The 57296-nt window shown below is 59.7% G+C and carries 46 protein-coding genes and 4 tRNA genes; 29 read left to right on the forward strand and 21 right to left on the reverse strand.

Annotated features, from left to right (window positions below; genetic code table 11):
• On the reverse strand, positions 1 to 832 hold an 832-nt coding region (locus AB5Z14_RS03905; RefSeq protein ID WP_368130383.1), incomplete at its 3' end, for an IS256 family transposase.
• Between the two features lie 535 nt (positions 833 to 1367).
• Here AB5Z14_RS03905 and pckA point away from each other — a divergent pair.
• The 5 genes from pckA (at position 1368) to AB5Z14_RS03930 (ending at position 5982) form a co-directional block, all read left to right on the forward strand.
• Entirely contained in the window at positions 1368 to 3038 is a 1671-nt protein-coding gene (gene pckA, locus AB5Z14_RS03910) for a phosphoenolpyruvate carboxykinase (ATP) (protein ID WP_368130384.1), read from the forward strand.
• A gap of 227 nt (positions 3039 to 3265) precedes the next feature.
• On the forward strand, positions 3266 to 3985 hold the full coding sequence (locus AB5Z14_RS03915) for a B3/B4 domain-containing protein (RefSeq protein ID WP_368130385.1): 720 nt from the start codon (positions 3266 to 3268) through the stop codon (positions 3983 to 3985).
• Positions 3986 to 4158: 173 nt separating this feature from the next.
• Positions 4159 to 4608: a MarR family winged helix-turn-helix transcriptional regulator gene (locus AB5Z14_RS03920; RefSeq protein ID WP_022093866.1), complete on the forward strand. Its 450-nt coding sequence runs from the start codon at positions 4159 to 4161 to the stop codon at positions 4606 to 4608.
• Between the two features lie 119 nt (positions 4609 to 4727).
• Positions 4728 to 5582 (forward strand): DegV family protein, encoded by an 855-nt coding sequence (locus AB5Z14_RS03925; protein ID WP_368130386.1) that lies wholly within the window; start codon positions 4728 to 4730, stop codon positions 5580 to 5582.
• Positions 5583 to 5661: 79 nt separating this feature from the next.
• Positions 5662 to 5982 (forward strand): MGMT family protein, encoded by a 321-nt coding sequence (locus AB5Z14_RS03930; RefSeq protein WP_099431894.1) that lies wholly within the window; start codon positions 5662 to 5664, stop codon positions 5980 to 5982.
• 357 nt (positions 5983 to 6339) lie between these two features.
• Here AB5Z14_RS03930 and AB5Z14_RS03935 read toward each other — a convergent pair whose 3' ends face one another.
• From AB5Z14_RS03935 to AB5Z14_RS03945, 3 genes are all read right to left on the reverse strand, one after another.
• Positions 6340 to 6633, reverse strand: a complete 294-nt coding sequence (locus AB5Z14_RS03935; protein ID WP_271729175.1) for a DUF6485 family protein — start codon at positions 6631 to 6633, stop codon at positions 6340 to 6342.
• A 223-nt stretch (positions 6634 to 6856) separates the two neighbouring features.
• Positions 6857 to 7906, reverse strand: coding sequence for a tryptophan--tRNA ligase (trpS, locus tag AB5Z14_RS03940; protein ID WP_099431893.1), 1050 nt, complete (start codon positions 7904 to 7906; stop codon positions 6857 to 6859).
• Between the two features lie 161 nt (positions 7907 to 8067).
• Entirely contained in the window at positions 8068 to 9267 is a 1200-nt protein-coding gene (locus tag AB5Z14_RS03945) for an MraY family glycosyltransferase (protein WP_368130387.1), read from the reverse strand.
• Between the two features lie 526 nt (positions 9268 to 9793).
• Between AB5Z14_RS03945 and AB5Z14_RS03950 the strand changes: the two genes are divergently transcribed.
• From AB5Z14_RS03950 to proB, 5 genes are all read left to right on the forward strand, one after another.
• Entirely contained in the window at positions 9794 to 10732 is a 939-nt protein-coding gene (locus AB5Z14_RS03950; RefSeq protein WP_368130388.1) for a radical SAM protein, read from the forward strand.
• Between the two features lie 151 nt (positions 10733 to 10883).
• Positions 10884 to 10956: transfer RNA gene (locus tag AB5Z14_RS03955), tRNA-Ala, on the forward strand.
• A 63-nt stretch (positions 10957 to 11019) separates the two neighbouring features.
• Complete coding sequence (locus tag AB5Z14_RS03960) at positions 11020 to 11478, forward strand: hypothetical protein (protein WP_368130389.1); 459 nt, start codon at positions 11020 to 11022, stop codon at positions 11476 to 11478.
• An 84-nt stretch (positions 11479 to 11562) separates the two neighbouring features.
• Positions 11563 to 13068: a nicotinate phosphoribosyltransferase gene (locus tag AB5Z14_RS03965; protein ID WP_368130390.1), complete on the forward strand. Its 1506-nt coding sequence runs from the start codon at positions 11563 to 11565 to the stop codon at positions 13066 to 13068.
• Between the two features lie 80 nt (positions 13069 to 13148).
• Positions 13149 to 14276 (forward strand): glutamate 5-kinase, encoded by a 1128-nt coding sequence (proB, locus tag AB5Z14_RS03970; RefSeq protein WP_368130391.1) that lies wholly within the window; start codon positions 13149 to 13151, stop codon positions 14274 to 14276.
• A 199-nt stretch (positions 14277 to 14475) separates the two neighbouring features.
• Here the strand turns inward: proB and AB5Z14_RS03975 are convergent, their stop codons facing one another.
• A complete protein-coding gene (locus AB5Z14_RS03975) occupies positions 14476 to 15894 on the reverse strand; it encodes an alpha/beta fold hydrolase (protein ID WP_368130392.1) in 1419 nt (472 codons plus the stop codon).
• Positions 15895 to 16006: 112 nt separating this feature from the next.
• On the opposite strand from AB5Z14_RS03975, the gene AB5Z14_RS03980 reads away from it, so the two are divergent.
• Complete coding sequence (locus AB5Z14_RS03980; protein ID WP_368130394.1) at positions 16007 to 17293, forward strand: glutamate-5-semialdehyde dehydrogenase; 1287 nt, start codon at positions 16007 to 16009, stop codon at positions 17291 to 17293.
• A 171-nt stretch (positions 17294 to 17464) separates the two neighbouring features.
• Positions 17465 to 18064 carry an HD domain-containing protein gene (locus tag AB5Z14_RS03985; protein WP_368130395.1) on the forward strand — a complete coding sequence of 200 codons (600 nt, stop codon included), beginning with the start codon at positions 17465 to 17467 and terminating at the stop codon, positions 18062 to 18064.
• 170 nt (positions 18065 to 18234) lie between these two features.
• Here the strand turns inward: AB5Z14_RS03985 and AB5Z14_RS03990 are convergent, their stop codons facing one another.
• Both AB5Z14_RS03990 and AB5Z14_RS03995 read right to left on the reverse strand, forming a co-directional pair.
• On the reverse strand, positions 18235 to 18993 hold the full coding sequence (locus AB5Z14_RS03990; protein ID WP_368130396.1) for a transposase: 759 nt from the start codon (positions 18991 to 18993) through the stop codon (positions 18235 to 18237).
• Between the two features lie 367 nt (positions 18994 to 19360).
• Complete coding sequence (locus AB5Z14_RS03995; protein WP_089572030.1) at positions 19361 to 19846, reverse strand: CarD family transcriptional regulator; 486 nt, start codon at positions 19844 to 19846, stop codon at positions 19361 to 19363.
• 342 nt (positions 19847 to 20188) lie between these two features.
• Between AB5Z14_RS03995 and argS the strand changes: the two genes are divergently transcribed.
• The 4 genes from argS (at position 20189) to AB5Z14_RS04015 (ending at position 27293) form a co-directional block, all read left to right on the forward strand.
• Positions 20189 to 22042, forward strand: coding sequence for an arginine--tRNA ligase (gene argS / locus AB5Z14_RS04000; RefSeq protein WP_117800437.1), 1854 nt, complete (start codon positions 20189 to 20191; stop codon positions 22040 to 22042).
• A 662-nt stretch (positions 22043 to 22704) separates the two neighbouring features.
• A complete protein-coding gene (rho, locus tag AB5Z14_RS04005) occupies positions 22705 to 25122 on the forward strand; it encodes a transcription termination factor Rho (RefSeq protein ID WP_368130397.1) in 2418 nt (805 codons plus the stop codon).
• A 313-nt stretch (positions 25123 to 25435) separates the two neighbouring features.
• On the forward strand, positions 25436 to 26836 hold the full coding sequence (locus AB5Z14_RS04010; RefSeq protein ID WP_368130399.1) for a hypothetical protein: 1401 nt from the start codon (positions 25436 to 25438) through the stop codon (positions 26834 to 26836).
• A 7-nt stretch (positions 26837 to 26843) separates the two neighbouring features.
• Positions 26844 to 27293: a VanZ family protein gene (locus tag AB5Z14_RS04015; protein ID WP_117735610.1), complete on the forward strand. Its 450-nt coding sequence runs from the start codon at positions 26844 to 26846 to the stop codon at positions 27291 to 27293.
• Positions 27294 to 27407: 114 nt separating this feature from the next.
• Here AB5Z14_RS04015 and AB5Z14_RS04020 read toward each other — a convergent pair whose 3' ends face one another.
• Complete coding sequence (locus AB5Z14_RS04020; RefSeq protein ID WP_368130400.1) at positions 27408 to 28298, reverse strand: ROK family protein; 891 nt, start codon at positions 28296 to 28298, stop codon at positions 27408 to 27410.
• Positions 28299 to 28435: 137 nt separating this feature from the next.
• Positions 28436 to 29617, reverse strand: a complete 1182-nt coding sequence (locus tag AB5Z14_RS04025) for a pyridoxal phosphate-dependent aminotransferase (RefSeq protein WP_368130401.1) — start codon at positions 29615 to 29617, stop codon at positions 28436 to 28438.
• A gap of 166 nt (positions 29618 to 29783) precedes the next feature.
• Here AB5Z14_RS04025 and AB5Z14_RS04030 point away from each other — a divergent pair.
• The 3 genes from AB5Z14_RS04030 (at position 29784) to AB5Z14_RS04040 (ending at position 30077) form a co-directional block, all read left to right on the forward strand.
• Positions 29784 to 29860 (forward strand) — tRNA-His (locus AB5Z14_RS04030).
• Positions 29861 to 29882: 22 nt separating this feature from the next.
• A tRNA-Lys gene (locus tag AB5Z14_RS04035) sits at positions 29883 to 29958 on the forward strand.
• Positions 29959 to 30001: 43 nt separating this feature from the next.
• A tRNA-Lys gene (locus AB5Z14_RS04040) sits at positions 30002 to 30077 on the forward strand.
• Between the two features lie 394 nt (positions 30078 to 30471).
• Here AB5Z14_RS04040 and AB5Z14_RS04045 read toward each other — a convergent pair.
• The 3 genes from AB5Z14_RS04045 to AB5Z14_RS04055 form a co-directional block, all read right to left on the reverse strand.
• Positions 30472 to 31998: an FAD-dependent oxidoreductase gene (locus AB5Z14_RS04045; RefSeq protein WP_368130402.1), complete on the reverse strand. Its 1527-nt coding sequence runs from the start codon at positions 31996 to 31998 to the stop codon at positions 30472 to 30474.
• A 256-nt stretch (positions 31999 to 32254) separates the two neighbouring features.
• Positions 32255 to 33259 carry a GGGtGRT protein gene (locus AB5Z14_RS04050; protein ID WP_152076898.1) on the reverse strand — a complete coding sequence of 335 codons (1005 nt, stop codon included), beginning with the start codon at positions 33257 to 33259 and terminating at the stop codon, positions 32255 to 32257.
• 18 nt (positions 33260 to 33277) lie between these two features.
• The gene (locus AB5Z14_RS04055; protein ID WP_022094816.1) at positions 33278 to 34012 is read right to left on the reverse strand and encodes an iron-sulfur cluster assembly scaffold protein; all 735 of its coding nucleotides are present in this window, start codon (positions 34010 to 34012) and stop codon (positions 33278 to 33280) included.
• Between the two features lie 402 nt (positions 34013 to 34414).
• Between AB5Z14_RS04055 and AB5Z14_RS04060 the strand changes: the two genes are divergently transcribed.
• Entirely contained in the window at positions 34415 to 35215 is an 801-nt protein-coding gene (locus AB5Z14_RS04060) for a transposase (protein ID WP_368130403.1), read from the forward strand.
• 65 nt (positions 35216 to 35280) lie between these two features.
• Here the strand turns inward: AB5Z14_RS04060 and sufU are convergent, their stop codons facing one another.
• From sufU to sufC, 5 genes are read right to left on the reverse strand one after another with little or no spacing between them, the layout of a single operon-like run.
• The gene (gene sufU / locus AB5Z14_RS04065; RefSeq protein ID WP_117583738.1) at positions 35281 to 35715 is read right to left on the reverse strand and encodes a Fe-S cluster assembly sulfur transfer protein SufU; all 435 of its coding nucleotides are present in this window, start codon (positions 35713 to 35715) and stop codon (positions 35281 to 35283) included.
• Positions 35708 to 37033, reverse strand: coding sequence for an aminotransferase class V-fold PLP-dependent enzyme (locus AB5Z14_RS04070; protein WP_368130404.1), 1326 nt, complete (start codon positions 37031 to 37033; stop codon positions 35708 to 35710). Before AB5Z14_RS04070 ends, sufU begins: the two co-directional genes overlap by 8 nt.
• Positions 37030 to 38301, reverse strand: a complete 1272-nt coding sequence (locus tag AB5Z14_RS04075) for a SufB/SufD family protein (RefSeq protein ID WP_368130405.1) — start codon at positions 38299 to 38301, stop codon at positions 37030 to 37032. Before AB5Z14_RS04075 ends, AB5Z14_RS04070 begins: the two co-directional genes overlap by 4 nt.
• Positions 38301 to 39713 (reverse strand): Fe-S cluster assembly protein SufB, encoded by a 1413-nt coding sequence (gene sufB, locus AB5Z14_RS04080; protein ID WP_368130406.1) that lies wholly within the window; start codon positions 39711 to 39713, stop codon positions 38301 to 38303. Before sufB ends, AB5Z14_RS04075 begins: the two co-directional genes overlap by 1 nt.
• Before the next feature lie 12 nt (positions 39714 to 39725).
• On the reverse strand, positions 39726 to 40526 hold the full coding sequence (gene sufC, locus AB5Z14_RS04085) for a Fe-S cluster assembly ATPase SufC (protein WP_368130407.1): 801 nt from the start codon (positions 40524 to 40526) through the stop codon (positions 39726 to 39728).
• Positions 40527 to 40750: 224 nt separating this feature from the next.
• Here sufC and AB5Z14_RS04090 point away from each other — a divergent pair, with 224 nt between their 5' ends.
• The 3 genes from AB5Z14_RS04090 to AB5Z14_RS04100 all read left to right on the forward strand — a co-directional run bounded on the left by AB5Z14_RS04090 (position 40751) and on the right by AB5Z14_RS04100 (position 45142).
• Positions 40751 to 41182, forward strand: a complete 432-nt coding sequence (locus AB5Z14_RS04090; protein WP_368130408.1) for an RrF2 family transcriptional regulator — start codon at positions 40751 to 40753, stop codon at positions 41180 to 41182.
• A gap of 139 nt (positions 41183 to 41321) precedes the next feature.
• A complete protein-coding gene (locus tag AB5Z14_RS04095; protein WP_368130409.1) occupies positions 41322 to 43142 on the forward strand; it encodes a VgrG-related protein in 1821 nt (606 codons plus the stop codon).
• Positions 43143 to 43342: 200 nt separating this feature from the next.
• Positions 43343 to 45142 carry an AAA family ATPase gene (locus AB5Z14_RS04100; RefSeq protein ID WP_368130411.1) on the forward strand — a complete coding sequence of 600 codons (1800 nt, stop codon included), beginning with the start codon at positions 43343 to 43345 and terminating at the stop codon, positions 45140 to 45142.
• Positions 45143 to 45159: 17 nt separating this feature from the next.
• Here AB5Z14_RS04100 and AB5Z14_RS04105 read toward each other — a convergent pair whose 3' ends face one another.
• Complete coding sequence (locus tag AB5Z14_RS04105) at positions 45160 to 46182, reverse strand: glycosyltransferase (protein ID WP_368130412.1); 1023 nt, start codon at positions 46180 to 46182, stop codon at positions 45160 to 45162.
• A gap of 170 nt (positions 46183 to 46352) precedes the next feature.
• A complete protein-coding gene (locus AB5Z14_RS04110; protein WP_368130413.1) occupies positions 46353 to 47483 on the reverse strand; it encodes an acyltransferase family protein in 1131 nt (376 codons plus the stop codon).
• A gap of 113 nt (positions 47484 to 47596) precedes the next feature.
• Here AB5Z14_RS04110 and AB5Z14_RS04115 point away from each other — a divergent pair, with 113 nt between their 5' ends.
• The 5 genes from AB5Z14_RS04115 to AB5Z14_RS04135 all read left to right on the forward strand — a co-directional run bounded on the left by AB5Z14_RS04115 (position 47597) and on the right by AB5Z14_RS04135 (position 54507).
• The gene (locus AB5Z14_RS04115; protein ID WP_368130414.1) at positions 47597 to 48700 is read left to right on the forward strand and encodes a glycosyltransferase family 2 protein; all 1104 of its coding nucleotides are present in this window, start codon (positions 47597 to 47599) and stop codon (positions 48698 to 48700) included.
• Positions 48701 to 48706: 6 nt separating this feature from the next.
• On the forward strand, positions 48707 to 49747 hold the full coding sequence (locus AB5Z14_RS04120; RefSeq protein WP_368130416.1) for a glycosyltransferase family 2 protein: 1041 nt from the start codon (positions 48707 to 48709) through the stop codon (positions 49745 to 49747).
• 74 nt (positions 49748 to 49821) lie between these two features.
• On the forward strand, positions 49822 to 50940 hold the full coding sequence (locus AB5Z14_RS04125; protein ID WP_368130417.1) for a glycosyltransferase family 2 protein: 1119 nt from the start codon (positions 49822 to 49824) through the stop codon (positions 50938 to 50940).
• Between the two features lie 12 nt (positions 50941 to 50952).
• A complete protein-coding gene (locus tag AB5Z14_RS04130; protein WP_368130418.1) occupies positions 50953 to 52020 on the forward strand; it encodes a glycosyltransferase in 1068 nt (355 codons plus the stop codon).
• The gene (locus tag AB5Z14_RS04135) at positions 52021 to 54507 is read left to right on the forward strand and encodes a glycosyltransferase family 2 protein (protein ID WP_368130419.1); all 2487 of its coding nucleotides are present in this window, start codon (positions 52021 to 52023) and stop codon (positions 54505 to 54507) included. It abuts the gene before it with no gap.
• On the opposite strand, the gene AB5Z14_RS04140 is transcribed toward AB5Z14_RS04135, so the two are convergent.
• Both AB5Z14_RS04140 and AB5Z14_RS04145 read right to left on the reverse strand, forming a co-directional pair.
• Positions 54504 to 55481: a translation initiation factor 2 gene (locus AB5Z14_RS04140; protein WP_368130420.1), complete on the reverse strand. Its 978-nt coding sequence runs from the start codon at positions 55479 to 55481 to the stop codon at positions 54504 to 54506. The two genes, AB5Z14_RS04135 and AB5Z14_RS04140, sit on opposite strands and share 4 nt — an antisense overlap.
• Complete coding sequence (locus AB5Z14_RS04145; protein ID WP_117821341.1) at positions 55478 to 55930, reverse strand: DUF4869 domain-containing protein; 453 nt, start codon at positions 55928 to 55930, stop codon at positions 55478 to 55480. Before AB5Z14_RS04145 ends, AB5Z14_RS04140 begins: the two co-directional genes overlap by 4 nt.
• Before the next feature lie 390 nt (positions 55931 to 56320).
• Here AB5Z14_RS04145 and AB5Z14_RS04150 point away from each other — a divergent pair, with 390 nt between their 5' ends.
• Positions 56321 to 57073: a hypothetical protein gene (locus tag AB5Z14_RS04150; RefSeq protein WP_368130421.1), complete on the forward strand. Its 753-nt coding sequence runs from the start codon at positions 56321 to 56323 to the stop codon at positions 57071 to 57073.
• Positions 57074 to 57296 lie beyond the last annotated feature (223 nt).

The raw sequence follows: 57296 nt of genomic DNA on the forward strand, positions 1-57296 counted from the left end.
CGGGCCTGCCCGAGCAGGCGCTCTGGAGGTTGCGCTGCAGGTGCGTCACGCAGCGCTGCCAGGCGCAGCCCTGGAACAGGCGCGAGACGGCGGCCACGAGCCCGGCGTGGCTGTCGGAGACCACGAGGCGGACGCCGGCCAGCCCGCGCTCGCGCAGCCCGCCGAGGAATGCCGCCCAGGAGTCCTCGCTCTCGGTGTCGACCACGTCGCAGCCCAGGAAGTGCTTGCGCCCGTCGGCGCCCAGCCCGATCGCGGTCACGACGCCCTGCGAGACGACCGACGAGCCGACCCTGCAGCTCATGTAGGTGGCGTCGAGCCACAGGTAGCAGCACGGCGTGCCCGACAGGTCGCGGCGGCGGAACTCCGCCACCTCGGCGTCGAGCTCGGAGCAGAGTCTCGAGACCTCCGAGCTCGACAGCGAGGATATGCCCAGCTTGGACGCCACGCGCTCGACCTTGCGGGTGGACACGCCGCACACGTACATCTCCTGCACGATGGCGGCCACCGAGGTGTCGACGCGCGACCATCGCGCGAGCATGCCCTCGGGGTAGTAGGTGCCGTGCCTGAGCTTGGGTATCTCGAGCTCCACGTCGCCCACGGCGGTCTTGAGCGACCTGGGGCGGTAGCCGTTGCGGCTGTTCTCCCTGCCGTCGCTGCGCTCGTTGCGGCTCGCGCCGCACATCTGCTGGGCCTCGGAGTCCATCAGCGCGTTCATCACGCCGCCCAGCACCCTGCACGCGAACTCGCGCGCGTCGCCGCACTCCTGCCAAAGCCTCGCCGCCTCGAGGGCCTCGTCGCGGCCGAGGCGCAGTACACTCTCTTCTTGGGGCATCGCCTTTCCTTCCATTCGTCACCTTCATTACTCCAACGACGAATTCTAGGCGGTGTCCCCTCCCTTTCAAGAAAGGGAAGAGGCGGGGCATGCCCCGCCTCTTACACCACATCTCTGCGCGCTACCTATCTATCGAGTGGATATGCTGTTGTATCTCCTCAAATGTCCAATAAAAGAAGCCCTTGATGTGAATAAATCCCATCAAGGGCTTCTTTTATAAACAAAATAAATGTATTCGCAACGGTAACAGTACTCATATTTGCTATTTTTTGGCCACAGCCCTTCGGAGAATCTACGAAAACGGTCCTGTGCCGGCATCCGGGGACGCTCCTTGGTTGTTGCCTGTTCAAGAGTGTCCCCAACGACTAGTCGTTTAAAAACGTCCCCAATGACTAGGCCGCTTGCCTGCGATTTTTGACCGTTGGGCGGGCTTGCCGCCCTTGCCGCAAAAACGTTTTTGCATATCGGGTACAACGGGCTTTACGTGAGTAAAGTGCGCGCCGCGTCCACGTGTCGCGCTTTTAAAGGAGGCCCCATGCCTGGTGTTACCCCTGCAGAAGTTTTGTCCAACTTTGGTCTTACGCTGGTCGAAGATCCCGCCGAGAATCAGCCCCGTCTGCTGGTCGATCTACCCGCCGCGGAGCTCGTCGAGCACGCCGTCCGCCGCGAAGAAGGCCGCATGGCATCCAATGGCGCACTCGTGATCGAGACGGGGGAGCGCACCGGCCGTTCGCCCAACGACCGCTTTATCGTCGACACGCCCGACGTGCACGACAAGATCGCCTGGGGCGCCGTCAACCGACCGCTTTCGATCGAGAGCTACGAGACCATCAAGGCCGGTATCGTCAACTACCTCAACGAGCGCGACGTGTTCGTCACCCGCGGCATGGCCGGCGCCGACCGCAACCACACGCGCCGACTGCTCGTCGCCTGCGAGCGTGCCAGCCAGGCACTCTTTATTAAGCAGATGCTCGCTCGCCCGCTCGCTCGCGAAATTGCGCGCACCGGTGAGCCGGACTTCTGTGTGCTCGCCGCTCCCGGCTACCAGTGCGATCCCGCCATTAAGGGCCTCAACTCCAGCGCCGCCGTGGTCATCAACTTCCAGGAGCGCGTGATTCTGGTTGCCGGCACCGGTTACTCCGGTGAGATCAAAAAGTCCATCTTCAGCGTCATGAACTACCTGCTGCCCGTCGAGGACGACGTGCTGCCCATGCACTGCTCGGCCAGCATGGATCCCGTCACGCACGAGACCGCCGTGTTCTTTGGCCTGTCCGGCACCGGCAAGACCACGCTTTCGGCCAACCCCACGCGCCTACTGATCGGCGACGACGAGCACGGTTGGTCCGACATGGGCATCTTCAACATCGAGGGTGGCTGCTACGCCAAATGCGAGGGCCTGGACGCGTTCCACGAGCCCGAGATCTTCAACGCTGTCCGCTTTGGCGCCATCTGCGAAAACGTGGTGCTCGACGAGAACCGCAAGCCCAACTACGACGACGTCTCGATCACGCACAACACGCGCGTGGCATACCCTGTGGAGCATATCCCCAACGCGTGGGCCAAGGGCATGGGCACCACTCCAAGCGTCGTGCTCTTCCTGACCTGCGACGCCTTTGGCGTGTTGCCGCCCATCTCACGCCTGACGGCCGATGCCGCCATGTACCACTTTGTGACGGGCTTTACGGCCAAGATCCCCGGCACCGAGGTCGGTGTCACCGAGCCCACGCCCACGTTCTCTTCGCTGTTTGGCGAGCCGTTTATGCCGCTCGACCCCATGGTCTACGCTAAGATGCTCGGTGAGCGCATCGCCGACGGTCGCACCCGCGTCTATCTGGTCAACACCGGCTGGATCGGCGGCGGCTACGGCGTTGGCCATCGCATCGAGCTTGCCTACACGCGCGCCCTGGTCGCGCGCGCCCTTGACGGCACCATCGAGGACAGCGAGTTCGTCCACGACGATATCTTTAACGTCGACATTCCCACGACGTGCCACGGTGTGCCCGACGGCATCCTGGTGCCGCGCCAGTACTGGCAGAGCACCGCGCGCTATGACGAGGCCGCGCACAATCTGGCGGTGATGTTCGAGGAGAACTTCGAGAAGAAGTACTCGCACCTGCCCGAGTCCGTCAAGGCCGCCGGTCCGCACGCTCAGGTGCACGCCGACGTCCGTCATCGCGGCCGCGGCCTGCTGGGACTTCGCCACTAGCGTCGCCTCAGACCCAAAACCACCACAAAGGGGACAGGCACCTTTGTGGTGGTTTTACTCGCGCGGATGACTCGGGTTACAATACGCCTGACATATCGCTCCCTTCTCCGGATGGGGGCAGCGTAAGCGCTCTTGTGGCGGCACCGTAGGACTTTGAAGGTGGCCGTCGTAAGGGCGCTTTTTGTTTAGGCACCCGGGCTCGGGCGCATGCTATGAAGGGAGAGCACATGAAGAGTTTCGTTGCCGAGGATTCGTTTTGGGAGCTATTTCCGCAGGCGGCTATCGGTGTTGTGGTCGTAAAGGGCATGAAGCCCGCGGCTCAGATTCCTCAAGAGGACGTGGATGCGATTGCGGCGTTGCTCGACCGCGCCAATATCGATGCGGAGCGTCATCTGACCAGCGATACTATCAGCGAGAACGCACCGGTCAAGGCATGGCGTGAGGCTTATCGGCTGTTCAAGACCAAAAAGGGCGCCCGCTGCTCGATCGAGAACTTGCTCAAGCGCGTGCTCAAGGGCAAACCGGTGGGCCACATTACGCCCGCGGTGGACATCTACAACACGGTGTCGCTGACCTACGCGCTGCCCGTTGGCGGCGAGGATCTACATGCTATCGAGGGCGATCTGCGGTTGGCGGTGACCGACGGTGGCGATTCATTTCTGCCGCTTGGCGAGGAGACAGATGACCCGACGCTTCCCGGCGAGCTCGCCTACATCGATGATGCGGGCGCCGTGTGCCGCTGCTGGAACTGGCGCGACGGCGTTCGCACGGCGCTGTCCGACGATTCGGCCGATGCGTTCCTGGCGATTGAGTGCGTGGAGCCCGAGCGGATGGGGGATTGCCAGGCCGCGATCGATCGCTTGGCTGAGTTGCTCGAGCGCTATCTGGGAGCGACGGTTGTCGTTAAGACGCTTGTGACCCGCGACAATCCTTGCGTGGAGCTGTAGCGAAGTCTGCGGATCAAACTCGATGCCCCAAACCACCACAAAGGTGCCTGTCCCCTTTGTGGTGGTTTTTATGTTGATGGGTTAACAAATGGGATATTTGGGTATGGGTGTTGCCTTGTGCGGCTAAGATGTTTACCCGTTAGCATCATGCAAGCGAAAGGCGGTCGTCTCCCATGCAGCAGAACGACGAGACACGTTTCGAGGACTTTGTCGGACTGATCAGCGGGCTCTACAAGGAGATCCAGCGCATTAAGACATCCGAGGGCGCAAGGCTGGGCCTCAAGGGCTCCGACGTTATGTGCCTGTACTATCTTGAGCGCAGCAAGGACGGCCTGACTGGTGCTGACCTGGCTCGCATGGCAGGCGTGACCCGTGCCGCCGTCTCGCGCACGCTCGCGCATCTGGAGGAGGGCGGCTACGTCGAGGTCGATGATTCGGGCGATGCCGCCGTTAAGTATCGTGCTCCGGTGCGCCTGACCGCTCTAGGCGGCGAGAGCATGAGCGAGGCGGACCGCATCATTCGCGAGGTGCTCGATACCACCGGTAAGGCTATGGGTGTGGAGCAGCGCGAGCAGATGTATGCGTCGCTGCGCACGATTCTCAACACCCTGCGCGAGATCTAAGGCCGCCAAGGCATTTGCTTCCCATTAAAAACTGCATCGTCCCGTTTGAGCGCGTATGCCGTGCCGGGGCATTGCTGTCAAAATTCCCTACGCGGGACCTGTGCAAGAAAGGATTTGTTATGTCCGTCCGCATTATTACCGATTCCGCAAGCGATATGTCGCCGGCGGAGCACCCCGCTCTGCGTGTTTTGCCGCTGTCCGTTACCTTTGGCACCGATGTGTATATGGATGGCGTCGACATCGATCACCAGCGCTTTTACGAGATGCTCGTGGAGCGCGATGAGCTGCCCAAGACCGGCCAAGTCAACCCGTACGCGTTTTCGCAGGCGATTGCCGAGGCGCGTGAGGCCGGCGACGAGGCGGTGATTATTACCGTGGGTGCCAAACTTTCGGGGACCAATCAGAGCGCCCGTACCGCACTTGCCGAGGCGCCGGGCGGCGACGTGTATGTGGTTGATAGCAATAACGTTACCCTGGGTGAGCGCGTGCTGGTCGAGTATGCCCTGCGCCTAGTGGACGAGGGCCAGGGCGCGGCCCAGATTGCGGCGGCTGTCGAGGCCGTCCGTGACCGCGTGGTGGTTATTGGTCTGCTCGAGACGCTGGAGTACCTGGTGCGCGGCGGTCGCCTGTCTGCTGCTGCCGGCGCCGTGGGCACGCTGCTCAACGTAAAGCCCGTTGTGGCTGCCGAGGACGGTCTGATCGTGCAGCTGGGCAAGGCGCGCGGTTCCAAGAACGGACGTAACCTGCTCAACCAGAAGGTCGAAAAGGCAGGCGGCATCGACTTTTCCATGCCGCTGGCGCTCGGCTATACGGGCCTTTCGGATGCGGTGCTCAAGAAGTATATCGAGGACAGCGCGGCACTGTGGGCTGGCCACACCGAGGGCGAACTGCCCGTTCACACCATCGGCGCCACCATCGGCACCCATGTAGGCCCCGGCGCCGTAGCCGTAGCCTTCTTCCAGCCCGTCAACTAGCTCACCTGCCAAAACCACCACAAAGGGGACGGGCACCTTTGTGGTGGTTTATGCTATTCCGGATGGAAGGGAGCGAGCAATGGCGTCTGAGGGCTTTTTTGAACGGGTGTACGAGGTGGTCGAGCAGATTCCCGAGGGGATGGTCGCCACCTACGGTCAGGTGGCGCTGCTCGCCGGTCGTCCGCGGAGTGCGCGGTACGTGGGCTACGCGCTTCACGACAATCCGCGCCCTGGTCAGATTCCCTGTCATCGCGTGGTGTTTGCCGATGGCCGCATTTGCGAGGGCTTCGCCTTTGGTGGCCCCGATGCTCAACGCGAACTTCTGCTGGGGGAGGGCGTGACATTTGCCGATTCCATGCACGTCGACTTGGGCGCCTGTCGTTGGCCGGCCGGGCTTTAACGGCTTGCTCGCGCCAAAACCACCACAAAGGTGCCTGTCCCCTTTGTGGTAGTTTTAGTTTACCGGGGTTAACTTATGGAGAAGGTGTGACGGCGTATTTTGCCGTCAGAAAGTAAACCACGGTGAACTATATTGTATTCAGCAACGGAGCAGGCCATAGGCGATGAAAAAGCCTGCCCTGTTGAGTTTGATTCGCATTCCTCCCCTCTGTGCGATTCAACGGTGTACTTCGGGAAAGCGCCCGTCGGCTGCCATGGCCGGCGGGCGCTTTCCTGTAATCATGGGACAAAACATCAGGTCCGTTATCCCAAAATGAGGTGCCGACGTTTGGCCTTAGGGCGGCACAAACTTTGATTGTTAGTCCCGCTTGCAGCAACCGATCTTTGTAAACCCCTGCGGCGCCTCTTCGCTCGCGGGGATTCTTGGGCTGTTGCTTCCCAGATACGCCTCTACATGCCGCGCGAACGCTTGCCACGACCACTCGTCTTTATCGGCCTCAAGCCGATCGGGAGAAATCGCGTTGAACAGGCACGTTGGAATTTCGTGCTCGTGCAGATTCTTGGCGATACAAGGCGTGCAGCCCTTGTCGTGGTTGACAGGGTTAAACGGGCATTTCCGGTCGTTGCATGTACAAAACGCAACTGAGCTCATGGGGCTCCTTCCAGTCGGTCGGCTCTGCTGTAAAACGCTGCCGCATGTTAAAACAATAGGGCGTCATTGCTTAACAGAATATAGTCTTAGGGTGCTTGCGACTTAGGGGTTCTGCCGAGCGGCTGAATACCTCGGCGACCGACCTCTGAAGAAAACAAAACCGCCGCAATGAGGATTGTACTCATCGCGGCGGTTTTGTTTGACTGCTGTTTATTGTTCTCGGCTAGTACACCATGCCCATGGCGTCCTGAACCTCGCCCAGGGTCTGCTCGGCGATCTCATTGGCGCGACGGTTGCCCTCATGCAGCACGTCCTTCACATAGTCCAGATCGTTCTCGTAGCGCTGACGGCGCTCGCGGATCGGGGCGAAGTACTCGTTGACGGCCTCGGTCACATACTTCTTGAGCTGGCCGGAGCCGCCCATGCCAATCTCCTCGGCAATCTCGACCTCGGAACGGCCGGTGCAGATGGCGGCCGTCGAAAGCAGACCGGACACGCCGGGGCGGTTCTCGGGATCGAACGTGATCATGCGCTCGGAGTCGGTCTGGCTCTTCTTGATGCGCTTGGCCGTCTCCTCGGCGGTCATCGAGATGTTGATGGCGTTACCGTAGCTCTTGCTCATCTTGCGACCGTCCAGGCCCGGCAGCAGCGGGGTCTCGGACAGCAGTGCGTCGACCTCGGGGAACACCTTGCCGTAGCGGTTGTTAAAGCGGCGGGCGATGGTGCGGGTGAGCTCTATGTGCGGCAGCTGGTCGCGACCGACGGGCACCACATTGCCCTTGCAGAACAGGATGTCGCAGGCCTGATGCACCGGGTAGGTGAGCAGAAGGCCGGTGAGCTCGTGGCCCGAGGCCTCCATCTCGGCCTTTACCGTGGGGTTGCGCGCCAGCTCGGCCTCGGAGACTAGCGACAGGAACGGCAGCATGAGCTGGTTGGCGGCGGGCACGGCGGAGTGCGCGTAGATCATGGTCTTGTCGGGGTCGATGCCGCAGGCAAGGTAGTCCATGACCATGTTGTACACGTTGTCCTGGATGTGCTCGGTCGTGTCGCGGTCAGTGATGACCTGGTAGTCGGCGATGAGCACGTTGGTCTTGGCGCCCATGTTCTGCAGCTCAACACGGCCCTTGAGGGTGCCGAAGTAGTGACCCAGGTGCAGACGGCCGGTGGGGCGGTCGCCGGTGAGCATGGTGAACTTCTCGGGCGTTTTGGCCAGGCCCTCGCGAATGGCGTTGCTCTTTTGCAGCGCGACTTCGTAGCTGTTCTCGTTTGGCATGATTGCTCCTAACGTATGTTCATGGGTCAAGATGATAACGCGTTTATTGGAGGGGCGGGTCGTAAGTAGGCGAGGGGCGGGAGAGCGGCGGCATGTGCGATGGGCGCGGCGTGGCTGCGCGTTTGGCCGGCGGCGCCTGGGCGCATCCTCGGCAGCTTACCCTAGCGCCTGTGGTGGCGCTCCTCCTTGCGTTCTTCCGCCGCCTGCTCCTCCTGCTTAAAGGCGGGGTCGTCGGGGGTGACAAGCTCGTCCTCGTGCGTGCGCTTGTTGTAATGGTGGCGCAGCACGGGCTCAAACAGGTGCAGGTGTTTGGCAAAGGCCGCCGAGCCAATGGCGAGCACGGTAAAGATGAGCACGCGCATGGGGACCTCGACCTGGTTAATCGCGGCGGCGCCGGCCGAAAGCATGATGCACCAGGCATAGATGAGGAGCACTGCCTGTTTTTGGTTGTAGCCCTCTTGGATCAGGCGGTGGTGGATGTGGCCCTTGTCGGCCTGCCCGATGCTAATGTGGGCGCGCTTGCGGCGCACGATGGCGCTAAACGTGTCGATGATGGGCACGCCGGCAACGATGAGCGGGATGATAAGCGAGGTGAGCGCGGCGGTGCGGCTCACGTTGAGTAGCGAGATGGAGCCCAGCGCAAAGCCCAGAAGCAGCGACCCCGAGTCGCCCAAGAAGATGCTTGCGGGGTTGAAGTTGTAGCGCAAAAAGGCCAGACAGGCGCCAAAGAGCGCAATGGAGAGCGCGGCGGCGTCGATGCGGCCCGAGAGAACGGCCATCGAAAACATGGTGAACGACGCGATGCCGCAGATGCCCGTGGCCAAGCCGTCGAGGCCGTCGATGAGGTTAATGATGTTGGTGAATGCCACCAGATAGATCACGGTGATGGGGTAGGTGAGCCATCCGAGCATGATTTCGCCGGGGGCAAACGGGTTGACGATGACGCCGATGCGCAGGCCACCCACGCAGGCGATGAGCGCAGCGAGGACCTGTCCGGCCAGCTTTTGCTTGGGCTTGAGCTGGATGACGTCGTCGATAGCGCCGGTCGCAAAGATGACGGTAAAGGAGAGCGCCAGCATGGGATAGCTAATGTGAAGGCGCGGATGCGGCACCAGGACGGGCGGCCAGCCTAGGTGCCAGGTGCCTAGGATTTGCACAATGCAGGCAACGACCAGGCCCAAAAACACCGCCGTTCCGCCCAAACGCGGGATGGGCTTGGTGTTGATGCGGCGCTTAGAAGGATAGTCGACGGCGTCGAGCTTAATTGCCAAGCGCTTGACCAGGGGCACCGTGAGGAAGGTCGTGATAAAGGCCGCCGCTGCCACGCATAGGTACGGTATGTAGCTCGGGGATGAAGCCATGAATCTAAAAACCGCCAAGCGTCGAAGGGAAAGGTCAGAAGAACGCCATGCGCAAAGGGCATAGCCGAATCATGATACTCGACCAAGGTGGGTGCATGGAATTGCACGCAGCGATAATCACGCGCTTACCAGATATTGGGATGTTGTCGATGGCTTGTCGGGATGCCGGCGGGGATCCATGTGGACTGTAATGGTGATTTTCGGCAAAAGAAAACCACCCCCCACGTTACGAAAATGAACCCACCTAAAACAGGTGGGTGCCCTCATCGACTGTTCCAGCGTCCTTAACAACGAAGGATACCTGTACTAGGTACGACTGTGTGGGCTCCCTAAATAAACGCGACGGTTCACCCAGTTGCTCCGCGGGGGGCGGAATACCTACATCATAAAGCGGCACTTTGTCGATTCCAGTCTTGACATTACAAAAATCGTGTCGGACGATTACGGCGCCTTAGGGACGGAGCCGTCTACGCGGTCTGGCCCTTTACGTTTGAGCTGCTGAATCGTTGTTTTGGAGCATGTTTTTATGCCGACGTCGTTGACCGAACTTTTTTCGCCCGCCTGCCATTTGTGTCCGCGCCGTTGCGGTGCGGCGCGCGATGAGGGCGCGCGCGGCGTATGCGGTGCCGACGACACGCTCAAGGTGGCCCGCGCAGCGCTTCATATGTGGGAGGAGCCGCCTATCTCGGGTGAGGCCGGCTCGGGCACGATTTTCTTTAGCGGCTGCTCGCTCAAATGCATCTATTGTCAGAACCACGAGATCTCAACGGGCAATTTTGGCCTTGAGATTTCGCCCGAGCGCTTGGTCGAGATTATGCTGGAGCTGCAGGAGCAGGGTGCCAATAACATCAACCTGGTGACGGCGACGCATTATGCTCACCTGCTGCCGGCCGCGATTGCCGCAGCTCGGGAGCGCGGGCTGGACATCCCGATCGTCTACAACACGAGCGGCTATGAGCGGGCGAGTGCCGTGGCAGTGCTCGGCGACTTGGTCGATGTGTGGCTTACCGACTTTAAGTATGCCGACGCGGGGCTTGCGCAGTCGCTTTCTCATATTAAGGACTACCCGCGCGTGGCCGTGTCGGGTCTGGCCCAGATGGCTCGCGAGATCGATCGCCGCGGGGGAGAGCTGATGGATGAGGGCGGGCTCATGAAGCGCGGCATAATCGTGCGCCACCTGGTGCTGCCGGGGCATGCGGACGATTCGTGCCGCGTGCTGGACTTGGTGTGGCAGACGGTGGGCGACGTGCCGATTTCGGTCATGAACCAGTACACGCCCAATGCACTCATGCGCGAACAAGGCGGCGACCTGGCGCGCGCCGTGACGCGCGAGGAGTATGAGCAGGTGCTCGACCATGCCGACGACCTGGGCTTTACGACGATGTTTTGGCAAGAGGGCGGCGCGGTAGACGAGAGCTTCACTCCAGCGTTCGACACCACTGGCGTTCTTACCAGTGCAAAGTAGTGCGTTTGCCGATGATTTTTCTGGGACGGGGATTAAAAAATCATCGAGAGGATTGCTTGCTCTAAAAGTAGTCAAAAAAGCCCCGTCCCAAAAAGACTGGGTATTGGGCGTTGACAGTTGGCGAGCCGTAGGTAAAATATCAACTTGTCCTGGGGACGTAGCTCAGTTGGGAGAGCGCTGCCGTCGCATGGCAGAGGCCGAGGGTTCGACTCCCTTCGTCTCCACCCTTGGATTTGATAAGCCGCTGACATTGTGTCGGCGGCTTTTTTTAAAGAAAGGGCTGTATCATGGCCGAGCTTGAGTCCCAACCACTGTCTGCCGAGGAACGCGCCGAGTTGGAAGAGCTCCGCGCCGAGAAAGCTCGTCGCGAGGCCCAGGAAGAGGCACGCCGCGAGCGTGAGGAGCTGGCCGCCCTGCGTGCCGAGCGCGCGAAGGCCGAGGAGGCCGCTGCGAAGGGCGCAGCCGTACCGGCGCCTGCGCCCGCAACCAAGCCCGCTGCTGCGAAGCCTGCACCTGCCGCGCTCAAACCTCAGCCTAAAAAGGCCGCTCGTCCCAAGCCCGTCGATCCCAAGCCGAGCCGTGACGAGATGAGCTTTGCCCAGCGCATGGTTACCTCCAAGGAGCCTACGGGCGAGAACGAGATCCCTGGCATGGCGCCGGCTCAAAAAATCATCATTGTCCTTGCCCTCATCGCGTTTGTCATCTTTATGGGCTACACGATCCTGACCAGCATGGGCCTGCTCTAGCCGATTCGCGCCGGGTGTCATGCCCGAACACTCTGCCCTTCTCCAACCCTTAACCTCTGCACAACGCATCCGAAAGGTCGCCCCATGGCTTTGACCGATATCTCTCATCCCACCGACATCGCAATGCTCACCGATCTGTACGAGCTCACTATGGCCCAGGGCCTGTGGGAGAGCGGCAAGGCCAATGAGCAAGGTTGTTTTACCGCGTTTTACCGCGACCATCCCTTTGGCAGCGCCTATGCCGTCATGTGCGGCACCGCCGAGCTGCCCGAGCTGGTCGAGAATCTGCGCTTTACGCCCGAGGATATCGACTACCTCGCCTCACTCCAGGCCCCGGCCGGCGGCGCGATGTTCAAGCCTGCATTCCTCGACTACCTGCGCGATTTTCGTGCGCATGTAAACATCGACGCCGTTCCCGAGGGCGAGCTCGTCTTTCCGCGCGAGCCCATGGTTCGCGTCACCGGCCCCGCGCTGGAGTGCCAGCTGCTCGAAACGGCGCTGCTCAACATCGTCGGCTTCCAGACGCTTGTCGCCACCAAGACGGCGCGCGTGGTGCTGGCGGCGGACGGCCGTCCCGTTGCCGAGTTTGGCCTGCGCCGCGCCCAGGGTCCCGATGGCGGGCTGGCCGTCGCGCGCGCGAGCTACGTTGCCGGCTGCTCCTCTACGTCCAATGTGCTCGCCGGCCGCCGCTACGGTATTCCCGTCTTTGGCACGCATGCGCACAGCTGGGTCATGAGCTTCGACTCCGAGCTCGAGGCCTTCCGTGCGTTTGCTAAGTCGAGTCCCAAGAACTGCACGCTGCTCATCGACACCTACGACGTACGCGAGGGTTGCGAGCATGCCATTACGGTTGCCAAGGAGATGGAGGCGGTGGGCGAGCGTCTGTCGGCTATTCGCATTGACTCGGGCGACCTCGCCAAGCTTTCCAAGTATGTCCGCAGCCGTTTTGACGCCGAGGGCCTGCCCTATGTGGGGATCTCGGTTTCTAACGACCTGGATGAGTACACGATTCAGTCCCTGCTCGACCAGGGCGCGCCTATCGATAGCTTTGGCGTGGGCACCAAGCTCGCGACCTGCTACGACCAGCCGGCGCTGGGCGGCGTGTACAAGCTCGCCGCCCGCCGTGCGAGTGAGACGGACCCGTGGACGCCGGTGGTGAAGCTCTCCGAGCAGCCCTACAAGCGCACAATTCCCGGTGTTCAGCGCGTACGACGCTATTACGACGGTTTTGGCGGCCCGGTTTGCGACATGATTTATGACGACGACCATCTGGCAGGGGAGGGCGCCGCGCGCGGCAATACCCTCGTGGCCGTAAACGATGCGGCGCTGGTGACCGACGTTTCCGAGCTTGAGTATCGCGAGCTGCTGGTGCCGATTGTGCGCGATGGCAGCGCGGTGGCTCCTCGCGAGAGCATCGAGGACGCGCGCGAGCGTTGCGCCTGGGCACTTGACCATCTGGACGCAGCTTTCAAGCGCTTCCTGTACCCGCAGACCTATGTGGTGGGCATGGAGCAGGGCCTGGCTCAGGTGCGCGACGAGCTCGTGCGCAAGAACATGGCCGCGGCATCGGCCTTCCCTTGGGCAAAATGATCCGCATGCGACGGAGGAAAACGGATCATTTTCTCGTTTGCCCGCTCGCCCGCTCGCCCAGCATTCGATTGGTTTGACGTATGACGACTTCTTATAAAACGATGGTGGTAAAGATCGGCTCGTCCACGGTGGTGGGCGCCGACGGCAAGGTCAACCGCGCCTTTATCGGCGGGCTTGCCGATCAGGCCGCAGCGCTGCGCGAGCTTGGCTGGCGCCTGGTCGTGGTGAGCTCGGGTGCCATTGCCTGCGGCTATCCCGTGCTGGGCTTCGACCGCAAGCCGGTCGGTGACCTGCCGAGCCTGCAGGCCTGCGCCTCGGCCGGTCAGTGCATCATCTCGTCGGCCTACGACGAGGAGTTCCATGCGCGCGACCTGCTCACCTCGCTCGTGCTGCTCACGCGTCACGACACGGCGCGCCGCACGTCCTACCTGCACGCGCGCGACGCCCTGCTGCGCCTGGTGGAGCTTGGCGTGGTGCCGGTCGTCAACGAGAACGATACCGTTACCGTCGATGAGATCAAGTTTGGCGACAACGACACGCTGGCGGCGCTTGTGAGCTGCCTGGTTTCTGCCGATCTGTGCGTGACGCTCTCGGACATCGATGGTCTCTATACTGCCAATCCGCATGAGGACCCCACGGCCGAGTTTGTTCCTGTCGTGCATAAGATCGATGCCAAGATTATCGCCTCGGCGGGCGATTCTTCCACATCGGTTGGCACGGGCGGCATGATCACCAAGATTCGCGCGAGCCGCATTCTCATGACGGCGGGCATTCAGAGCGTGATTTGCTCGGGCGAGGAGCCCGATGCACTCGTGCGCCTGGCTCGCGGCGAGAGCGTGGGAACCCTGTTCGATCCGCCGGCGGAGCGCCTGGACATTGCGCCACGCAAGCTGTGGATCGCGCTGGGTGACAAGGCACATGGCTCGGTGACGGTCGATGACGGTGCTGCGAAGGCGCTGGTCAGCCGTGGTTCTTCCTTGCTTGCGGTGGGTATTCGCGAGGTCGATGGCCAGTTTGCCGAGGGCGATGTGCTCGACGTGTGCGACCCGAACGGCATGGTTGTCGCTCGCGGTATCTCCGAGGCCGATTCGGACGTGCTGGAACTTGCCGCCGGCCGCCGCCAGGACCAGATCGCCAGCAACCGCCTGCTCGCTAACCTGGCCGAGAAGCCGGCGATACACAGGGACAATTTAATCGTCTTCGCGTAACCAATTGACGCTGCAAACGCCCCTAAGCGGCAATCTGACGTTCAATCGTCGGGCATGACCAAAAGGTCAATGCCCTCCTCTTTCACGTCACCTTGCTCGCTTGGGGGCGTTTTCGCTTTCCGTCCTCTTTCTGCAATGACTTCATTAACCTGGCACCTGGGGACGTTCCTTTTGTGCCAGCAGGGGGGGCACTCCTTTGCTAGAAGATCCGGCGCAGGTCTCCTCGGTTGAGGGCTTCGTCGAAGAGGTGCTTGAACACCACGCTGCCGTGCAGACCGTCGTGCTCGAACTCGTTGGTCACCCAGGCATGCGAGTTGCCCACACGGCTGAGCGTATCGAGCTGCAGGCTCGAATCGACGTACATGTCGTCGAAATACACCGCGGCCTGCAGGGGCACCTCGTTGCACGCCAGGCGCTGCGGGTCGTAGATCTTGTCCCAGCTGGTGTCTTCCATCAGCAGATCCATCGCCGGCTTGAAGGGCTTAAGTTCGGGCATCTGCTCAAACATCCACGGGAACATGGCCTCGCCGGTAAACATGAGCGGTCGCGCGAGCGTGTCGAACTCGGCACGGTGTGCCTTCTCTTCTGCCGCGGCCCAGCGAATGGGCATGGTGTCGCCGTCGGCGTAGATGAACTCCTGAAGCGTCCAGTACAGCGGATTCGTGCGCGTGTTGGTGCGCTCGAAGGCGCGCATCAAAAAGCTGTCAGATACCGAGGCGCCGCAGGTCAGCGTGCCGTCGCCGCCAACAAAAGCGTGATCGATAATCCAATGCATGCGCTCAAAGCTCGGCTTCATGCCGAAGTCGCTGCCCATGAGCTGCAGGCGCTCGACCGTCATCGGCGAGCCGTCGGGCAGCACGGGCTTCTGAGCCTCGAGCGCATCGGCCAGGGCTGCCACGCGCTCGACATCGGCGGGGTAGCGGTCGTAATACTGCTGCGTCTTGGCGGCCATGCGTGGGAAGGTGTGCGCGTAGACCTCGCTGGCGCTCACCGGCACGTGCGGAATGCCACCACAGGTAAAGCTTGCCGCCACGCCCTCGGGGAAGAGCGACAGATAGCTCAACGTCAAAAAGCCGCCGTAGCTCTGCCCGAGTGTGACCCAGGGCTTGCCCCCAAAGCCCACCAGGCGCAGATACTCAAAATCGCGCACGATTGAGCTGGCGAGGTGACGCTTGAGGAAGTCCGCCTGCGAGCGGGCGGCATTGGCGCCTGCTGCCTCGGCGCGATCACCTAGCGCCGCGATGGTGCGTCCGTCCACGCAGCTACTGCGTCCGGTGCCGCGCTGGTCGGGAAGGACCACGCGGAAGTGCTTGACGGCCTCCTCGATCCAGCCATCGCTTGTGGGCGACAGCGGACGCGGGCTCTCGCCGCCGGGGCCGCCCTGCAAAAACAGGAGCAGCGGCAGATCGTCGTTGATGCGGTCGGGCGCGCAAACCACGCGGTAGAAGAGCTTGATGCTCTCGGGCGCGCCGGCGATTGGTGCCGGCATGGCGCCGCGGCGCATGGTGCTGCCGACGGCCAGGAGCATCGGCTCCAGGCCGCGCCAGTCGAGGGGGACATCGATGCTGTGGTCCTCGACATACAGGCCGGGGACGTGGTACGAAGTGATGAGGGCCATGTGAGTCTTCCGTTCGTTGCGGTGTTTCGGGTTGACCAATTCTACCGCCGCGGGCGAGGCCATGCGCAAATCGGCTACCATGGTTGCAAACTTCTAGGAGAAAGGGCCGCCCATGTCGGTCGATATAGCCACGTATGTCCACGATCTTGCCGTTGCCGCCAAGGCAGCGTCGGCCTCGCTTGCCACGGCGAGCGACGAGCAGCGCCAGGAGGCCGTGCGCGCCATGGCCGTAGCACTGCGCAACGGTGTCGACTCCATCGTCGCCGCCAACGAGCTCGATATGTCCGCCGCGCGCGATGCGGGGACCTCGGCGGGGCTCCTCGACCGTCTGCTGCTGACGCCCGAGCGCGTTGAGGGCATGGCCACCGGTCTGGAGAAGCTTGCCGAGCTGCCCGATCCCGTGGGCCGCGTGCTCGATCACCGCGTGCTCGCAAGCGGCGTGGACCTCACCCGTGTGAGCGTGCCGTTGGGCCTTGTCGCCATGGTGTACGAGGCGCGCCCCAACGTGACGGCCGACGCCGCGGGCATCTGCATCCGCACCGGCAACGCCTGCATTCTGCGCGGTGGTTCGCTGGCCTATCACTCGTGTGCCATGATCGCCGAGCTGCTGGCCGATGCGCTCGAGGCCAAGGGCTTCCCGCGCGAGGCCGTCTCGATGATCGAGTCTACCGACCGCGAGGCAACCGGCGAGCTCATGAAGCTCCGCGGCATCGTCGATGTGCTCATTCCGCGCGGCGGTGCAGGCCTGATCCAGCGCTGCGTGCGCGAGTCGCTTGTGCCGGTGATCGAGACGGGCACGGGTAACTGCCACATCTACGTGCATGAATCCGCCGACTTTGATAAGGCGCTCAACATTATCGTTAATGCCAAGACCCAGCGCGTAGGCGTGTGCAATGCCGCCGAGTCGCTGCTGGTCGACCGTGCTGTGGCCGATACGTTCTTGCCCGCGGTCGTGGCCGTGCTGCATGACCACGGCGTGCTCATTCACGGCGACGAGGCTACGTGCTCCGCGTGCGCTGACGCCGGCTTTGTGGAGGGCGATGACTACGTCGCCGCGACTGAGGAGGACTGGGGTCGCGAGTATCTGGCGCTCGAGATGAGCGTGAAGGTCGTGGCGAACGAGGACGAGGCCATCGCGCACATCAACCGTTACGGCACGATGCACTCCGAGGCCATCGTTGCCGAGGACACGGATGCTTGCGAGCGCTTCCTGGATGCGGTCGATGCCTCGGCCGTGTATGCCAACGCCAGTACGCGCTTCACCGACGGCGGCGAGTTTGGCCTGGGCGCCGAGATTGGCATCTCGACCCAAAAGCTCCACGCCCGCGGACCCTTTGCCGCCGAGGCCCTCACCACCTACAAATACAAGCTCCGCGGCACCGGCCAGGTCCGCCCCTAAACCTACCAAAAAGGGACAGGTTTATTTTGGCAGGTTTTATCTGCGGTTTTGCCGGGCGACACGCTCGCCCGGCTTTTTTCTCCGCAAACCTTTTCTGCCTTTCGGCTTGAGCCGCGGCGATATACGATAGTGACACCGTGTCCTAGCACCGAATCACCAGGAGGTATTGCCATGTCCCAGACGCTTTCCGCCGGAATCACCCGCGACCGTGCGTTCGAACTGCTCAACGAGCACAACAAGGACCCGTTCCACATCACCCACGGCGAGACCGTCGAGGGCACCATGCGCTATTTTGCGCGCGAGTTCGACCCCGAGAACGAGGAGTTCTGGGGCATCGTCGGCCTGCTGCACGACTTGGATTGGGAGGAGCATGAGGACGACCCCATGAACCACACCATCTATGCGGCCGAGATCCTTGAAGGCGAGGGCGCATCGCCCGAGCTCATCCGCGCTATCCAGACGCACACGTCCGATTTCAATGCTTCACTGCCTAAGCCCGAACTGCAGATGGAGAAGATTCTGTTTGCCTGCGACGAGCTCACCGGCTTGATCGGTGCCGCCGTCATCATGCGCCCAAGCAAGAGCGTCATGGACTTTACGACCAAGTCGCTCAAGAAGAAGTTCAAGGACAAGCGCTTTGCCGCCGGCTGCTCGCGCGACGTGATTTCGCAGGGCGCCGAGATGCTGGGCTGGGAGCTCCCCGAGTTCTTTGACCGCACCATCGCGGCCATGCAGTCCTTCGCGCCCGACCGCGACACCTTCCAGGCCTAACCTGCCAAAAAGGGACAGGTTTATTTTGGTAGGTTTTATCTGAGAAAACGCTTCCGTTGGACGTTGTTCAGCGGAATCGTTTTCTTTTTGACGCGGTGATGCCGGCGAATGGCGGCGCCTCGCGGCAGACGGCCATGCTTTGCCGTATTCGTAATTCGGCATGCGCATTGCTAAGCGGCGTTCTTGATAATCCATACCCCCAGTCCGGTTAGCAACTGAACCTGCTTAATTGTCAGCCCTTCTTTTCGAAGCGCGAGTATCGCCTCATTGCGAAGTGCTTTGGAGACGGATTTGAGCTCCGTCGGAGCACATCCTGCGACGCTCTGCACGATTGCCGTGCCAAATCCGCTTAGATCTTCCTCGCGTACCTTAGCTGTTGTGTTAGGCCGATAGGGGAGCGACGGCGCGCTTTCCATGAATCGAAGGTATGTGCGAGGTGTGGGGAACAAAACGTCCACAACGTTGCCGGTGACATATGGCCGAGACAACGCACTCATTAGATATTCGCGATGGCTGCTCCATAGATATTCGTCGTATGCGGCCAGTCCGGCCTTTTGTGGATTCAAATGAATGTATCGAATTGATTCGAATAGATATTCTTCCGACTTAATGGGCGAATCCCAAAAGCGCTCCTGAAACACGTGGCCGACATGCCCGGTTTGCGCGTTGTATCTACCCGCAAACGACACGGCTATCGCGTGCACCGCTTCGCTCTTGCGGTCGTCCGGATCGTTGATGAGTAGATGAATGTGGTTTCCCATAAGGCACCAAGCGATAAGCTCAATATTGTGTTTGGGGAGGATGACATCGAGGATCTGAAGCAAGGCAATTCGGTCCTCGTCACTGTCAAACAGCAATTGCCCTCCGTTTCCACGCAACGTGACGTGGAAGTAGCCAGTAGGTGACTTTGAACGAGGTTTTCTAGGCATGGACCCTCCTTTAGCTTGGATGGGCTGAAGATACCGCATTCGGAGGCTTTGGTTGCTGAGAATCAGTTCACCGACTATAGCTGCTACCTGCCGAAATGTTATTGCGTTTCTATTCGACTTTTTTTAATGATAAGTGAGCAAAGCCGCTATGGGCGCGGGCGTTACTTACGTCGTGCTGGATGGTTCTCGTGTGTGTGAAGACGTCGCAAATTGACATCAAGCTTTTTTCGGCGATAGAAAAATGGCCGGGCGCTCAAAAACAAAACGGAGCGCCCGGCCATTTACTAATGTGTTCGTTGACGTTTGGCCAGATAAAACCTGCCAAAATAAACCTGTCCCCTTTGTGGTGGTTTTTGGCGCGGGTGGGTTAGTTGAGAGCGGCTTGGGCTAGGCGGGCTTCAGCGGCTTCCTCGGTGACGCCCAATGCCACGGCGAACTCCTCGATGGAGCGGCGCTTGGCCTCCTTGAGTACGCGCATGTAGTAGGAGCTGGGCTTTTTATCGGCTTCCTCGGCCTGGCGAATGCGGTGCATCATGGTCTTTGCCACGCGGACCGTCTCGGGCGCGCCCAACTTGAGTTGCTGCTTAAAGTGCGTCTCCTCAAGCGAGCTGTTACGCTCGGTAAAGGTGTCGCACTCCAGCTCGTCATAGTGGCTCAGCAGGTGCTCGGCATCTTGCTGAGAGATGGCGGCATGCAGACGGTCGGCCTGCGCCACGGGGTACATGAGAATCGTCTGCGCATGTCCCTGCTTGGCCTCGAGCAACAACATGGGCTGCGGCGTGTCGTCCCTAAAACCGACGACGGTGCAGACTCCCTGACCCGGATGAATGACGTGTTGACCGATTGAGAACATGCTACCTCCAACTTATACGAATTTGCGTATGTCAAGAATACCACGCTGACGTGTGCAAACCATCACTTTATGCAGGAAAAGCACACAACTCCGATAGGTAAGAGTATTCGATAAATAGAACGACTTATTCATACGTTTATGCATTTCCGGAACGTGTATAAATTGCAGGCAAACCGCCAACTTTGTACCGCCGCGCAAGAGCGGTAGTCATTTTTGTGCATATGCAATATCTATTAGCTTTACCCTGCGACAGTAGCTACCGCTTGTGATAGAGTGCTACAAACTCTGGCTTTTGCCCTACGAGTGACCAAGAGCTCGGGGGCTTTAACACAAGGAGGATCTATGCCCGAGAAGATTGAAGAGCTGGTACGCGCTGCGCTTGCTGCGGCCCAGGAGGCCGGCGACCTTTCCGCATTTGAACTTGACGATTGCGCTATCGAGCGACCGGCTGACACTTCTCATGGCGAGTGGACCTCTACCATGGCCCTGAAGTCCGCCAAGCTGGCCCACTGCGCCCCGCGCAAGATCGCCGAGGCCATCGTTGCCCATATGCCCGAGGATCCCGCGATCGAGAAGGTTGAGATCGCAGGCCCCGGTTTCATCAACTTCTACCTCTCCGTTGCCGTCAAGAATGCCATCTTTGGCGAGGCTCGCGAGAAGGGCATGGACTTCGCTAAGTCCAACGTCGGTGGTGGCCTGAAGACCCAGGTCGAGTTCGTTTCCGCCAACCCCGTCGGCCCCATGCACATCGGCCACGGCCGCTGGGCCGCGCTGGGCGATTCGCTCTGCCGCGTTATGGACCACGCCGGCTATGAGATCCAGCGTGAGTTCTACATCAACGACCACGGCTCTCAGATGAACACCTTCGGCAACTCCATCAGCACGCGCTATATGCAGCTTGCCGACATCATTGCCAAGCAGGGCGTTGATATCGACGAGGCTCACAAGCTGCTGATCGCCGACCGTGACGCCTTCGTTGCCGACGAGAACGACGAGCATCCCGAGACCCATCCGTATCAGGACAACTTTGCCGAGACCCTGGGCAAGGACTCCTACGGCGGCGACTACATCATCGACGAGGCCGCCGAGTTCTGGCGCACCGACGGCGACAAGTGGGTCGACGCCGATCCGCAGGAGCGCATGGAGAGCTTCCGCGAGCGCGGCTATGTGAAGATGGTCGACAACATGCGCGACCTCTGCCACGCCGTCAATTGCGACTTCGATCGTTGGTACTCCGAGCGTTCGCTGTACGTGAAGGACACCGAGGGCGAGACCGCTGGCACCTCCGCCGTCGACCGCGCTTTTGAGAAGCTCGACAAGATGGGCTACCTCTACACCAAGGACGGCGCCCTGTGGTTCCGCTCCACCGACCTAGGCGACGACAAGGACCGCGTCCTGATCAAGTCCGATGGCGAGTACACCTACTTCGCCTCCGACGTTGCCTATCATTGGGACAAGTTCCAGCGCGTCGACCACGTCATCGACATTTGGGGTGCCGACCACCACGGCTACATCGAGCGCGTCCGCTGCGTCTGCGACGCTCTCGGCTATCCCGGCAAGTTTGAGGTTCTGCTGGGCCAGCTCGTCAACCTGCTGCGTAATGGCAAGCCCGTTCGTATGTCCAAGCGCAAGGGCACCATGGTGACCCTGCAGGAGCTCGTCGACGAGGTCGGCTCCGATGCCGCTCGCTACACGCTCATCTCCAAGAGCTCCAACCAGATGGTCGACTTCGACATCGAGGCCGTTAAGAAGCGCGACAACTCCAACCCGGTCTATTACGTGCAGTATGCTCACGCCCGCGTGTGCTCCATCCTGCGCCGTGCCGCCGACGTTACCGCCGAGCAGGCCGACGAGATGGGCATGAAGGCCGTTGCCGCCAAGGCCATCGGTGAGAACGTCGATTACTCGCTGCTGACCGACCCGACCGAGCTCGCCCTTTCGCGCAAGCTCAACGAGCTCACCGACCTGATCGCCAGCTGCGCTCGCGATCGCGCTCCGTTCCGTCTGACCCACTTTGCCGAGGAACTCGCCGGTGACTTCCACAGCTTCTACGCTGCCTGCCAGGTGCTGCCGAGCGAGGGCCGTCCCGTCGACCCCGAGCTTTCGCGTGCCCGTCTGGCCGCTTGCGATGCCGTCCGCGTGACGCTCGCCCTGGTGCTCACCCTCGTTGGCGTTTCCGCGCCTGAGCAGATGTAATCTGCGGGTCATTTGACCGTGTAGGTTTGGTTTAACTGAGCCCTATAAGCCCGATCTCCCACGGAGGTCGGGCTTTTTTCGCAAATGCCGACGTATTGACGAATTTGGAACTGCTAGAAATACGAAACTATGCCGGTTTACTACGATGAATTGAAAAGTTCCAACCACGCCGGCTTTTCGCAAAAAAAGCGCAAGGCATCTACCTGCGGTTTTAGTTCAACATGTTTCGGAGTGGTCGCGGTTGAGCGATTCGTCGTAGTAAACCGCCATAGTTTTGGCGGAGGCAGTCTGATTTGTAGGTGGTAAACCAAAGAGTGTCCCTTTTGACTAGTCGTTTATGAACGTCCCCGATGACTAAGTTGCAGGTGACGGCGGTTGTGTTACACTAACGCTGCGTAGTTGACGCAATCATCTCGATACAGATCAATGATGTTCGTCGTTTTGAACGGAACTAGACTGTTTAGCCGCCCTGAAGGTTTATGCAGGGAGCATGTGATCACAGGGCTTGAAAAGAAAGTTGAGCAAACACTGTGTCTGATCAACAGCAAGAAAACGAAATAACGACGACGCAAGCCGCTCCCGCTGCACCGGTTGCGTCGGACCAGGTCGCGGCGCCCGCGCAAGCCTCGGCTCCTGAGACGCCTAAGGCTGCTTCGACGCCTGTGCCTGCAACTGGTGAGGAGGCTGTTCCGGCAAAGCTCAAGCGCACGCGCCGCACGGCCAAGCCTGCCGCAGACGGCGAGGAGGTCACCAAGCCCAAGCGTCGTACCACGCGCACGACGCGCGCCAAGCGCACCGTTGCAGCCGACTCCTCGGCGCCGATTTCCGATGAGGTCGCGCAGGCACGTGCGTTGGCGCAGATTAGCGAGGCTCAGGTGGTACGCGCCCGCCGTCGTGCTGCCGAGCGCGAGGCCGCGGCTCTGACCGAGCTTGCAGCTCCGTCTGTGACCGAGACGCCTGCCGCCACCGAGACCCCTGCCGCCGACCAGCCGACCGAGAAGCCGGCACCGCGCACACGCCGTCGCACGGCTGCTAAGGCCGAGCAGGTTGCTGAACAGGTAACCCCCGAGCTCACCGAGGCTTCGGTTCGTTCCGCGGCAGGGGAGGGCGCATCGCCTGCTGAGCCCGCTGCGCCTGTCGAGGCCAGCGAAGTTCCCGTTGTCGATCCGGCTTTGCGCCCGCACCGTCGCGGTCGCAAGCCCAAGGCCTTCGTCGAGGCAGAGAAGGCCGCAGCCGCAGCTGCAGCCGCTCGGGATGCTGCGGCGACCGCCGAGTCTGCAACCGCTGCCGATGCACCCGTCCAGGATGCTACGACTTCCGAGGCCGCTCCCGCCGATGCCGAGCCCGCCGACGTCCGTCCCGGTCGCAGCCGTCGCACTGCTGCTAAGCGCACGTCCAAGGCTAAGGCTGCCAAGAAGGGTGCGTCCGAGGATTCCGCCGAGACGACCGCCGATGCATCGACTGATGCCGTCGAGCCCCAGGACGTCGAACAGCCTGCATCCGAGAAGCCCAAGCGCGGTCGTAAGAAGTCCGCTAAGGCCAAGGCGTCCGAGCAGCAGGCTGATGCCGAAGCGCAGATTGATTCCGGCGCCGAGGCCAATGACGCCGCTGCGGCCAATGCCGGCGCCGCCGCAACCGATGGCGCCGCGCCCGCTGAGGCCGATGACAACGCTCGCCCCAACCGTCGCCAGCACAAGCGCAACGAGGAGCGCAACGAGCGCAAGGACGAGCGCAACAACGACCGTCGCAACCGCCAGCGCGATCGCAAGCAGCGCAACAAGGAGCGTAACGCCGCCCCCACCGAGCCCACACTTTCGCGCGAGGAACTCGCGGCCATGAAGGTCGCCGAGCTGCGCGAAAAGGCCAAGGAGTTCGAGATCGAGACGACCGGCAAGAAGAAAGCCGAGCTCGTCGAGGAAATCTACACCACCGCCGCGAAGGCCGAGGGCTTCCGCGATATCAAGGGCATTCTGCAGATTCGCCCGGACGGCTCCGGCATCATCCACGCCCATGGCTACATGAAGTCCAACGACGACGCCTTCGTGCCCGCCTACCTCATCCGCTCCGCGCGCCTGCGCACGGGTGACGTCATCGAGGGCTCGCTGCGCCCTTCACGCGGCGGCGACAAGCGCGCCGGCCTCGCCAAAATCACGACCGTCAACGGTCTGGACCCCGAGCAGATTCGCAACCGTCCCAAGTTCGGCGACCTCACCCCGGTCTATCCCAACGAGCCGCTGCGCATGGAGCACGGCAAGGACTCCATTACCGGTCGCGCCATCGACATCGTGTCACCGATCGGCAAGGGTCAGCGCGGCCTGATCGTGTCCCCGCCCAAGGCCGGCAAGACCACGATCCTCAAGAAGATCTGCCAGTCTATCTCGATTAACAACCCCGAGGTGCACCTCATCTGCCTGCTCGTCGACGAGCGCCCCGAAGAGGTCACCGATATGCAGCGTTCCATCAAGGGCGAGGTCGTGGCCTCGACCTTCGATATGCCTGCCGACAACCACACCCGCGTGGCAGAGCTCGTCATCGAGCGCGCCAAGCGCATTGTGGAGCTGGGCGGCGATGTTGTGGTGGTGCTCGACTCCATTACGCGTCTTGCCCGCGCCTACAACTTGGCGGCGCCCGCCTCGGGCCGCATCCTTTCGGGCGGCGTCGATTCGGCGGCCCTGTATCCTCCCAAGCGCTTCCTGGGCGCAGCCCGTAATATCGAGAACGGTGGCTCGCTCACCATCCTGGCTTCTGCCCTCATCGACACCGGTTCCAAGATGGACGAGGTCATCTTTGAGGAGTTCAAGGGCACCGGCAACATGGAGCTTAAGCTCGACCGCGACCTGGCCGACCGCCGCATCTTCCCGGCTATCGACCCCGTTGCCTCCGGTACACGTAACGAGGACCTGTTGGTCGACGAGCAGATGCGCCCGTTTGTCTTTGGTCTGCGTCGTATCCTCGCCGGCATGAACAACACCGAGCGCGCGGCCGCATCGTTTATCAAGGGTCTTAAGGGCACCAACACCAACCAGGAGTTCCTGGTGCGTTCGGCCAAAAAACACAGCGACTACGAGCAGACGTTCTAGGTTGTCATCCACGCGCAGCGATAGCCATCAATGCGATAAAGGGTCGGGGCTTTGAGCCTCGGCCCTTTTCCATAGCGCCGCTCCGCGCTTATTTTTGACCGTAAGACCGACGAGCAGCAGGTTTCCCGTTTCAATCCGACATCGTCGCTTGCAATCGGCAGGGCGGTTTCGCATAATAGCTTTTAAGCTTCGCGACGGAAAACGCAGATGAAACGAACCATATACCGTTGCTTTGGGGCATAGCCCCGCTTCATCTTCTCTCGCGCAGCCAACTGAATGATGCGATTTGGGTGCTGGAAGATGGGGAGAGCTCATGGCTTCTTCTGATGCAACACAACGAGCAGTCCTTGCCGGGCTTTCGTGCGGGATCGGCCTTGCCGCTCCCGTGGTTATGTATGCCGCGACGCTGCCGTTTTCGTCGGTGAACGAGACGGTCGTAGCGGGTGCGGTTCCCTTCGCCGTGGGCGCGGTGGCGGGCGTGGGCATCTATGCCGCCTCGCTGGGTATCTCCGAGTATCGTGCGCAGCGTGAAGAGCGTCTGTTCCAGCCCGATGCCATGGGCGGTGCCGCCAATCTCAATCAGCATCAAAGCGAGTTCAAGACCGCCTCGATTCCAGCTCAGCAGCAGGATGCGATTCCATACGCTGCGGCTTCTGCTTCTCAGGCTCAGTCGGAGCAGTCTACCTCGGCATTCCTTTCCGGCCTGACTGGTGCGTTCCAGCGCCGTCATGCCGATGATGGTGTTCCCACCATTGCTCGAGCCGCAGATGCTATGGACGAGGACGAGGCTTGGTCCATGATCGACAGTATGCTCGACGACGATTCGCCGGTGAGCTGCGACCCTGCGCGCTCGCGCGACGTCTATCAAGTCGCCATCGACGAGCTCACCAACGGCGGGCAGACCGGCTCCTTCAATCGCGATGACATCGCCGCCGCGGCACGCGCCGTGTCGGGCTCCCAGGCCGCCCCTGCGGGCAGCACGGCGGCTTTCGTGGCACTCGTTGCCAACGCGGCAGCCAATAACGCCTGCAGCGCTACCTCGGCGGACGCGAACGCTTCTGCCGATAATTCGTACGTTGATGAAGCCATGACCGCGGACGAGGAGGCCGTTGCCGCCCGCCGCGCCGCCGAAAGCTCGCTTTGGGGCGCTCCTGCCCAGCAGCAGGCGGCTGAGGCTGCGCCGTACAACGCAAACCTCGCCAGCATGCCTATCATCTCCGGTGTCGCGGACATCGATCTCGATGACCTCGATGAGCCTGCAGCCATCACCGCATCGATTGATGCCCAAGATCGCATCGACACCGGCGACCTTCCGGACGCTTCGCTCGAGGTTGATGTCCCCATGGCCGATTACTCGGGCCACGAGGACATGTGGGCCGCCGCCACTGCGATTCTGGATGAGATTGACGAGCCTGCTCCTGTTGCAGCCCCCGCTCCCGTCACTGCCCCTCAGCCTGCTGCCCCCGCCTATGTCGGCCGTCACAGCGCTGTGTTCCCCGAGGATACCGCCCGTATCTCGCGCGAGGGCATCGAGCGGGCCGAGGCTATTGCCGCCGGCATTATGGAAAATCGTCGTCACGAGCGCGTCAATCAGATCCTCGAGGAAGAGATCGAGCGCCTGCAGTCCTCTACCGCCAAGCGTACGGGCCGTGCCTATCTGAGCGTTATCGAGGGCGGTACCGCCAGCTTCGCGCCGCTCCGCGCGGAGGCATAACTTCTGCATGGTTAAGATCAATCGAAAATGGGCGGTCGTGACCTGCCTGATGGCGCTCTTGATCTGGGGCAATTCGCTGGTTCCCGGCTCGGGGTCGGGCTCGCTGAGCCTAACGGTCATGGAAGCTATCCGCGGTTTCCTGCACGGCGTGGGACTTCCATATGCATGGGTGACCAACTTTGTTGTTCGCAAGTGCGCGCATTTTACCGAGTATATGGTGCTCGGCATCCTGGCAACGCACGCCTTCGATTTTGAGGGGCGGCGCACCTTTGACGTGCTGCTGCCCACGGCAGTGTTCCTGCTGCTGATTCCTTCGATCGACGAGACGATTCAGCTCTTTGTGCCGGGACGTGCCGGCATGATCACCGATGTGATGATCGACTGCTGTGGAGCGGCAACGGGTGTTGTGCTCCGATATCTCTTACGGTCGCTGATGTGCGCCAAAAAAGCCGCTTAGGACGTATTGTTTGGTCCTAGGCGACCTTTTTTATTTGAGGGCTTATATGAGGCGTGGTGGCGTCGTTCCGTAGGTCGGATTTGCCGGGCGCGCCACGCCCTGTGGGTGCGTCTGCTACTGAAGCGCCTGAGCGCCCAGGGCCAAGCAGCCCATAATGCCCTGTTTGCCCTCGAGGCTGTTGTTGACGATGTAGCTATCGATGTCGGCCATCTCGGGCGTGACGATGTAGCCGTTGAGCATCTCGGCGCACTTCTTGCGCGCGAGCGGCACGATGGGGGTGTGGTCGGCCACGCCGCCACCGATGACGATCTTCTGCGGTGCGTAGCATAGGATGTAGGTCATGAGCGCCTGCGCCAGATAGCCGGCGAGCAGGTCCATGGCCTCCGGGTCATCGGCCATCTCTCCGGCGCTCTTGCCACCCCAGCGCTTTTTGACGCCGGGACCGGCGATGAGGCCCTCGAGGCAGTTGTCGTGGAAGGGGCAGCCGCTGTGCTCGCCAATGATGTCGCGCGGGTCGCGCGTGACCAGGATGTGGCCGGCCTCGGGATGCATCATGCCGTGCACGAGCTTACCGCCCGAGAGCACGCCGGCGCCCACGCCGGTACCGATGGTCAGATACACCACGTCAGTGAGGCCCTGGGCGCAACCAAAGGTGACCTCGCCCAGGCAGGCGACGTTGACGTCGGTGTCGTAGCCGCAGGGAATATTGAGCTCGTTTTGGATGGTGCCCAGCAGGTCAAAGTAGCGCCATGCCGTTTTGGGCGTCTCCAGGATCTTGCCGTATTGGGGCGAGGCAGGGTTGACTGCGGTGGGGCCAAAGGCGCCGATGCCCAGCGCGGCGATGCCCTTGTCGGCAAACCATGCGTTGACGGCCTCAACGGTCTCCTGCGGGGTCGTGGTCGCAATCTGCTCGCGTTCCAGAACCGTGCCGTCTGCATAGCCCGTGGCGCAGACCATCTTGGTGCCGCCGGCCTCGAGCGCTCCGATAAGCTGCTGCTCTGCCATAGTATTCCTCTCTGGGACGAGTTGCTCCGTGACTAAAGTATAGCGCTCTAAAAAATAAATGAGGTCGCTATAAAAAGAAACCTCGTGGCCCAACGGGTTCACGAGGTTTCTTTAGTGCCTTTAGTTACTGACCGTCCTTACCCGCGCGGCTCGATTTTATCACGCAGAGACTTGAGGTTCTCCAGCGCCGCGTTGAGCGTCTCGTCACGCTTGGCAAAGTGGAAGCGGATGAGGTGGTTGACGGGCTCACGGAAGAAGCTCGAGCCCGGAACGGCGCCCACGCCCACCTTGGAGGCCAAATCTTCGCAAAAGTCGAGGTCGCTGTCATAGCCAAATTCAGAGATATCCATCATGACGTAGTAGGCGCCCTGCGGCACGTTGTGCGTGAGGCCGATGCTGTCGAGTCCCTGACAGAATAGGTCGCGCTTGGCGGTGTAGAGGTCGAGGACCTCCTGGTAATAGCTGTCGTCGAAGTTGAGGGCGGTGACGACGGCCTCTTGCAGGGGAGCGGCGGCGCCTACGGTGAGGAAGTCGTGGACCTTTTTGATGCGCTCGGTGATTTCGGCGGGAGCGATGGTGTAGCCCAGGCGCCAGCCGGTGATGGAGTAGGTCTTGGACAGCGAGCTGCAGCTGATGGTGCGCTCAAACATGCCGGGCAGCGTGGCCATATAGACATGCTCGTGGGGCGCATAGACGATGTGCTCGTAAACTTCGTCGGTGATGCAGTACGCGTCGTACTTTTTGCAGAGGTCGGCGATAAAGGTGAGCTCCTCGCGCGTAAAGACCTTGCCGCAGGGGTTGGAAGGGTTGCACAGGACGATGGCCTTGGGGTCGTTGTCGCGGAAGGCCGCCTCGAGGACCTCGCGATCGAAGTCGAACGTGGGCGGGTTGAGCGGCACGTAGATGGGCTCGGCACCCGAAAGGATCGTGTCGGCGCCGTAGTTCTCGTAGAACGGCGAGAAAATGACCACTTTGTCGCCGGGGTTCGTGACCGTCATCATGGCGGCCATCATGGCCTCGGTGGAGCCGCATGTGACTACGATATTTTCGTTGGGGTTGATCGGCATGCCCATAAAGTGCTCCTGCTTGGCGGCAAGCGCCTCACGCATGGCCTGGGAGCCCCAGGTGATGGAGTACTGGTGGTAAAGCGGCTTGGGGTCGGTGGCGATGGTGCTGAGGCTATTGAGCAGCTGCGTCGGGGGATCAAAGTCGGGGAAGCCCTGTGACAGGTTGACGGCGCCATACTTGTTGGAGATGCGCGTCATGCGACGGATGACGGAATCGGTAAACGTTGCCGTGCGGTTGGAGAGTTCTTTCATGCCGGTCCTTTCGAGCATTTGCAGTGGGGCAAGTTTACTCCTATGAAACCGGTGGGAAATGCTCGAAATGGTCTCGAAAAACTCTTTTCAAAATTCTTGAAAATTGGGGCTTGCATCGCGTGGCGTTCCTTGCAATAATAGTCGAGCGCGAAGCGCACAGGACACGGTGGGTGTAGCTCAGTTGGCTAGAGCGACGGGTTGTGGTCCCGTAGGTCGAGGGTTCGAGTCCCTTTACCCACCCCAGTTCTTGCTTCGTGTTGATATCGGGTCGTTAGCTCAGTTGGTAGAGCAGGGGACTCTTAATCCCAAGGTCCAGGGTTCGACCCCCTGACGGCCCACCACACGATATCTCCTCTAAAGTCCGCCACAACGGACTTTAGCTTTGGGTCGTTAGCTCAGTTGGTAGAGCAGGGGACTCTTAATCCCAAGGTCCAGGGTTCGACCCCCTGACGGCCCACCAAAGCATGTTTAGACGGTCAACGAAAGTTGGCCGTCTTTTTTTGTTAACAGTACATGGGGTCGAACCCGTAAGGGCGCGGTGCTGAGGAAATGCGCGAGCATTTGCCAGCGCAGCGCGCAAGGCGCGAAGCGCCGCAGCGGCCGCCTGCGCAGCAGGCTGACCCCCTGACGGCCTACCAAAGTATGTTAAGACGGTCAGCGAAAGTTGGCCGTCTTTTTTGTTGACCTCGCATGTGGTCGGACCCGAAAGGGCGCGGAGCTGAGCTATCTGCACCGTGATTCCCTTAGGGAAAACACGGCTAAAGCCCCGTAAGCGTGTTCTCCTTGGGGGAATCATGCTTACGGGGCTCGATGCATGTTGAGAAATTGTGATCAAACTCTAAGTGAGAATCGAATTAGTCCGCTCGATAGTGCGATCCGAGGCTTTCGGTTCGTTTGCGCATGGCTTTGACCATTTCCTGTGCTAGTTGAATCTGCGATTGCAGGCGGGCGAGGGCTGCGACTTCGCTGTCCTGGACTTTCTGTGTGCTCAAGGTCGTTGCCTCCGTCTTCAAGCCCTCAAGCTCGTGTAGTGCCTTTGATAGGCCCGTCTCGGTCCTGTTGATCATGCAATAGGAGCTCATCGTGTGCTTGAGACTGTGAGTCAGGCGTTTGGCATCTGTTGTGGCAATGCCATACTGGGGGAGGGCGATATCCGCCTTCAGGGCTGCCTCAGGTGCATTCTGTGCTGCCTGGGCTGCCGATGCGCCCGCGATGCGTCCGAATACGATCCCATTGGCACTCGACAAGCCGCCGATGCGGTCGGCCCCGTGCATGCCGCCTGTTGCCTCACCGCAGGCGTAGAGGCCCTCAACGCCCGTGTGCGCGGTCTTGTCGATTTTGATACCGCCGTTGGCGGCGTGGGCATACATCGCCACGCGCATCTCGTCGGTCGGCGCGATGCCGTGCTCATCTTGTAGCCAGGTGGCAAAGGTCTGCACAAACTCAGGGACGTCCTCGCGGGGGAAGTCGTAGTGGAGCGCCAGGCCTTCGGCGCCTGCTTGATCGATGGCAAGATCGATGGCGCGGGAAGCCAAGCGCGAAGTGAAGGGGCCATATCCGGAGCGCTGCTCAAGCAGATCGTCCAACTTTTCGTCGGCAATATCGACCGGTTGGTCGAACTTGACGTATCGCCAGGTCTTCTCGTTAAAGACAAGGTTTCGTTTGGGCTCGATAAAGCCGGGCATCATCTGCATGAACTCTATATTAGTAAGGGACGCACCGTGCGCCAGCGCGATGGCCTGTGATGAGCTGAGCACGTCGGCGGAAGTGAGGCTGCGCTCGAATAGGCCACCCGTACCGCCCGCAGCGATGATAGTGGCTTTAGCTGCCAGAGACATGAGATGCTCGTTTGCGCGGTCGTAGAGCGTGGCGCCGACAATCTTTCCGTCCGTGTCCTCAACAAGGTCGATAAGCTCATGGCGGGGGAGCAGGCGAATGCCGAGTGACTCGATCCGGGTCGTCAGAGCGTCCTCAAGGGGCTTGCGGGTGAGGCCGCGCCACATGCGCGTCTTGTGGTCAAAGCAGGGGATAAATTGCTTTTGCTGAGCGCTCTCAGCGCTTTGCGGACGCTGGAGCTCAACGCCCAGGTCTTGCTCAAGCCATTCAATTGCCTGGGGAATGCCGTGGACAAACGTCTGGACAAGCTCGGGGTCGGCGACGCCGCCACCAACGGTCTGAATGGTGTCGATGAAGTCTTGTTCGTCGTCTTCGTTAACGGGTCCGATAAGCCCCAGCCCCCAGGTTCCGGGGAAGAAGCTCGATCCACTCATAGTCTTTCCGGCGCATGCCACAGTGACGGTTGCACCCTTGCGTGCCGCTTCGATGGCGGCGCAAAGGCCCGCAATGCCAGATCCAATTACCAGTACATCAGTCGATTCCATCGGATTCCTTTCTCGTCCGGCGCATTGTCGCACTGGTGATCGGCAATGGGGCCGGAAAGACTCGGCAAATCGGTAAAGGGCACATATGGCAGGTGGGTGTCGTGGACGCTCTGACATTCCATCTCATCACATCTCGTATTTCGCCCCAACTGATATATCGGCATTAGCTACCCTGCGACAGCGTAAACAAAAAGAGCCGCTACCTCGAAAGGTAGCGGCTCTAAAACTCAACTATATGAGCATCGCGCAGGCGCGATTAGGCCTTGAGGGCCTCCTCGACGGCGACAGCGCAGGCGACGGTGGCACCGACCATGGGGTTGTTGCCCATGCCGATGAGACCCATCATGTCGACGTGCGCAGGCACGGAGGAAGAACCGGCGAACTGGGCGTCGGAGTGCATACGGCCCATGGTGTCGGTCATGCCGTAAGAGGCAGGGCCGGCGCCCATGTTGTCCGGGTGCAGGGTACGGCCAGTGCCGCCACCAGAAGCGACGGAGAAGTACTTCTTGCCAGCCTCGAGGCGCTCCTTCTTGTAGGTGCCAGCGACGGGGTGCTGGAAGCGCGTGGGGTTGGTGGAGTTACCGGTGATCGAAATGTCGACGTTCTCGTGCCACATGATGGCAACGCCCTCGCGGACGTCGTCGGCACCGTAGCAGTTGACGGCGGCGCGGGGACCATCGGAGTAGGGGATGGTCTCGACGACCTTGAGCTCGCTCGTGAAGTAGTCGAACTGGGTCTTCACGTAGGTGAAGCCGTTGATGCGGGCGATAATCTGAGCAGCGTCCTTGCCCAGACCGTTGAGGATAACGCGCAGCGGCTTCTTGCGAGCCTTGTTGGCGTTCAGAGCCAGGCCGATAGCGCCCTCAGCGGCAGCGAAGGACTCGTGGCCAGCCAGGAAGGCGAAGCACTCGGTGTCGTCGGAGAGCAGCATAGCGCCCAGGTTGCCGTGGCCCAGACCGACCTTGCGGTCCTCAGCGACGGAGCCGGGAACGGTGAAGGCCTGGATGCCCTCGCCGATGATGGCGGCAGCCTCAGAAGCGGTCTTGGCGCCACGCTTGACAGCGAGAGCGCAACCGAGGGTGTAGGCCCACTCGGCGTTCTGGAAGGCGATGGACTGGGTGTTGTTGACGATCTCACGCGGGTTGAAGCCCTTGTCGGTGCAGATCTGCAGAGCTTCCTCGAGGGAGGCGATGCCGTTGTCGGCGAGGCACTTGTTGATCTTGTCAGCGCGGCGCTCGTAACCTTCGAACGTAACAGTCATGGTTATTTCCCTCCCTTTCTACTCGTGAACCGGGAACACGCTGGCGACGGAGTGAGTCTCCTCGTCGGTGCGCGGGTCGATGTACTTGGCAGCGTTGTCCCACTGACCATAGTGGCCCATAGCGCCAGCGATGGCCTCCTCGGGGGTCTTGCCGGCCTTGACGGCGTCGGTAAACTTGCCGAGGTTCAGGAACTCGAACGCGATGATCTCGTTCTTGTCGTTGAGAGCCATGCGGGTGACGTAGCCCTGAGCGAGCTCGAGGTAACGAGCGCCCTTGGCCTTGGTGCCGAACATGGTGCCGACCTGAGAGCGAAGGCCCTTGCCGAGGTCGTCGAGGGAGGCGCCCACGGGCAGGCCGCCCTCGGAGAACGCGGTCTGGCTGCGGCCGTAAACGATCTGCAGGAAGATCTCGCGCATAGCAACGTTGATGGCGTCGCAGACGAGGTCGGTGTTGAGGGCCTCGAGGATGGTCTTACCGGGAAGGATCTCGGAAGCCATGGCGGCAGAGTGGGTCATGCCCGAGCAGCCGATGGTCTCAACGAGGGCCTCCTCGATGATGCCGTCCTTGACGTTCAGCGTGAGCTTGCAGGCGCCCTGCTGAGGTGCGCACCAACCCACACCGTGCGTAAGACCGGAGATGTCGGAAATCTCCTTAGCCTGGACCCACTTGCCCTCCTCGGGGATGGGTGCGGGGCCGTGGTATGCACCCTTGGCAACGGGGCACATGTTCTCCACTTCCTGTGAGTACTGCATGCCTCTCCTCTCTATCGTGTTGGCGTCCCGTCTGGGGGTCGTGGCTGGCGATTGCCGGGCGACCCTTCGAAAGGGACATGACATGCAGCCCCTATAATACCGCGAAATGCACGGAATATTCGGCGAACGGCTCAGTTTTCGTAGCGAGAAGTCCGGAAGTTTTAATTGAAACGATTTAACTCTATGTTCTGTGGTCGCGAACTTTCGTAGAGGGGGTTCGTCTTGGGCAAGCTTTTGGTCAGCTTTTGTATGCGTTGCGGGGCTGACCTGTTGCAACGGTGCCGTTCGCCGCCTGTTTACTGCCTTTGGCCGCGCGAGAGTATTGTTTTGCGTGAATGTTTTGATGGCACGCTTCAATCGTGCTGTATTGGATGGTAAGCAGATCCCGGCGAAGGGAGCGCCATGCAGCGCGTTTGGAGAACGGTTACCGGCTTTTACCATGTCTGTGCCCGCGGTACGGGCAAGCAGCTCATCTTTGAGGGCGATGAAGACCGGTGGGAGTTTTTGGAGCTGATGCGCGATTACTGCCGCGAGGCGGGCGTGACGGTTATCGCCTGGTGCCTTATGGGCAATCACGTGCATTTGGTGCTTGCAGATTACGAGGACGCGATGAGCGCGGCGATGCACCGGCTGCTTTTAACGTACGCGCGGCGGTTCAATAAACGCACGGGGCGCACGGGCCATCTGTTCCAGAGCCGTTTTGACCGGCGCTCGCTCGATACCGACCGTTATCTAATGGCCGCCATTCGCTATGTTCACGCTAATCCGCAGGAGGCGGGTATCGCCCTGATCGAGCGTTATCCCTGGAGCAGCTTTGCCGAGTATCTGCGGATGTATGACGGCGTTGCGAAGAAGAATTTTTCGGATCCGTCTACGGTGCTCGAACTTTTTGGATCGGCAGAGGGCTTTATCGACTACTCACTTAAGACACCCGATGGTTCAGATCCGGTGATTCACGACATGGAAGAGACGGAATGGGAGCGGCGTGCGTTTGCCGACAAGATGGCGAAGCGCCTGGGTGTGCCGCTCAACGAACTCAAGACCGTAGCACCCTCGCGGCGAGACGGAATCGTTTTCGCCCTGCACGATGGCGGCTACACGGTGCGCGAGATCGAACGGTATACGGGAATCAGCAAGAGTACCGTCTCTCGTATCGTGCGCGCTTATGCGCGGGTGAAGGCTCAGGCTGAGGGCTCGGAATAGAAAATGGCCGAACCACCCTTGTCAAGCGATTCGGCCAACAAAATTCTTAAGATTTGGGACAAATACTACTGATTATTTTGTCCCGTGAGCATGCCGTCGAGGGTGCGCCAGGCGAGCTCGGCGCATTTGACGCGGGCGGGCATGTGCGAGATGTCCTGGAGCTGGGCGGCTTCGTCTAGGTCTTCCAGGTCTTCCTCGGAGAGCTGCTCGCCGCGGATCATGGCGAGGAAGAGCTCCGCCAGGCGGCGAGCTTCCTCGACCGTCTCACCGGTGATGAGGTCGGCCATGATGTCGGCGCTTGCCTGGCTGATGGCGCAGCCGTGGCCGGTAAAGGAGGCCTCCTCGATCACGTTGTTCTCGACACGTAGCTGCAAGGTGAGCTCGTCGCCGCAGCTGGGGTTGATGCCGTCGTGCTCGTGCGTGGGAGCATCCATCTCGTACTTATAGTCGGGGTGCGAGTTGTGCTCCATAAATGTGGTGGAGGTGTACAGATTACCCATTGAACGTGCTCCAAACGTGATGCAGGCCGGCGATGAACTTGTCGATGTCGGCCTTGTCGTTGTAGAAGGCCACGCTGGCGCGGCAGCAGGCAAGATTCTCGACGCCCAGCCAGGTGAGCAGCGGCTGCGCGCAGTGGTGACCGGCGCGGATGCAGACGCCGTCCATGTCCATGATGCTCGCGACGTCGTGCGGGTGGATGCCCTTGACGTTAAAGCTCACGACGCCGTGGTGGTTGTCCCAGTAGATCGAGCCGATGATCTGGACAAAGTCGAGCTGCATGAGCTCGCCCATCAGATAATGGACGAGTGCCTGCTCGCGTGCCTGGATGTTCTCGTAACCCACCGTGTTGACCAGGTAATCGAGTGCGGCGCCCGTGGCGAAGATGCCGGCGGCGTCCTGCGTGCCGGCCTCGAACTTCTCGGGGACGGGCGCCCAGACGGCGTCCTGCTCGGTGACCGAATCGATCATCTCGCCGCCGGTAAGCATGGGCGGCATGGCGTTGAGCAGGTCCATCTTGCCCCACAGCACGCCGATGCCCATGGGGCCCATGGCCTTGTGTGCGCTAAAGGCGAAGAAGTCGGCTCCCAGGTCGGCCACGTTTACGGGCATGTGCGGCAGCGACTGCGCGCCGTCGACGACCAGATAGCCGCCGTACTTGTGCACGAGCTTGCCGAGGTTCTTGACCGGGTTCTCGACGCCCAGCACGTTGGAGACCTGTCCCACGGCTAGGATCTTGGTCTTGGGACCCACCTTGGCAAGAACCTCCTCGGTGGTGAGCTGGCCGGTCTTGGTGGGGTAGAGGTAGACGAGCTTGGCGCCGGTCTCGCGGCAGACCTGCTGCCACGGAATCAGGTTGGAGTGGTGCTCCATGATAGTGATGACGACCTCGTCGCCCGGTTCGAGCACCGTGGGCGCAAAGCTCTTGGCGACCAGGTTGAGCGACTCGCTCGTGTTGCGGGTGAAGACGATCTCGTTGGCGTTGGGGGCGCCGATGACGTCGGCGATCTGCTGGCGCACCTTCGCGATGGCCTCGGTGGCCTCGACGGACAGCGAGTACAGGCCGCGCAGGGGGTTGGCGTTCATGCGCTGATAGAAGTCGCGCTCGGCGTCGAGCACACATGCAGGGCGCTGCGCGGTGGCGGCGCTATCGAGGAAGGCGATCTCGGGGTGCTGCTGGAACAGCGGGAACTGGCCCTTGTAGGGGTTGGTCTCGATATCCACGGTGGGCCAGCCGCGCGAAGCCTCGTCGCTGGCGTCGAGCTCCATGGGCTCGGGGGCAGTACAGGTATCGCATTTAACGTGCTCGGTGTCGATCATGCGAGCTCCTCTTCAAAGTTGTCGATCAGGTTGTTGCCCAGTCGGACGACGGCGGCGCGGGTGCGCTCGTCGGTGGCGGAAAGCGCGGCGTCCTCCAGCTTGGCGCGGATGAACAGGTCCTCGGCGGCGTTTTGGTCAAGGCCGCGGCAGGCGAGGTAGAACAGCTGCTCGTCACGGACGTGACCGATGGTGGCGCCGTGGTTGCCGGCGACGTCGTCCTCGTCGCAAAGAATGACGGGTACGGTCTTGTTGTCGACGCCCTTGTTGGCCAAAAGCACCGTCTCGCGCTCGGTGCCGGTTGCACCCTTGCAGCCGTGCACGAGGTCGATGGTGCCGCGGTAGACCTTCTTGGACGTGCCGGTCAGTACGCCGTTGGCGTCGATTTCGCACTCGGTCTTGCGACCGCGGTGGCGTAGCTCGTAGTTAAAGTCGCGCACCTGCTCGCGGGCGCCCAGGTAATCGGTATCGATGGTGACCTTGGCGGTATCGCCCAGCAGGTCGCCGGCAAGGCCGGTGGCGCTGGCGCCGGCACCCAGGACGGTGTGCTGCACGTTGACGCGCGCGCCCTCGTCCAGGAACAGACCGGTGTCGTCGAGCGCGATCCAGCTATCGTCGAGCGTCTGCGTGCAGGCCACGTTGACGGTGGCGTACTCGTGGACGCACACGCGAAGCACGGAGCCCACGACACCCTCGCCGATAACGGGGGAGTCTAGGGCGATCTGCAGGTCGAGCGTTGCCTGCGGGCGGGCGACGACGTCGACGGCGGCAATTGCAGCCGTCGCGTCGACACCGCTCACGCGCACGGTAACCGTGGCGTGCTTGTATGCGGGCACATCGATGACGATGCGCTTGGTGGCGTGCTCGGCCAGGTAGGCGTAGGCAGCCTCGCCCATGCCGGTCTCGAATGCCTCGGCGGGGGAGAGTTCCTCCTCGAGCTTGATGGCACCGGCCTGGTAGACGGAGGTGGCGGGCACGTCGAGCTCGGTCTCGGGCTTGATGCGGGCGCGATCGACGGCATCACCGGGGGCAGCAGCACGGCGCTCGGGGAAGCGCTCGGCCATGGCCTCCATGGCGGTATCGAAGGCGTCAGCCGCGCCGCGGAACTGCTCGTCAAGCCCCTCGACCTCGACGGCCTCGGCAGGAGCGACGGTAAGCTCGTCCGAAAGTTCAAGCTTGGTCTGGTTCATTTTCAACCAGCCCCAGGTTGCAGCGGGCATCGCATTGACCTGCTCGAGCGTGGTGGCAGCGGTGTTCGTGGTCTGATTCATTATCCGATCGCTCCTTCCATCTCGAGCTTGATCAGGTTGTTCATCTCGACGGCGTACTCCAGCGGCAGCTCCTTGGAGACCGGGTTGGCAAAGCCGTTGACGATCATGGTACGGGCTTCTTCCTCCGAGATACCGCGGCTCATCAGGTAGAACACCTTATCGTCGCCGATGCGGCCGATGGTGGCCTCGTGGCCGATGTCGACGTTCTTGGCGCGGATGTCCATGGCCGGAATAGTGTCGGAGCGGCTTTGGTCGTCGAGCATCAGCGACTGGCAGCTCACGGTTGCCTTGGAGCCCTCGGCCTTGGGTGTCGCCACAATAGAGCTGCGGAAGGTCTGAATGCCGCCACTCTTGGAGATGCCCTTGGTCTCGACGGTTGCCGAGGCCTCGGGCGCGTTGAGCACGACCTTGCAGCCGGTATCGAGGTTCTGACCGGCGCCGGCAAAGGTGATGCCGGTAAAGCTCGACCGGGCGCGGCGGCCGTTGAGCACGCTCATGGGGTAGAGGTAGCCCACGTGGCTGCCGAAGGAGCCGCTGATCCACTCGATGTCGCCGTCCTCGTCCACGCGCGCACGCTTGGTGTTGAGGTTGTACATGTTCTTGGACCAGTTCTCGATGGTCGAGTAGCGCAGGTGTGCGCGTTTGCCCACAAAGAGCTCGACGGCGCCGGCGTGGAGGTTGGCCACGTTGTACTTGGGCGCGGAGCAACCCTCGATAAAGTGCAGGTCGGCATCGTCCTCGACGATGATGAGCGTGTGCTCAAACTGGCCGGCGCCCTTGGCGTTAAGGCGGAAGTAGCTCTGCAGCGGGAAGTCGAGCTTGGTGCCCTTGGGCACGTAGACAAACGAGCCGCCTGACCACACGGCACCATGCAGGGCCGCAAACTTGTGGTCGGTGGGCGGGATGAGCGTCATAAACTTCTCGTGGATGAGCGGCTCCCACTGCGGATCGTGCAGGGCCTCCTCGATGCCGGAGTAGACGATGCCCATTTTGGACGCGGTGTCCTGCATGTTGTGGTAGACGAGTTCGGAGTCGTACTGCGCACCGACGCCTGCCAGGTAGCTGCGCTCGGCCTCGGGGATGCCCAGGCGCTCAAAGGTGTTCTTGATGTCGTCGGGCACCGACTCCCAGTCGTGCTTTTGGTCGGTGTTGGGCTTGACGTAGGTGACGATGTTGTCCATGTCCAGGCCCTCGATGGAGGGGCCCCATGTCGGATTGGGGAAGCGGTTGAAGATCTCGAGGGACTTTAAGCGCAGGTCGAGCATCCACTGCGGCTCGTCCTTTTTGGCGCTGATCTCGCGCACGATGTCGGGCGTGATGCCGGCGTCGAGGCGTTCGAATCCCTCCTCGCCATAGGTGAAATCGTAGAGGCTGCGGTCGATGTCCGCGACCTCGGTGCGGTTCTTGGTCATTGCGTCGCCCCTTTACGCCTGCTGCTCGGCAGCGGCGGCCTCGGCCTGGGCGCGCTGCTCGGCTGCCTCGCGCTCGAAGGTCCCAAAGCCGTTCTTGTCGATCCAGGGGATGAGCGAGGCGTCGTCCTCGCGCACGATGTGGCCCTTGACCATAACGTGAACGCGGTCGACATCCAGGTGCTCAAGGATGCGCGTGTTATGCGTGATGATGAGCATGGAGCCGTCGCAGCTCTTGCGGTAGGCGTTCATGCCGTGGCTGACGGTGGAAAGCGCGTCGACGTCCAAGCCCGAGTCGGTTTCGTCCAGGATGGCGAGTTTGGGCTGCAGCAACAGAAGCTGGAGCATCTCGACCTTCTTCTTCTCGCCGCCCGAGAAGCCCACGCCCAGCTCGCGGTTGAGGTAGGCGGTATCCATGTTGAGCTCGGCCGCAAGCTCCTTCACGCGGCGGCGGAACTCCTTGCCCTTCATCTCCAGGCCGGGGCAGCCGGCGATGCTGGCGCGCAAAAAGCTCGACAGAGGCACGCCCGGGATCTCGACCGGGGCCTGGAAGCTCAGGAACAGGCCGGCGCGCGAGCGCTTGTCGGTGGTGAGCTCGGTGATGTCCTGGCCGTCAAAGACGATGCGGCCGTCGTTGACCGTGTAGACGGGGTCGCCCATGACCAGGTGGCCAAGGGTGGACTTGCCGGCGCCGTTGGGTCCCATCAGCACGTGGGTCTCGCCGGCGGCGACGTTGAGGTTGACGTTGTGGAGGATGGTCTTCTCGTCCACGGAGGCGGTCAGACCTTCGATGGAAAGCAGCGGATTTGCGCTCATGCTGTCCCTCTCTGTATATGGTGTACTCATGGGTGTGCGAAACCCTAGGAATCTTCTCGGAATAAAGTTACTATGGGTTCGGCTTTAGTCAAGGGAAAACCCGACTAATCCACTCGACTTTTCAAATTCTGGGACAAAATAACCTGTTGTGTTTGTCCCACTTACTTAAGATTTGGGACAAACAAACCTGGTTATGTTGTCCCAGATGCGATGGGAGGGTAGGTATGCTCATTTCTTCCAAGGGCCGCTATGCCCTCCGGCTGATGATCTATATCGCAGCGCTTGGTGACGTCGAGGGCAAGATTGCCCTGCGCGAGGTCGCCGACCGCGAGCACATCTCGCAGAAGTATCTGGAGCAGCTGGTCCGTCCGCTCATGAAGGCGGGCCTGCTTAAGAGCGTGCGTGGCAAGGGCGGCGGCTACATGATGGCTAAGGACCCCGCCGGGGTGCGTGCCGGCGACATCCTGCGTGCCGTCGAGGGCAGCACGGCTCCGGTGGCGTGCGATGGCATCGACAACAGCTGTACCCGCAGCGATCTTTGCTCCACGGTCAAGTTCTGGCGCGGTCTGGACGAGGTCATTGAGAACTATGTCGACGGCGTAACGCTGGCCGACTTGGCCGCCGTGCCTGAAATCAATTTCGACATTAAGCTGTAGGTTGAGCGCAATTCCTTAAGATTTCGCGGAGGGTTGTTGCCGTTTACCGAGGGGTTGTTGTGTAACAACGGGCGAGCTGCAATACTTATTTCTATCTTTGCAAACTGCACTTTAACTACACCAATGCAGGGAGGATCTTATGCAGCCCAAGCATTCTGCGATTGTCGCGGGCCTGACGTTGGCGCTTTCGTTTGGCGCCGTTACCGCACCCGCACCCGCTGCCGCCGAGGAGCCCACACCGGGCGTTGCCTCGGATGCGACCGATATCGATAAGGGTCTCTATACCCAGCAGTCCTTCTCGGGCGTGCTGAGGTCGGTCCAGGGCGTTTCGTTTGTTAACGTGACCCCCGAGATGAAGTACTTTACCAAGTACGAGAGCCATGGCAACTATAACCAGGGCTTTTCGTATGGCGACGGCTATAACGCGCTGGGTTATTACCAGTTCGACCGTCGATGGTCGCTCATTCCGTTTATGAAGCAGGCCTACAACTACAACCCCGAAAAATACAGCATGCTCAAGGATGCGATTGATCGCGGCAGCGAGATTTCCAACACGAGCAATGCCATGTACGAGAATGGCCAGCTCACCGAGTTGGGCCGTATTGCGCAGGAGGCCTTCCAGGGCGCTTATAACACCGACCCTGCTGAGTTTTCGGCTCTGCAGGATGCGTATGCGTACAACTCGTACTATGCGGTGACCGAGGCGTGGCTCAAGAGCGGCTTGGGTATTGATATTTCGGGCCGTGCCGATTGCGTTAAGGGCATGGTGTGGAGCATCACCAACATGTGCGGCACCGGTGGCTGCAGGGACTTCTTCCGTTGGGCGAATCTCTCCAACGATATGTCCGACCGCGAGTTTGTGACGGCGCTCTCCAATAGCGTGGTCAATAACGTCGCTACCAAGTATTCGAGCCAGCCCCAGTATCATGAGGGCTGGAAGAACCGCTACCGCAACGAGCTGAAGGACTGCTTGGTTTATATCGCCGAGGACGAGGCCGCTGCCGCTGCAACGCCCGTGCAGCCCGAGCCCACGCCGGCGCCCTCGCCGACACCTGATTCGAATGACGACTCGAGTGACGATGTCAATGATGACAGGATGGATGCGCCCTCGACCGATGCTGACGGTGATGGCTCTGCTGGTGGCACTACCAACAACGGCTCTACTTCGAACGGCTCCGATTCAAACGGCTCTGCTGCGGGCGATTCGTCTTCAAGCTCTGCCGGCAATACGGACGGCGCCGCATTTGGTTCGACCGACGCTGGTTCCTCTGACTCTTCCACTGGCTCGAGCGATTCGTCCGTTGGCACCGGCTCTAACAACGGCTCCGGCTCTGACGCAACCCCTGATTCTGATGCTTCCAAGGACGACTCGAATAAGGCGCCGGACGCTCCCGTTGCTTCGCCGGACAAGAAGCCTTCTTTCTCCGTGCAACTTGGTTCTACGCTGGGCTCTTCGCTGATGGCTGGCGTCAATAACGGCTCGACCCAGAACAAGGACAACTCTGATCAGGTTTCCGCGGAAAAGACCGAAGCCGCAAAGGGCGACTCCAAGGACGAGGCTTCCGAGAAGACTGAATCCGATAAGGGTTCTAGCTCTGAGGAGAAGAGCGACAAGTCCGAACAGAAGAATGGCGAGGATAAGAACTCTGAATCTGAGGAGAAGGACAAGAGCAAGGACAAGACCGAGGACAGAAAGCAGCGGGGCAAGGACAGCGGTAAGGGCAACACCGACAACCAGAACCAGGAGCAAAATGACTCCAAAACGGTGACCACCACGACCACGACGACTACAACGACTAAGTTCTCGGGCGGTAACATGCCCAAGACGGGCGACTTGATCGTGATGGCGAGCCTTGCCAGCGCGAGCTTGGCTACGCTGGGCGCTACATCTATCGTGAGCGGTAAGCATAAGCTCGATCAGCAGAACAAGGCTTCAGGGGAGGACGGCTCGGAGGAGTAATCTTCCAGATCGTTTTCTATAAGAGTTTGGGACGGGGTCCGGTGCGGCGGCATCGGGCCCCGTTTTTGTTGTGCAACGATTTGTTATGCCCCCTCGGGGGTCTGTTGCTACCGTTGCCCGAAACGTTTGCATGTCGATATTGTTGCGCTCCGCCTGCTCGCTACAATGGGCATCGTGCTGCGTTAGAAGGAGAGTTTACGGTGTCTGAACAGGCGAATTATGGTGTTGCTCATGCGTTTGGCGCACGGTTGCTCAGTTATGCGGATAACGCAGCTCTGCCGGTTGATGTACACGACTTTTCCGATGCAATCAATCGGTGTTTACTCGTCGATAAGACTATGTTTATTGCCGATATATTGGACAGCGAAGCACCTGTTGCGCTTTGTTGTCGGCCCAAGGGTTTTGGCAAGAGCATGAATCTATCGATGCTCAAATGCTATTTGGAACGACCTGATCACCGGCGGCCAGATCGAAGCCCGTTCGTCGGCACCCAGATTTGGCAGGCGGGCGGCGGTCGCTATCGTGATGAGCACGCGTGTTATCCGGTCATCACGCTTGACTTTTCAACTGCCGCTGTGAGGTGTGACGCTGATGCTGCGGCGGCTATTCGCAGCGCTGTTGCACACGAGTGCGCCCGATTGCTGCCGCTGCTTGCCGCGCCTGATCTGTCAAGACGTGAGGTTCGTCTTATCGAGAGGGCGGCGCGTGGGGTGGCCAGCGATAATGAGACCGATGCGGCGCTTTGCGTGCTCATTAAACTGCTCCAGGCAGCTTTCGATGAGCAGGTTGTTCTTCTGATAGACGACTACGATGCGGTATGTCCAAAGCGTTTGGACGCTAAGGACGACGGTAGCGTGGATTCTCTAGAGCCGCTCAGCCGAATGTTGTTCGACACCATTGCCGACGCCGGCGACTCGCTGCGATTGACGTGTCTGATGGGCGAGCGCCCCGGTCCTGCCGAGCTTGCGTTGTCCCAGCGTGGGGTTTCCTATCGATCGGCGACGCCACTGTCGAGTTGGTGTGATCGATGGTTCGGTTTTTCGGACGACGAAGTCCAGGTGCTGTTGGATTGCATCGGTCGCAACGGCTGTCTGGATGACGCGCGTGAGTGGCTCGAGGGCTACCTGTTTGGTGGCTTTTATTGCTCGATCCCGGAGCGTGTGGTGGACTACGTGCATCGCGGTTGCGTCGCGCCCGTTCGGGCAGATCTGTATGGTTACGCCGACCGTCTGAGCGCATGCGTCGGTGGCTGGAATCTCATGCGCCTGTCCGCATTGTTCGATTTGCTTGAGCCGCATGGGTTTATTGAGGCGCCAGTGCGCGTGCGTGCCGAGGGGGCCGATGCCGCCAAGCCCGAAGATATCTGGACGGCGCTGTACCTGTCTGGATTCCTTACGACGGACATGACGGGGCATTCGGAGGACGGCGCGTGCTTTCGTTCCCTGCGTCTGCCTAACAACGAAGTGCGTCAGGCGCTCCGTCTTGTAATTCTGGAATGGTTTGAGTGCGCCGTTGAGGACGTTGGAGTTATCGACTCGTTCCATGACGGGCTGTGTCGAGGAGACGAGGACACTGTAAAGCAAGCTTTGAGCTGTGCTATCGGCGATCTGGGCATCGATGTGGGCCAATCAGATGTGCCGACAGCCTATCATCTGGCGCTTCAGGGGCTCTGCTTTGGACTGCCCGGCTATTGCAATCCCAGCTCCAAGCGAAGTGGCGTCTCGGATCGCTGGGATATCCAGGTGATTCCCACCGGTCGGGTGTTTGACGTGGCCGACACGCTCGGCATGTTCGATGAGCGACCGCTGATAACGATCAACATGATGTACGACCCTGGCGTCGATGCCCTGGGCCTGGAACTGTTGGCGGTTCAGGCACTGCTCGACATAGAGCGCGACGGCATCGATGATATCCGCGTGCCGCGCCCCGCCGTCGGGCGCATGCGTTGGGGCTTTGGTTTTGACGGTCAGCGTGTGTCCGTGGTGTGCCAACGACTGTAGCGGCGGGCGAAAGCCCTTTAGTGTTCTGCGTCCTTCATGGGCGGCATGGGCTTCCAGTTGGGATCCTTAACAATCTTGCGGGCGTCCTTCATGCCACGGCGCAGCGCCGGTATACCGGTCTTAAAGCACTTGTCAACGGCAGCCAGGCGAATGAATTCCTTGCAGAAGGTCGCGACGTTGCCCAGACGGAACAGCATGGGGTGGTAGTCACCGTAGATCTGCATATAGCGAGCGAGGAAGCCTCGGTTGCGCATGATGTAGTAGCGGTTGGTGTCGCTCGTGGAGTTGAGCTGTCGTTTGCCGGCGATATCCCAGTTGGAGACGGCGCGGGCGCGTTTGAGCACCACGTCGGCGACCACAGCGGCGGGGAAGTGTTGGCTGGCCACGTAGCCGTAGCAGGCATCGTCGCCGTAGATAAAGAAGCGTGCGTCGGGCAGGCCAATCTTGTCGACCACGCGGCGCGAGAACATGCCGCCCTCAAAGCACAGTTGGTTCATGGTGCGGTAACCCTCGGGACCCAGATCCCACTTGGCGATGGGGTTAGGGATGCCGAGCGAAAGGATGAGCTGGTACTGCCAAAAGAAGGCGCCGCCGTCAAAGTCCAGACGCGAACCCTGGATAACATCGTAGCGGTCGGTCCACTTGGCCAAGCGCTCGATGCCTTCGGGGATGACGAGCACGTCGTCGTCCATGACCCAGAACCACTGGGCCCCTAGATCGTAGGCGCATTTGGTTCCAGCGGAGAAGCCACCCGCACCGCCGCCGTTTTCGAGCTGCGGGGCGTAGATGACACGGTCGGTGCCGCCCTGCGCGTCGGGCTGCTCGGTGTCGATGCCCCACAGGTTGGCCAGGCGCTCGTTGAATGCAGTGCACATGGCCTCGGTCTCGCGCGAATTCTCGTTATCGACAATCACGATGCGCCAGGGCGTTGCCGTGAGATCGGTCATGGAGTCGAACAGGTTGGCCAGGAGTTCCTGGCGCTTGTACGTGACGACAACGATGGCGAGCTTATCGATGGGGGCGGGAAGGGTTGAAGGCATGGGGCAATATATCCTTTCACGCGCGGCGCGCGAGCGCTGCGCGGAAGCTATCGAATACGTCCTTGGGACTGTCCTATTGTAAAGGCTCACCGCACCTTGTCGGCAAGCTTTGAATAAAACGCAGGAACCTGCCACGGGTTTAGCGGTTTTGGCGTCTGACGGCAGCGTGTCTATTGTCGTTTGAGCTTGCGAACGATAAGGCTTCTAGCTGCATCGATGATGAGGAGAGCCAGAGCAAAGACGATGCTAATGACGGTACCCGTGATGATACATATAGCTGCCGGGCTGTTTTGGCTGACCAGTATGTTTGCGAGCAACGTATTGAAGACGGGACGCCACAGGCTACTGGCGAGCGACTGCATCACATAGAAACCGAGCGTGGCGGTTGATAAGGTGACGATGACACCTGCAGTCCGCGGATTGCCTGAGGCACTGCGTCGGGTTGCCGCAAAGAGCAGGGAGGCGGCAGCGAGGGCAAACGAGATCAACGAGGTCGATTTGTAGGAGAGGACTGCCATCGCCGTGAGGTTGCCGGTGAAGGAGAGTACTCCTTCCAGGATGGTGGCGATCGCCAAAACCGCTGCGAGCGACCGCGTGCCTAAGGCGCCCGCCTTTTCCGAATCCATGGCGCCGGTTACGTCGCGGAGCAGTCCGCCGATCAAAAACGCGATAACGTACGTGACGGCGCTCATGAGCTTCTGCAGCCAAGAAAACTCACCGCCGCTTGTCGCGCTCATGGCGGCTAAATACCCGTTAACAACAAATGCGAAGATGCCAACGGCGATGACCGTCACCGTGTTGCTCTTCTGGGAGAGTCGACTCTTAGCCAGTCCAAACCATGGCGCCATGAAGACCGTGGCGGCATAGACCCAAATAAACTCGAGTCCCAGGGTATACCAGTAGTGTGTGTTGAGGGTAACATCGGGAATGGGGGAGACGACCGTGGACCACGCGAGCGCCACGACGCAATAAAACGCAGTGGGCATAACGACCTTGCCAAGGCGCTGCACCGTCCGTTGCATTTGCGATTTCCACGTTGCCCCACCGTCCCAAGCACGCGCGGCAGAAGCGATGAGAAAATAGCCCGAGATCATAAAGAAGACCTCGTTGGCCCAGCAGCCCAGCAAATTGATAAAGCCGAGCGCGCCGGAATAGGGGAATATCGCAAGTGGGGCATATTCCACGGCGCCGATACAGGTTGCCTGGAAGGTCCACTGAAAGGTGTGGAACACCGCGATACCGGCGACCGCGATTAAGCGCAGCGCTTCGATGGGTATGTTGCGTGCGGCTTTGGGCTGCATGACGTCCTTTCGTATCGGTTTCTCCTCTGCGAGCTCCATAGATTATATAAACGTCCGCTGGCGCGCTGACCCTTTGATACCATGAAACGACAGGTATTTCCTAAGGAGCACATTTGTCTACTAACGCCTCTGGCAGCCCTGTTCTGTCGCTGCTTATTCCCATTTACAATGTTCAGCGCTACCTGCGTGAGTGTCTCGATTCCGCCTTGGCGCAGACGCTCAAGGATATTGAGATCATCTGCATTAACGACGGGTCGACCGACAACTCGCCCGCGATTATCCGCGAGTATATGGAGCGCGATGGGCGCGTCAAGATGATCGACAAGGCCAACAGCGGCTACGGCGACTCGATGAACCACGGTCTGGAGATGGCGCGTGGCAAGTACGTTGGCATCTTGGAGTCCGATGACTTTATGGCGCCCGACGCACTCGAAAAGCTTGTCTCGGCCGCCGATAGCAATAATGCCGACTTCGCGAAGGCGAACTTTGATTTCTACTGGTCTAAGCCCGAGGAGCGCCGCTCGCTGCACGAGATGTTTAGACCTCAGGATTGCGGCAAGCCGGTGCACCCGAGCGATACGACTCAGTTCTTTAAGCAAAAGCCGTCGATTTGGTCGGCCGTGTACCGTCGCGATTTTCTTGAGCGCAACGGCATTACGTTCCTGCCGACTCCGGGGGCATCCTTTCAGGACACGTCATTCGCCTTTAAGGTGATCGCGTGCGCCGATAAGGCTGTTTACCTGCATGATGCCGTGTTGTCGTATCGCCAGGACAACGAGAATTCCTCGGTCAATTCTTCGGCTAAGGTCTTTTGCGTCAATACCGAGTATGCCGAGATTGAGCGTTGGATTCGAGAGGATTATGCCCGCGACCACGCAAGTGATGACGTCGCGCGCATGCTCAAGTTCAATCAACTCATTAAGTACGATTCGTACATGTGGAACTATGTGCGCCTAGCGCCTAAGTTCTATAAGGAGTTCCTGGCGCAGATGGCTAAGGAATTTCAGGCGGCCTTGGACGCAGGGGATTTTTTGCTTGACGACCTCAAGCCGTGGAAGCGCGCGAATCTCGCTGCCATCCTCAAAGATCCTGAGGGCTGGGTTGACGAGCATCCGAGTTTTGCGACGGATGGTGCCTTGGGGCGCGCTAAGTATTACGCCTCGGTTGGAGGCCCTGGCGTGGTCGCCGCCTTCCTCATCGAATCGCTGAGGGGGTAGGTCGGCATGGGAGAGGTCTCGTGTCCTAAAGCTACCATTGTCGTCCCCGTTTATAACTCAGTGCGTTCCATTCAGCGATGCCTCGATTCGCTGTTGGCCCAGTCCGAGCGCTCGATTCAGGTTGTCTGCGTCAACGACGGTTCGACCGATGATTCGTTGAACGTGTTGCACCAGATCGCGCAGGCCGACGATCGCGTACTGGTGATTGACCAGGAAAACGCGGGTGTCTCGTGTGCTCGAAATGCCGGTATCGATGCCGTCGAGGGCGAGACCGTCTTTTTTGTGGACGCCGACGATTACATCGATGCCCAGACGGTCGAGCGCGTGCTGCATTCCATGGAGTCTGCAGATGCCGAGGTCGCCGTCTTTGGCGGCGTCTGTGAACCTGCCGATGCTGCCCCCAAACGCGTCCAGCAACTCATGAGCCCCAAAGCTGGTGCCTTCGGCGCCCGTGATCCCCAACTGCTGTTCCATTCGAATGCGCAGCCCTATGCCTGCCGTGCGGCTTTTTCGCGCGAGCTGCTCAATCGCGAAGGCATTCGCTTCGCCCCCGGTTTGGCTTTGGGCGAGGACGTCGTCTTCCAATTCGCGGCTTATGCGCTTGCCCGCAAGACCGTCGTCATGCCGGACAAGTTCTACCACTACGTGATGGAGAGCGAATCGGCGACGCACGAGTTCAACAGTGCCGAGGCTCGCGCCAAAAAACTTGACGCCCACATGAGGATGCTCGAGGAGGTCTTGGAGGACTGGGCGGCCTACGGTCTTTTGGACCTGTGTCCCGGCGAGCTGATAACTTGGTTTTTGGACCTCATTGTGTTCGACCTGGCGCGCTTGGATGCCGATGACTTCCATCGCGTGGCGGCTCGCGTCAACATGGACCTCACGACGTTTTTGGGAACCCAGTGGGCGGATATGCCTGCTAAGGGCGCCGTTCGCCGTGTTGCCCACAAGCTCGTTGCGGCGACCGCGGGCGTTTCGATGGCAGACGCCACGCTGTTCTATCTTTCGACTCGCGGTCTCAAAGCCTGCCTGGAGCGCTTTCTCTAATTCCAAGCGCTGCCGCCCGCCGCAACTCGGCTGCTAAAATAACCCTGTTACACGCTATTCAACAGGAGGTTCTCTTGCAGAACTCTGATACCCCCAAAGTTTCGCTGCTTGTCCCCATTTGCAATGTCGAACGCTACCTGCGCGAGTGCCTCGATTCCGCCGTGGCTCAGACGCTCAAGGACATCGAGATCATTTGCATCAATGACGGTTCCACCGATAGCTCGCCGGATATCATTCGCGAGTACATGGAGCGAGACCCCCGTGTAAAGATGATTGACAAAGCCAACAGCGGCTACGGCGACTCGATGAACCGCGGCCTGGAGATGGCGCGCGGTGAGTACGTGGGCATCCTTGAATCCGACGACTTTATGTTTGAGGATTCGCTCCAAAAGCTGGTCGCCAAGGCCGATGCTGAACATGCCGATGTGGTAAAGGGCGACTTTTACCTGTATTGGTCCACGCCCAGCGAGCGCCGTGAGCTGTTTGGGATCATCGACGAGCATATGACGGGCGCCGCGTATCGCCCCGTCGATCGCCCGGGCATCTTCTACCGCAAACCTTCCATTTGGTCGGCTATCTATCGGCGCGAGTTCCTCATCGACAATCAGATTCGGTTCCTTCCCACGCCGGGTGCCTCGTATCAGGACGCAGGCTTTAATTTTAAGGTTTGGGCTTGCGCCGAGCGTGTCGCGTTTATTGCGGACCCCATTTTGTGCTATCGCCAGGATAACGAGAAGAGCTCCGTTAATTCGCCCAACAAGGTGTTTTGCGTGTGCGACGAATATGCCGAGATGCAGCGCTTTTTGGATGAACGCCCCGAGCTTAAGGCTCAGCTTCAGGGCATTTTAATGCGCATGAAGGTCGATACGTACCGTTGGAATGATGAGCGCCTGGTCGATGAGTTGCGCGAGCAGTTTTGGGAGAAGGCCTCTCCCGAGCTCAAGTCCGATTGGGATGCCGGTCGCTTTGACCTGTCGCTGTTCGATCCGCGTGGCGAGACCGACTTGCGCCTGATGGTCAAATCGCCCCGCGCCTATATCGATTCGCGCTTTGACTTTAAGAAGCCGGGCAAGCTCAATACGTTTAAGCATTACTTTAAGATTGGCGGCCTGCCGCTGGTCTGGCGCGTGCTGACGTATCAGCGCACCTACGGCGACAACCCGCACCCTGATGACGTTCCGGTCGCACAGTAGGAGCACTTGACTATGGCTACCCCCAAGATTTCCGTTGTCGTTCCCATCTATAACGTGGAGGAGTGCCTGGCCTGGTGCCTGGACTCCCTGCTTGCGCAGGACATGCTCGATTGGGAAGGCGTGCTGGTCAACGATGGCTCGCCGGACGGTTCGCGCGATATTGCGGCTGCCTATTGCGAAAAGGACGTGCGCTTTAAGCTTGTCGATAAGCCCAACGGCGGCCTGTCGAGTGCACGTAATGCAGGCATCACTGCGTCCACGGCGCCTATCGTCGCGTTTTTGGATTCCGACGACCGCTTTACGCCCGATGCATGCCGCGTGATCGTCGATGCCTTTGAACGCGAGGATTGCGACGTGTTGACCTTTGGCGCGAATCCGTATCCGCTGGAGGTGGGGTATCCGTGGCTTAACTATGTGCTGAGCCCGCGCGATGTGTCGTTTGAAGGCTATAGCTCCGACCTGCTGTTTAAGGAAGCATCTCGCCCCTTTGCATGGCGCACGGCCTGCAAGCGTGAGTTTTTGCTGGGTAACGGGATCGTGTTCGACGAAACCGTCAAGTATGGCGAGGACCAGGTCTTCGATTTTGCCGTGTACGGTCGTTCGCGTAAGACCGCGCTTATCTCGAACAAGCTGTATGACTACCGCGTGGCGCGCAAGGGCTCGCTTATGGACACTATGCGCTATGACGACGAGACGCGACTGCTGGAGCACGTGAAGATTTACTCCGCGGTGATGGCTGACTGGCAGCGCGACGGTCTCGATGTACAGCATGCCGAGGACCTGGCGTACTTCCTCTGCGATCTGGTGCTGTACGATGCGCTCAGGTTGCTGGGTTTGGACTGCGGCAAGGTGTTTGCCGCCGTTGCCACGACGCTTGCCGGTTCTGCCGTGGGCAGCGATGCTGCGCTCGCACAATGCGCTCCTTCTGTTGCCGCTATGGTGCGTGCGGCGCTTACCGGCAAGGCCCCCAATGCCCGTGAGTGCAAAAAGCTCATGTTCGATTACGACGTCTTGAGGTTTGGGCGCCTTGGTGCCTGCAAACGCATGGCAGCGAACGCCCTGGGAAAGCGAGAAGTGTAGATGAGTATCAAGCGTTTGGCACTTTGCCGCAGTCAGGGCCGTCTGTTTGTGCTGCTTCGTTTTGCCGGTCAGGATGTCGCCGCGCTTATTGAGCGGGAGGGTTCTCAAGCGTTTGCCCATGCGACGACGAGCGGTTCTTGTGTGCCGTCGCTGGTGCTCCCGGTCGATCATGGCCGTGTGTTGGCGCTTTGCTCTTCCGTTTCCGAATACGAGCGCGAGCTCGCTGTCTTGGTGCTTCCGTTTTTGGATGGCTCTACGATTGACGTCACATTTGCATCCGGTGGCCAAAGGTTGGGCTCCATTCGCCTCGATAGCCGCGTGGCCAAGCTTGAATCCAAGGTTAGCTACAAAGCAAAGCCTTCGCTGTGCGCGCTTATCCGCGATGCGCAGCGTGGCGAATGCTGCGGTCGCTACGAGATCGATGCTATTCGCTATTTGCCGGCAGACGCCGGCGCGGTGTGGCGCTATGAGGTCACCTGGGCGGGAGACCCCCAGTGCGCACCTGAGCTCCAGATCTTCGATACTCATATGAACGCCATCGATGTTACCGTGCATGTGTTTGAGTCGCAGGTCGATGTTCCCCAGCGCAACGGTTGCCGCGTCAATAAAACGTATCTGAGCGTTGAGATACCTCAGGATATACGAGATTTTGTCGCGATTGCGGCTGATTCCACGGGCCTAATCCAGAGCGGTTTTTGCGCCATGGATGGTCGCCTGTACAACGGCATGGTCGACGACAGTTGGAACCGCATGAAAGACGCGCGTGCAGACGACGCGGCTTATCGACGTTGGTTTGAACAGCATCGCGCAAAGCCGGGCGATCTGGCGTCCCAGCGTGTCGCTTCGGCGGCCTTTGCCTATAGGCCGCTCGTGAGCATTGTGGTGCCGTGCTACAAGACTGATCGGGTCTACCTGCGCGAGCTGCTGGACTCGGTGCTAGCCCAGAGCTATGACAACTGGGAATTGCTGCTTATGGACGCCTCGTCCGAATGGGATGCGGTGGCCAATCTTGCGGCGGATGCCAATGACGAGCGCATCCGCCGCATTGAGCTGCCCGGCAACGGCGGCATTGTGGTCAACACCAACGCGGGTACCGAGCAAGCGACGGGCGACTACATCGCGTTCTTGGACCACGATGACATCCTGGAACCGGACGCGTTGTTCCACTATGTTGCCGCGCTGAACAAGGCTGCCGAGGGCGAGCGCCCCCAGGTCCTGTTCTGTGACGAAGACATGTTCCAGAAAACGGGGGAGTGGGGTCAGCCGGTCTTTAAGACGCGGCTCAACGTCGACCTGCTCTATAGCCATAACTGCGTGACGCATTTCCTGATGGTGGAGAAGGCGCTCATCGATCACATTGGTACGTCCTCAGAAGACGTTGCGGGTGCCCAGGATTACGACCTGACGCTTCGCTGTCTTGCAGCCGGTGTGCGCTTTGAGCATGTCGCGCACGTGCTGTATCACTGGCGCGTGCATCCCGGTTCGACCGCCGACGGTTCTGCCAATAGCAAGCCGTATGCCATTGAGGCCGGCCGCCTTGCATTGCAGCGTCACTTTGACGCGCTGTGCGTTCGCGGAACGGTCGAGGAGACCGAGACGCCGTTTGTCTATCGCATGCGCTATGCGCTGCCGGAGTCTGCGCCGCTGGTGAGCATTGTGATTCCCACCAAGGATCACATTGAGACGCTCGACGCCTGTGTGATGTCGATCGCCCAGAAGGCAACGTATGCCAACTACGAGATCGTCTTGGTGGAGAATAACAGCGAAGCCCCGGAGACGTTTGCGTATTACGAAACCCTGCCGGAACGCGTGACCGCAGCATCCGAAGGCAAGGGCATCGCGCGCGTTGTGTACTGGCCGGGCGAGTTCAATTACTCCCAGATCATTAACTTTGGCGTGGAGCATGCCAAGGGCGATTATCTGTTGCTGCTCAACAACGATACCGAGGTCATAAGCCCCGACTTTATCGAAGAGATGATGGGCTATCTGCAGCGTCCCGATGCGGGCGTGGTGGGCGCCAAGCTCTACTTTGCCGATCATCTGGTGCAGCACGCTGGCATTGTGGTTGGCGTGCGTGGCGCACTTGCCCATGCCAACCAAGACTTCTCGGCAAAGCGCGAGGGCTATCTTGCCCGCGCTGTGCGCCCCGGTAACTTCAGTGCTGTAACGGGCGCCTGCCAGATGGTGCGACGCGACGTATTTGAACAGGTCGGAGGCTATAACGAGGAATTCGCCGTCGGTTTTAACGACGCAGACTTTTGCCTGCGCATGTGGGAGGCGGGCTACCGCACCATCTTTACGCCCTATGCCGAGCTGTACCACTACGAGTTCACCTCGCGCGGCAGGGAAGAGGCCAACGAGGAAAAGCTGCGCCGCTGGAAGCGCGAGCAAGCGCTGTTCATGCAGCGCTGGCCTGAGTTCTTCTTGACGGGCGATCCATGGTTGGGGCCGAACTTATCCGCTGAGAGCGAGTATTTCTCGATCTAGCGCGAAGTGATTCCGAGTTTGGGTAGCGATTCAGCAATCGTGTTGAGCTCATGTTGCTGTAGGTAGGCGGGATTGAGAGCTTCTTTTCTATAGGCTAGGTAGCTGTCTCTGGTCAGTTCTCTAAGCTGTTTAGTAAAGAACTGCTCCCAACTGAAGAACTTCTCGCAGTCGATGAAATCGGCAGGATGAAGGAGCATGTCTTTCGTTTCGACATCGTTGAAGAGTCCCGATCTCAGCACAAGCCATTCAAACGATTCCGGCAAAAAGAGCTCGATCTCCTTAAATCTCCTGAGTGAATAGACATAGGGCATCTCGGGCCCAAAAGCGGCCCCATCTGCAATTACGAGCAACTTTTGGGCTGGGGAGCTCAGAGCGGTTTCGTATATGTTTGATTTGCCACCGGCACTTACGCAGCGAATTTTACTTTTGGCGCACAGGACTTTAAAGAACTCATAGCCGGCATTGCTGTCTTCGACGATGACTTCTTCTGGCCGATCTCCATCGTAGAGCTCGTCTCCGTAAATGCGGTAGGTAGAAGTGTACGTGCGTGTGTAGACAGGATATTTTGTTGTTGCCCTGTTGGTGTTTTTGAGGCCATAGATCTCATCCACGCTATAGGGGAGCTGGGGCAATTCGTCCCTCGCAACGATGACGTAGTAGTTGGAACTGTGTCGAGCTGCATGCTGGAATGCATGGCTCCTTACGAATTTTTGCGTATCGTCCACAAACACGATGCTGTTATCGATGCGGCTGAGTTGCGCTTCCCAATCGATGCCGCCGATGACGCGGCAGGGGGCTCCGCAATTAACGATTATCCCGCTTTGGGCTCCTAGGTTTTCGTATGCACGGAGACTGTCCAGCAGGGTGGTTTTGCCTGTTGCGCTTTTGCCTTGGATGATGGTGAGGTTTCGGCGAATGGTGAGTTTGACCTGAACTTTATTGGTCCTTACGGTTAGCTGGTATTCCCCTCTCATGCTCGAGCCTCCCTCAGACATTTTGCCGAGATAAGGACAAGCTCATCCATGGTATGAACAATCTGTCCGGAATTGATGACACGGGCTGTAAAACGCGCTTTGCCAAAATCCATCATATGGTAGAGGTTGATGGTGATGTCATGTTTGGAGGCGATGCGCAAGATCCAATAGGCGCAATTATCTCCGCAGGTTGAGGCGTTGTAGAGGTTTTGAGGCATAAAGAGCATCAGTAGAAGTGTTTTGGTGCCCGTTGATAGTTTCTCTGGCGGAATAACGCCAAGCACCTTGGTGTCAATTGCGTTTGCGCCAAGAACAGTGCCATTATCAATAGATTTGATAATGCGCTGTGACAGGGGATCTTGCAGCCAAGAGGGAGAATAGCTGTAATCAAAGAATGTTGACGTGTCATAAATCACATCGTCTCTGTCGCCGTAGTGAATGCTGAGCATTGTTCCTCCATGGTTGCCTGTTGCGACTACTTTACCATGTTGGGATCGATTTCCCTCAAGCAGCGGGTAACGGGTCAATCAACATGTCTGCTAGAACGAACCGATGGCTTTTACAGGTGCAACAGCTTTCTATCCTGCGGTAATTGCCTGTCTCGATATGTTGGATTTAGCGGGTCGAAACAAACGATATTCCGCGATAAGCTTATACAAGTTTATATAAACCGATAAATCTCGATATAACTTACGATAGGAATATAAAGATGCGATTTAACATGAAACGACAGATTGAAATGCTTGAGACTCTTAAGAAGCCTTTCGTACGGGAGTATTTTTGCTAATGTCGAGAAATGCATTGTGATGTTGATTACAAAGCTGTAGCTGGAGGTAGACATGGCAATACTTCGAACTTCATGGCTAAACGAGCCCCTGCCGCAACAGGTTCTGGAAGACTCTAATTGGATGCGTATAGTTCATTTTTTCCTGATTGAGTCTCCCTGCCCTGGTCAGAGTAATCGTAAAAATAATGAGATTGATAAATGGGCGCCCGCCCCTTGGGTAGGGATTCGAAGCTTAAAGACTTCTCTAAATCAAGCTATATTTAGTCGCAGGGATGTCGATGTGATGCTTGCGGTAAGAAGCAAGAAAGAATTAGAGGGCACCTGCAAAAAGCTAAACTTAGACGAGTATTTTTACGAAAATGTTGATGATCAGCGCATGGCGTTTGTGAAAGTTAATTCGAAGGGCAATACGAGCAAATACATGAGTTTGTTTTATCACATAAGAAATGCTCTCGCGCATGGTCGTTTTGCATTTAAAACCGACACATTAGAGCGTTTTGTGTTTATTTTTGAGGATGGAACCGTTACATCCGATGGTAAGGAATTTGATTTGACAGCGCGAGGTGTCATTAGGCTTAATTCATTGGTCTTGGCGATTAATACCATACAAAAGGGACCTGGAAAAACGGTTGACATCGAAGAGAAAATCCTCTCAGCAATTAGCGATGGCATTAATACAAAGCGAAAAATAAAAAACGAACTCGGTATTACGGATGAGGACTGGCGTACGTATAGTCTAGTGCTTAAAAAAGAAGGAAAAATAGAGTGCAACAAGCAGAAATGGTCCATTTGCAGCGGGGACTAAACTGCCGATGGGCCGAACCCGTCGCCCCCTCCGCGGCCATTTCCCGGAGCGCCACGTCTATAATCACCTTTAGGTCATCGTGTCTCTCGTTCACCTTAATGGCCCTCCTTACGCTGGCGTGTTGGCACCACCGGCGTAATGGCAGCGGGGAGGCGCGGTGGCCATTATTCGGTGACCGGGATTGGTCAAAATCGTTTGACCATTAGTGGCTAAAATCACCCGG

Origin of the sequence: Collinsella aerofaciens, assembly GCF_040910265.1 — a bacterium.
GTDB lineage: Bacteria > Actinomycetota > Coriobacteriia > Coriobacteriales > Coriobacteriaceae > Collinsella > Collinsella aerofaciens_BK.

Excerpts from the sequence above, each read along its gene's own strand:
- AB5Z14_RS03975 (WP_368130392.1), bottom strand. The coding sequence starts at position 15,894 with ATGGCCCTCATCACTTCGTACCACGTCCCCGGCCTGTATGTCGAGGAC.
- AB5Z14_RS04130 (WP_368130418.1), top strand. The coding sequence starts at position 50,953 with ATGGCTACCCCCAAGATTTCCGTTGTCGTTCCCATCTATAACGTGGAG.
- sufU (WP_117583738.1), bottom strand. The coding sequence starts at position 35,715 with ATGGGTAATCTGTACACCTCCACCACATTTATGGAGCACAACTCGCAC.
- AB5Z14_RS03985 (WP_368130395.1), top strand. The coding sequence starts at position 17,465 with ATGTCCCAGACGCTTTCCGCCGGAATCACCCGCGACCGTGCGTTCGAA.
- AB5Z14_RS04135 (WP_368130419.1), top strand. The coding sequence starts at position 52,021 with ATGAGTATCAAGCGTTTGGCACTTTGCCGCAGTCAGGGCCGTCTGTTT.
- AB5Z14_RS04060 (WP_368130403.1), top strand. The coding sequence starts at position 34,415 with ATGCAGCGCGTTTGGAGAACGGTTACCGGCTTTTACCATGTCTGTGCC.
- AB5Z14_RS04090 (WP_368130408.1), top strand. The coding sequence starts at position 40,751 with ATGCTCATTTCTTCCAAGGGCCGCTATGCCCTCCGGCTGATGATCTAT.
- trpS (WP_099431893.1), bottom strand. The coding sequence starts at position 7,906 with ATGCCAAACGAGAACAGCTACGAAGTCGCGCTGCAAAAGAGCAACGCC.
- pckA (WP_368130384.1), top strand. The coding sequence starts at position 1,368 with ATGCCTGGTGTTACCCCTGCAGAAGTTTTGTCCAACTTTGGTCTTACG.
- AB5Z14_RS04020 (WP_368130400.1), bottom strand. The coding sequence starts at position 28,298 with ATGGCAGAGCAGCAGCTTATCGGAGCGCTCGAGGCCGGCGGCACCAAG.
- AB5Z14_RS03980 (WP_368130394.1), top strand. The coding sequence starts at position 16,007 with ATGTCGGTCGATATAGCCACGTATGTCCACGATCTTGCCGTTGCCGCC.
- AB5Z14_RS03930 (WP_099431894.1), top strand. The coding sequence starts at position 5,662 with ATGGCGTCTGAGGGCTTTTTTGAACGGGTGTACGAGGTGGTCGAGCAG.
- argS (WP_117800437.1), top strand. The coding sequence starts at position 20,189 with ATGCCCGAGAAGATTGAAGAGCTGGTACGCGCTGCGCTTGCTGCGGCC.
- AB5Z14_RS03950 (WP_368130388.1), top strand. The coding sequence starts at position 9,794 with ATGCCGACGTCGTTGACCGAACTTTTTTCGCCCGCCTGCCATTTGTGT.
- AB5Z14_RS04150 (WP_368130421.1), top strand. The coding sequence starts at position 56,321 with ATGGCAATACTTCGAACTTCATGGCTAAACGAGCCCCTGCCGCAACAG.
- AB5Z14_RS04140 (WP_368130420.1), bottom strand. The coding sequence starts at position 55,481 with ATGAGAGGGGAATACCAGCTAACCGTAAGGACCAATAAAGTTCAGGTC.
- AB5Z14_RS03965 (WP_368130390.1), top strand. The coding sequence starts at position 11,563 with ATGGCTTTGACCGATATCTCTCATCCCACCGACATCGCAATGCTCACC.
- AB5Z14_RS04025 (WP_368130401.1), bottom strand. The coding sequence starts at position 29,617 with ATGAAAGAACTCTCCAACCGCACGGCAACGTTTACCGATTCCGTCATC.
- AB5Z14_RS04010 (WP_368130399.1), top strand. The coding sequence starts at position 25,436 with ATGGCTTCTTCTGATGCAACACAACGAGCAGTCCTTGCCGGGCTTTCG.
- AB5Z14_RS04105 (WP_368130412.1), bottom strand. The coding sequence starts at position 46,182 with ATGCCTTCAACCCTTCCCGCCCCCATCGATAAGCTCGCCATCGTTGTC.
- AB5Z14_RS04055 (WP_022094816.1), bottom strand. The coding sequence starts at position 34,012 with ATGCAGTACTCACAGGAAGTGGAGAACATGTGCCCCGTTGCCAAGGGT.
- AB5Z14_RS04015 (WP_117735610.1), top strand. The coding sequence starts at position 26,844 with ATGGTTAAGATCAATCGAAAATGGGCGGTCGTGACCTGCCTGATGGCG.
- AB5Z14_RS03945 (WP_368130387.1), bottom strand. The coding sequence starts at position 9,267 with ATGGCTTCATCCCCGAGCTACATACCGTACCTATGCGTGGCAGCGGCG.
- AB5Z14_RS03920 (WP_022093866.1), top strand. The coding sequence starts at position 4,159 with ATGCAGCAGAACGACGAGACACGTTTCGAGGACTTTGTCGGACTGATC.
- AB5Z14_RS04045 (WP_368130402.1), bottom strand. The coding sequence starts at position 31,998 with ATGGAATCGACTGATGTACTGGTAATTGGATCTGGCATTGCGGGCCTT.
- AB5Z14_RS03915 (WP_368130385.1), top strand. The coding sequence starts at position 3,266 with ATGAAGAGTTTCGTTGCCGAGGATTCGTTTTGGGAGCTATTTCCGCAG.
- AB5Z14_RS03925 (WP_368130386.1), top strand. The coding sequence starts at position 4,728 with ATGTCCGTCCGCATTATTACCGATTCCGCAAGCGATATGTCGCCGGCG.
- sufC (WP_368130407.1), bottom strand. The coding sequence starts at position 40,526 with ATGAGCGCAAATCCGCTGCTTTCCATCGAAGGTCTGACCGCCTCCGTG.
- AB5Z14_RS03935 (WP_271729175.1), bottom strand. The coding sequence starts at position 6,633 with ATGAGCTCAGTTGCGTTTTGTACATGCAACGACCGGAAATGCCCGTTT.
- AB5Z14_RS03960 (WP_368130389.1), top strand. The coding sequence starts at position 11,020 with ATGGCCGAGCTTGAGTCCCAACCACTGTCTGCCGAGGAACGCGCCGAG.
- AB5Z14_RS04145 (WP_117821341.1), bottom strand. The coding sequence starts at position 55,930 with ATGCTCAGCATTCACTACGGCGACAGAGACGATGTGATTTATGACACG.
- AB5Z14_RS04095 (WP_368130409.1), top strand. The coding sequence starts at position 41,322 with ATGCAGCCCAAGCATTCTGCGATTGTCGCGGGCCTGACGTTGGCGCTT.
- sufB (WP_368130406.1), bottom strand. The coding sequence starts at position 39,713 with ATGACCAAGAACCGCACCGAGGTCGCGGACATCGACCGCAGCCTCTAC.
- AB5Z14_RS03995 (WP_089572030.1), bottom strand. The coding sequence starts at position 19,846 with ATGTTCTCAATCGGTCAACACGTCATTCATCCGGGTCAGGGAGTCTGC.
- proB (WP_368130391.1), top strand. The coding sequence starts at position 13,149 with ATGACGACTTCTTATAAAACGATGGTGGTAAAGATCGGCTCGTCCACG.
- AB5Z14_RS03990 (WP_368130396.1), bottom strand. The coding sequence starts at position 18,993 with ATGCCTAGAAAACCTCGTTCAAAGTCACCTACTGGCTACTTCCACGTC.
- AB5Z14_RS04075 (WP_368130405.1), bottom strand. The coding sequence starts at position 38,301 with ATGAATCAGACCACGAACACCGCTGCCACCACGCTCGAGCAGGTCAAT.
- AB5Z14_RS04120 (WP_368130416.1), top strand. The coding sequence starts at position 48,707 with ATGGGAGAGGTCTCGTGTCCTAAAGCTACCATTGTCGTCCCCGTTTAT.
- AB5Z14_RS04050 (WP_152076898.1), bottom strand. The coding sequence starts at position 33,259 with ATGACTGTTACGTTCGAAGGTTACGAGCGCCGCGCTGACAAGATCAAC.
- AB5Z14_RS04110 (WP_368130413.1), bottom strand. The coding sequence starts at position 47,483 with ATGCAGCCCAAAGCCGCACGCAACATACCCATCGAAGCGCTGCGCTTA.
- AB5Z14_RS04070 (WP_368130404.1), bottom strand. The coding sequence starts at position 37,033 with ATGATCGACACCGAGCACGTTAAATGCGATACCTGTACTGCCCCCGAG.